At 73.9% G+C, this 57,671-nt stretch carries 30 protein-coding genes; 19 read left to right on the top strand and 11 right to left on the bottom strand.

Features of this window, described 5'->3' with window-relative positions:
* Positions 1 to 123: 123 nt before the first annotated feature.
* Complete coding sequence (gene gap, locus ACFXAZ_RS19420; protein WP_384592303.1) at positions 124 to 1,134, bottom strand: type I glyceraldehyde-3-phosphate dehydrogenase; 1,011 nt, start codon at positions 1,132 to 1,134, stop codon at positions 124 to 126.
* 759 nt (positions 1,135 to 1,893) lie between these two features.
* Here gap and ACFXAZ_RS19415 point away from each other — a divergent pair.
* The 10 genes from ACFXAZ_RS19415 to ACFXAZ_RS19370 all read left to right on the top strand — a co-directional run bounded on the left by ACFXAZ_RS19415 (position 1,894) and on the right by ACFXAZ_RS19370 (position 32,505).
* Positions 1,894 to 2,790, top strand: a complete 897-nt coding sequence (locus ACFXAZ_RS19415) for a proline iminopeptidase-family hydrolase (protein WP_384592300.1) — start codon at positions 1,894 to 1,896, stop codon at positions 2,788 to 2,790.
* Between the two features lie 114 nt (positions 2,791 to 2,904).
* Positions 2,905 to 3,840 carry an ACP S-malonyltransferase gene (locus tag ACFXAZ_RS19410; protein WP_384592298.1) on the top strand — a complete coding sequence of 312 codons (936 nt, stop codon included), beginning with the start codon at positions 2,905 to 2,907 and terminating at the stop codon, positions 3,838 to 3,840.
* Between the two features lie 22 nt (positions 3,841 to 3,862).
* Positions 3,863 to 4,114, top strand: coding sequence for an acyl carrier protein (locus ACFXAZ_RS19405; RefSeq protein WP_384592295.1), 252 nt, complete (start codon positions 3,863 to 3,865; stop codon positions 4,112 to 4,114).
* Positions 4,115 to 4,127: 13 nt separating this feature from the next.
* Positions 4,128 to 5,705 carry an amino acid adenylation domain-containing protein gene (locus ACFXAZ_RS19400; protein WP_384592293.1) on the top strand — a complete coding sequence of 526 codons (1,578 nt, stop codon included), beginning with the start codon at positions 4,128 to 4,130 and terminating at the stop codon, positions 5,703 to 5,705.
* Positions 5,702 to 7,228, top strand: a complete 1,527-nt coding sequence (locus ACFXAZ_RS19395) for an AMP-binding protein (protein WP_384592291.1) — start codon at positions 5,702 to 5,704, stop codon at positions 7,226 to 7,228. Before ACFXAZ_RS19400 ends, ACFXAZ_RS19395 begins: the two co-directional genes overlap by 4 nt.
* A complete protein-coding gene (locus ACFXAZ_RS19390; protein ID WP_384592289.1) occupies positions 7,225 to 8,460 on the top strand; it encodes a type III PLP-dependent enzyme in 1,236 nt (411 codons plus the stop codon). Before ACFXAZ_RS19395 ends, ACFXAZ_RS19390 begins: the two co-directional genes overlap by 4 nt.
* Complete coding sequence (locus tag ACFXAZ_RS19385; protein ID WP_384592286.1) at positions 8,457 to 8,927, top strand: cobalamin B12-binding domain-containing protein; 471 nt, start codon at positions 8,457 to 8,459, stop codon at positions 8,925 to 8,927. Before ACFXAZ_RS19390 ends, ACFXAZ_RS19385 begins: the two co-directional genes overlap by 4 nt.
* Positions 8,924 to 10,213: a methylaspartate mutase gene (locus ACFXAZ_RS19380; protein ID WP_384592283.1), complete on the top strand. Its 1,290-nt coding sequence runs from the start codon at positions 8,924 to 8,926 to the stop codon at positions 10,211 to 10,213. Before ACFXAZ_RS19385 ends, ACFXAZ_RS19380 begins: the two co-directional genes overlap by 4 nt.
* A 124-nt stretch (positions 10,214 to 10,337) precedes the next feature.
* Positions 10,338 to 21,320: an SDR family NAD(P)-dependent oxidoreductase gene (locus ACFXAZ_RS19375; RefSeq protein WP_384592280.1), complete on the top strand. Its 10,983-nt coding sequence runs from the start codon at positions 10,338 to 10,340 to the stop codon at positions 21,318 to 21,320.
* A 97-nt stretch (positions 21,321 to 21,417) separates the two neighbouring features.
* The gene (locus tag ACFXAZ_RS19370) at positions 21,418 to 32,505 is read left to right on the top strand and encodes an SDR family NAD(P)-dependent oxidoreductase (protein WP_384592277.1); all 11,088 of its coding nucleotides are present in this window, start codon (positions 21,418 to 21,420) and stop codon (positions 32,503 to 32,505) included.
* A gap of 176 nt (positions 32,506 to 32,681) precedes the next feature.
* On the opposite strand, the gene ACFXAZ_RS19365 is transcribed toward ACFXAZ_RS19370, so the two are convergent.
* Entirely contained in the window at positions 32,682 to 35,507 is a 2,826-nt protein-coding gene (locus tag ACFXAZ_RS19365; protein WP_384592274.1) for an AAA family ATPase, read from the bottom strand.
* 670 nt (positions 35,508 to 36,177) lie between these two features.
* Positions 36,178 to 37,608, bottom strand: a complete 1,431-nt coding sequence (locus ACFXAZ_RS19360; RefSeq protein WP_384592271.1) for a DUF1214 domain-containing protein — start codon at positions 37,606 to 37,608, stop codon at positions 36,178 to 36,180.
* Between the two features lie 493 nt (positions 37,609 to 38,101).
* Between ACFXAZ_RS19360 and ACFXAZ_RS19355 the strand changes: the two genes are divergently transcribed.
* Positions 38,102 to 39,640, top strand: a complete 1,539-nt coding sequence (locus ACFXAZ_RS19355) for a fatty acyl-CoA synthetase (protein ID WP_384592268.1) — start codon at positions 38,102 to 38,104, stop codon at positions 39,638 to 39,640.
* Positions 39,637 to 40,965, top strand: a complete 1,329-nt coding sequence (locus ACFXAZ_RS19350) for a hypothetical protein (RefSeq protein WP_384592265.1) — start codon at positions 39,637 to 39,639, stop codon at positions 40,963 to 40,965. Before ACFXAZ_RS19355 ends, ACFXAZ_RS19350 begins: the two co-directional genes overlap by 4 nt.
* 45 nt (positions 40,966 to 41,010) lie before the next feature.
* Here ACFXAZ_RS19350 and ACFXAZ_RS19345 read toward each other — a convergent pair whose 3' ends face one another.
* Positions 41,011 to 42,720, bottom strand: coding sequence for a sulfatase (locus tag ACFXAZ_RS19345; RefSeq protein ID WP_384592261.1), 1,710 nt, complete (start codon positions 42,718 to 42,720; stop codon positions 41,011 to 41,013).
* Between the two features lie 250 nt (positions 42,721 to 42,970).
* Between ACFXAZ_RS19345 and ACFXAZ_RS19340 the strand changes: the two genes are divergently transcribed.
* From ACFXAZ_RS19340 to ACFXAZ_RS19330, 3 genes are all read left to right on the top strand, one after another.
* Positions 42,971 to 43,213, top strand: a complete 243-nt coding sequence (locus ACFXAZ_RS19340) for a DUF397 domain-containing protein (RefSeq protein WP_384592257.1) — start codon at positions 42,971 to 42,973, stop codon at positions 43,211 to 43,213.
* Positions 43,214 to 43,322: 109 nt separating this feature from the next.
* Positions 43,323 to 44,216 (top strand): universal stress protein, encoded by an 894-nt coding sequence (locus ACFXAZ_RS19335; RefSeq protein WP_384592254.1) that lies wholly within the window; start codon positions 43,323 to 43,325, stop codon positions 44,214 to 44,216.
* Positions 44,217 to 44,356: 140 nt separating this feature from the next.
* Positions 44,357 to 44,854 carry a hypothetical protein gene (locus tag ACFXAZ_RS19330; RefSeq protein WP_384592251.1) on the top strand — a complete coding sequence of 166 codons (498 nt, stop codon included), beginning with the start codon at positions 44,357 to 44,359 and terminating at the stop codon, positions 44,852 to 44,854.
* Between the two features lie 15 nt (positions 44,855 to 44,869).
* Here ACFXAZ_RS19330 and ACFXAZ_RS19325 read toward each other — a convergent pair whose 3' ends face one another.
* Together ACFXAZ_RS19325 and ACFXAZ_RS19320 are read right to left on the bottom strand one after the other, a co-directional pair.
* Complete coding sequence (locus ACFXAZ_RS19325; protein WP_384592248.1) at positions 44,870 to 46,840, bottom strand: N-acetylmuramoyl-L-alanine amidase; 1,971 nt, start codon at positions 46,838 to 46,840, stop codon at positions 44,870 to 44,872.
* A 675-nt stretch (positions 46,841 to 47,515) separates the two neighbouring features.
* The gene (locus tag ACFXAZ_RS19320) at positions 47,516 to 48,691 is read right to left on the bottom strand and encodes an aminoglycoside phosphotransferase family protein (protein ID WP_384592245.1); all 1,176 of its coding nucleotides are present in this window, start codon (positions 48,689 to 48,691) and stop codon (positions 47,516 to 47,518) included.
* Positions 48,692 to 48,935: 244 nt separating this feature from the next.
* Between ACFXAZ_RS19320 and ACFXAZ_RS19315 the strand changes: the two genes are divergently transcribed.
* Complete coding sequence (locus ACFXAZ_RS19315) at positions 48,936 to 50,426, top strand: hypothetical protein (protein ID WP_384592242.1); 1,491 nt, start codon at positions 48,936 to 48,938, stop codon at positions 50,424 to 50,426.
* Between the two features lie 42 nt (positions 50,427 to 50,468).
* Here ACFXAZ_RS19315 and ACFXAZ_RS19310 read toward each other — a convergent pair whose 3' ends face one another.
* Positions 50,469 to 51,890, bottom strand: coding sequence for a PP2C family protein-serine/threonine phosphatase (locus ACFXAZ_RS19310; RefSeq protein WP_384592239.1), 1,422 nt, complete (start codon positions 51,888 to 51,890; stop codon positions 50,469 to 50,471).
* A gap of 415 nt (positions 51,891 to 52,305) precedes the next feature.
* Between ACFXAZ_RS19310 and ACFXAZ_RS19305 the strand changes: the two genes are divergently transcribed.
* Positions 52,306 to 52,716 (top strand): SsgA family sporulation/cell division regulator, encoded by a 411-nt coding sequence (locus tag ACFXAZ_RS19305; protein ID WP_384592236.1) that lies wholly within the window; start codon positions 52,306 to 52,308, stop codon positions 52,714 to 52,716.
* A 28-nt stretch (positions 52,717 to 52,744) separates the two neighbouring features.
* Here the strand turns inward: ACFXAZ_RS19305 and ACFXAZ_RS19300 are convergent, their stop codons facing one another.
* Together ACFXAZ_RS19300 and ACFXAZ_RS19295 are read right to left on the bottom strand one after the other, a co-directional pair.
* A complete protein-coding gene (locus ACFXAZ_RS19300) occupies positions 52,745 to 53,695 on the bottom strand; it encodes a dioxygenase (RefSeq protein WP_384592233.1) in 951 nt (316 codons plus the stop codon).
* 17 nt (positions 53,696 to 53,712) lie between these two features.
* Positions 53,713 to 53,838, bottom strand: a complete 126-nt coding sequence (locus tag ACFXAZ_RS19295) for a hypothetical protein (RefSeq protein ID WP_384592230.1) — start codon at positions 53,836 to 53,838, stop codon at positions 53,713 to 53,715.
* 86 nt (positions 53,839 to 53,924) lie between these two features.
* Between ACFXAZ_RS19295 and ACFXAZ_RS19290 the strand changes: the two genes are divergently transcribed.
* A complete protein-coding gene (locus tag ACFXAZ_RS19290; RefSeq protein WP_384592229.1) occupies positions 53,925 to 54,137 on the top strand; it encodes a hypothetical protein in 213 nt (70 codons plus the stop codon).
* Positions 54,127 to 55,212 carry a maleylacetate reductase gene (locus ACFXAZ_RS19285; RefSeq protein ID WP_384592226.1) on the top strand — a complete coding sequence of 362 codons (1,086 nt, stop codon included), beginning with the start codon at positions 54,127 to 54,129 and terminating at the stop codon, positions 55,210 to 55,212. Before ACFXAZ_RS19290 ends, ACFXAZ_RS19285 begins: the two co-directional genes overlap by 11 nt.
* Positions 55,213 to 55,269: 57 nt before the next feature.
* Here ACFXAZ_RS19285 and ACFXAZ_RS19280 read toward each other — a convergent pair whose 3' ends face one another.
* Entirely contained in the window at positions 55,270 to 56,286 is a 1,017-nt protein-coding gene (locus ACFXAZ_RS19280) for a Gfo/Idh/MocA family protein (RefSeq protein WP_384592223.1), read from the bottom strand.
* A gap of 69 nt (positions 56,287 to 56,355) precedes the next feature.
* Positions 56,356 to 57,450, bottom strand: a complete 1,095-nt coding sequence (locus tag ACFXAZ_RS19275) for a chemotaxis protein (RefSeq protein ID WP_384592220.1) — start codon at positions 57,448 to 57,450, stop codon at positions 56,356 to 56,358.
* Positions 57,451 to 57,671: the final 221 nt, after the last annotated feature.

The following is a 57,671-nucleotide window of genomic DNA, read 5'->3' as shown; positions in this document are numbered from 1 at the left end:
CGGGTGTCCCGCCCCCCCCCGCCCCCCCCCCGGGCCCGCGGCGCCCCGTGGGGGCCCGGCGACGCCATGGGGCGGGGCGGCTCCCGGTGCGACCCGTTACCGGCCCCTTCACGTTTCGCGGCGTCAGGCCGCCGCGCCCCCGACCAGCCGGGTCGTGTCGACGAGGCGGTTGGAGAAGCCCCACTCGTTGTCGTACCAGCCGAAGATGTGCACGTGACGTCCCTCGATGACCTGGGTGAGCAGGGAGTCGAAGATGCACGACGCCGGGTCCCGGACGATGTCCGCCGAGACGACCGGGTCCGCGGTGTAGCGCAGGATCCGCGACAGCTCTCCCTCGGCCGCCTTGCGGAACAGCGAGTTGACCTCGTCCACCGTCGTCTCGCGGTTCACCCGGACGGTCAGGTCGGTGAGCGAGCCGACGGGGACGGGAACCCGCACCGAGTACCCGTCGAGCTTGCCCTGGAGGGTGGGGAGCACGAGGCCGATCGCACTGGCGGCGTTGGTGGTGGTCGGGATGGTGCTGAGGTTGGCCGCGCGGGCGCGCCGGGGGTCGGGGTGCGGGCCGTCCTGGAGGTTCTGGTCCTGCGTATAGGCGTGGATCGTGGTCATGGTGCCGTGCTCGATGCCGAGCCCGTCATCGAGGACCTTGGCCATGGGCGCCAGGCAGTTCGTCGTACATGAGGCGTTGGAGACGATCGTGTGCTGCTCGGCGTCGTACAGGTGGTCGTTGACACCCATGACGAGGGTGAGGTCCGCGTTCTTCGCCGCGGCGGAGACGACGACCTTCTCGGCCCCGGCGTCGATGTGCCCCCGGGCCTTGGCGGCGTCGTTGAACACGCCCGTCGACTCGATGACAACGTTGACACCGAGGCGGCGCCAGGGCAGCTGCCCCGGGTCACGCTCGCTGAGGACCTCGATCACGGTGTCCCCGACCCTGATCGACGAGCCTTCCGCCACCACCTGCTGCGGCAGCACCCCGTACACGCTGTCGTACTTCAGCAGGTTCGCCAGGGTCTGCGCGTCGGCCAGGTCGTTGACGGCGGCCACCCGGATGTCGGCGCCGGACGCGAGCAGGGCGCGGAAGTAGCCACGGCCGATGCGGCCGAAGCCATTGATTCCCACAGTGATTGTCATGATTCCCGTCCTTGGTACTGGGAGCCTCGCAGCGCTGGCTGCGGGGGTGTCGTGCTCGGTAGACGGCGGTGTCTCCTCGCGCAAAAGGATATCGCCCGGCACCGTGACGATGCGCGGCGGGCGCCGCCTCGGCGGGGCGCCGGGTTTCGCCGAAGGAGCTGTCGCGCCGCACAGCGGCCCAGGACGCGGCGGGCCGAGGGCGGCGGGCGGACAGGGGTTCGCGTCGATGGCCTCCCGTGGCCGGCCGATCAGATGCCGGGTGAGGGGGGCGTGCCCCAACTGCCCTGTCCATCACGGAAAATGGCGCGGAATCTACTCGCGCGCGCCAGCGGGGCTCCCCGCGCTCGGTGAGCCCCGGACCGCTGACCCCGGTGACGACCCGGTGGCGGCCTCAAGGGCGACAGCCGGGGATCGTCGCGCCCGCGCCGGTTCCGCCGGCGGATACCCCGAGGTGCCGCTGGATCCAGCCATCTCGCCGGGTGCCACGCCCGCCCAGATGGATTGCATGAGCAAATAGGCGTGCCTGATTTCATACGCTCCCCGGCCAAGCCCCGCCGGGGACGGTGAGCGAAGGACGGAGGGGTAACCGGGCTGCCCTTAGGGGCAGTTAGGGGTCCGGCGGTGGCGCGGCGGCCGTTAGCGTCGGCAGCGGACCACGGCAGAGACACGGACCGCCCACACTTCCGGCTCGCCGGTCCCGGACGGCACTGTCGCCGCACCGCGCCCGAGGCCGAGCAGAGGTGAGCAGAGGTGATCCGTGTGGCCCCCACCCCCCATGTGAAGGGCACCGTTCCCTTCGGGGAGCACCGCACCTGGTACCGGGTGACCGGCCGGACCGGCGCCGGACGCCCCGCGCTCGTCGTCGTGCACGGCGGCCCCGGCAGCACCCACGACTATCTGCTGCCCCTGGCCCGCCTCGCCGACGACGGCTGGCCCGTCGTGCACTACGACCAGCTCGGCAACGGCGGCTCCACCCACCTCCCCGGCAAGGACACCGGCTTCTGGACCGTCGAGCTGTTCGAGGCGGAACTCGCCAATCTGATCCGGGAACTGGGCATCGGCGACGACTATGTGCTGTTCGGTCAGTCCTGGGGCGGCCCCCTGTGCGCCCGGCACGCCATGACCGGCCCGCCCGGCCTGCGCGGACTGGTCATCGCCAACGCGCCGGCCTCGTACCCGATCTGGCTGACGGAGATGGCCCGGCTGCGGGCCGCGCTCCCGCCCGATGTCCAGCGGACCCTGCTGCGGCACGAGGCGGCCGGCACCTACGACAGCGACGAGTACCACGCCGCCATGCGGGTCTTCTACGACCGCCATGTGTGCCGGCTGACGCCCTGGCCGCGCGACTTCCTGTCCTCCTTCATGGAGATCTACAACGACCCGACCGTCTACTACGCGATGAACGGGCCCACCGAGTTCCATGTCATCGGCTCCCTCAAGGACTGGTCGATCGTCGGCGAACTGCACCGGATCAGCACCCCGACCCTGCTGATCAGCGGCCGGTACGACGAGGCCACCCCGGCCGTCGTCCAGCCCTACCACGACGAGATCCCCGGGGCCCGCTGGGAGATCTTCGAGGAGTCCAGCCACCTGCCGCACCTGGAGGAACCCGAACGGTTCTTCGCGGTGCTGACCGAATTCCTGAAGAGCCTGTGACCTCATCCCAAGGGCCTGTGACCTCATCCCAAAGGTCTGCGAGGGGCCGCGAACCGGTCTCAAGGCCCCGCGACCCATGGCCTGACCACCGTGAAAGGGGGCGGGGAATCCGCCATGGCACCCGACACCGCTCTCGTCTTCCCCGGCATGGGCCCCGTCCCGTTCGCCGAGGTGGGCCGGTTCATGGTGGCCAGCCCCTACGCCCGCGACCTGGTGGCCCTCGCCGACGAAACCCTGGGCTACTCCCTGGTGGACGCCTTCCGCCGGTCCGAGGACGTCTACTCGGAGGCCGCCCAGGTCGCGTTCCTGGTGAACTGCCTGGCCTGCGCCCACTGGGCCCACGACCACCTGGACGTGACACCCGGCATCGTCGCCGGGCCGAGCTTCGGCGAGAAAGCGGTCCTCGCCCACACCGGCGCGCTGGACCTGCCGGACGCGATCCGGCTGACCGCGGAGATCGCCCGCTGCCTTGAGGAGTACTTCGCCGCCGAGCACCGGGACATCGTCACCCTGTCCTTCGCACGGGCCCCGCGCGAGGGGCTGGACGCGCTGCTGGCCGAACTGGACGCGGCGGGGGAGTGGCACGAGTTCTCCTGCCACATCGACGACGGCTTCCACATGGTGTCCCTGTCCGAACGCCGGGAGGAGTGGCTGCGGGACGGGCTGCGGGCCATCGGCAGCCTGCCGCTGTACACCATGCGGCCCCCCCTGCACGCCTCCGTGTTCCGCCCGCTGCGCGACAAGGCCGCCCGCGAGGTGATCTCCCGCTACTCCTTCGCCGACCCCGGCCTGCCCGTCGTCGCCGACCAGGACGGCAGGCTGCTGCACACCGGGGAAGAGCTGCGCACCATGCTCCTCGACAGCTTCGACCACCCCATGGACTGGCCGGCCGTCACCCGGGCCCTCAAGGACGCCGGAGTACGCCGGATGTGCGTCGCCGGACCGGACAGCCTCTTCGGCCGGGTGCCCTGCGCGACCCGCACCTTCGAGATCGTCGCCGCGGCGCCGCGGCTCGCGATGACCCCCCGGCGCCGTTCCCGCGCCGCCTGACCCCCACCCCCTGGAGGCCCTCATGTGGGACGCCCCGTTCGAGCAGATACTCCGCACCTTCCTGCCGTTCCTCCCGCCGCACGAGGAACTGGACCCGGACACCGAACTCAAGGACCTCGGCCTGGACTCGCTCGGCACGGTCCAGCTGCTCGGCACCCTGGAGGAGACCTACGAGGTCCGCTTCCGCGACAGCGCGCTGACCATGGACACCTTCCGCACCCCCCGCGTGCTGTGGGACACCGTGCACGGCATGCTGCACCCCGCCGCGAGCTGACGGGACCGCCACCGTGGATCCCACCTCGGACGGCACGCTGTCCGCCCGGTTCGCACGCGGCCTGGCCCTCGCCCCGGACCGGCCCGCCCTGCACGCCGACGGCGTCACCACCACCTACCGCGAGCTGCACGAACGCGCCCTGCTGCTGGCCGGCTCCGTACGGGCCGCCCTCCCCGACCCGGCCCCCGCCCTGGGCGTACTGGCCGGCAAGGGACCCACCGCCTACGCCGCCCTGCTGGCCGGCCTGTACAGCGGGCTCACCGTCGTCCCGCTCCAGCCGGCCTTCCCCGCGGCCCGCACCCGGCAGATGATCGAGGCCGCGGGCGTCGGCGCCCTGCTCGCCGACGACGACGCCCGCCCCGCCCTGACCGCCCTGCACACCGCCGGGGTCACCCTGCCGACGCTGTTCGCGCCCGGCGGCCAGCCCCTGCCCGCGCTCCCCGTCGACCCGGACAGCGCCCTGAAGACCCCCCAGCCCGCCCGGCCCACCGACCTCGCCTATGTGCTGTTCACCTCCGGCTCCACCGGCCGGCCCAAGGGCGTACCGGTCACCCACGCCAACACCGCCCACTACTTCGGCCTGCTCGACGCGCGCTACGACTTCGGCCCGCACGACGTCTTCTCGCAGACCTTCGACCTGAACTTCGACTGCGCGATGTTCGACCTGTTCTGCGCCTGGGGCGCGGGCGCCGCCGTCGTCCCCGTACCGCCCCGGGCGTACGCGCGGCTGCCGGAGTTCGTGGCGCGGCAGGGGCTGACCGTGTGGTTCTCCACGCCCAGCGCGATCACCCTGGTGCGCCGCACCGGCGGCCTCGCGCCCGGGGCCCTGCCGTCGCTGCGCCGGAGCTTCTTCGCGGGGGAGGCGCTCAGCTGCAAGGACGCCGAGGACTGGGCCGCCGCCGCGCCCGGCGCGAGCCTGGACAACCTCTACGGCCCGACCGAACTGACCATCACCGTCGCCGCGCAGCGCTTCACGCCGGGCCGCCAGCCGAACGGCATGGTGCCCATCGGCACCGTCCACGAGGGCCACGAAACCCTGCTCCTGGACCCGTCCGGCCGGCCCACCGGCTGTGACGAGGGCGAGCTGTGCGTCGCCGGGCCCCAGCTGACCCCCGGCTACCTCGACCCGGCCGACGACACCGGACGCTTCCTGCACCACGACGGCCGGCGCTACTACCGCACCGGGGACCGGGTGCGGCGGGCCGAGGGCGGCGGCTGGCACTACCTGGGCCGCCAGGACGCGCAGGTCCAGGTGCACGGCGTCCGCGTGGAACTCGCCGAGATCGACGCCGCCGTGCGCACCTGCCCCGGCGTCGAGGACGCCGTCACCGTGGCGGTGCCCGTCGACGGCACCGTCGAACTCGCCGTCTTCCACACCGGCACCCCGCTGCCCGCCGCCCGGCTCGCCCGCCATCTGCGCGAACTGCTGCCCGCCGCGGTCCTCCCGCGCGCCTTCCACCACCTGGACGCGCTTCCGCTCAACGCCAACCGCAAGACCGACCGCAGGACACTCGCCTCCCGGGCCACGGCCGTACGGCAGAGCGCCGGGGCCGCCGGGAGCACACACGAAAGGCGGCAGGAGTCGCAGTGAACGGTCAACCGACAGCGCGGGCCCGCACCGACGCCCGCGTGCACGACCTGCTGGACGAGGCCACCGCCGGACATCCCGACGCCCCCGCGGTCTCCGACGCCGCCGGCCGCTGGACCTACCGGGAGCTGACCGCCCACAGCCACGCCGCCGACGCCTGGCTCGACGGGCAGGGCATCGGCCACGGCGACCGGGTCCTGGTCCAGCTGCCCAGCACCCGCGAGCTGGTCGCCCTGATGTACGGTGCCGCCCGCCGCGGCGCCGTCCTGGTCCCCGTCAACACCGGCATGAAGGACTACCACCTCAAGGCGGTCCTGAAGAACGCCGAGCCCTCCCTCGTCCTCGTCACCGACCCCGCCGTCGACCGGATCACCGCCCTCGCGGACGGCGTCCCCGTCCTCGGCCTCGGCGCGGTGTGGCAGCGGATCACCGCCCTGGCCGAGCGCGGCGTACGCGCCCGCGAGACACGGGTGACCGCCGACGACATCGCCGTCCTCGTCTACACCTCCGGCTCGACCGCCACCCCGAAAGCGGTGATCTGCCCGCACGGCCGGATGGTCTTCGCCACCGAGGCCATCAACCTCGAACTCGGCTACCGCCCCGACGACGTGGTGTTCTGCCGCTTCCCGATCTCCTGGGACTACGGCCTGTACAAGGTGCTGCTCACCGCGGCCGGCCACAGCGAACTCGTGCTCGCCGACGGCGAGTCCGATCTGGTGCTGCTGCGCCGCATCCGCGAGACCGGCGCCACCGTCGTACCGATCGTGCCGTCGCTGGCCACCATGATCTGCGCGCTCGCCGAACGCGAGCCGGACCGGCGCTCGCGGGTGCGGATGTTCACCAACACCGGGGCCGCCCTGCCCAAGTCCACCGCCGACGGGCTGCGCACCGCGTTCCCGGGCGCGCAGGTGGTGATCCAGTTCGGGCAGACCGAGTGCAAGCGGGTCTCCGTGCTGCCGCCCGCCCACCAGGACGCCAAACCCGACTCCGTGGGCCGTCCGCTGCCCGGCACCCGCGCCTTCGTCGTCGACGACCGGGGCGAGGCGCTGCCGCCCTGGGAGACCGGCGAGATCGTGGTCGAGGGCCCGCACGTCATGCCCGGCTACTGGCGCGCCCCGCAGCAGACCGCGCACGCCTTCCGCCCCGCCCCGGACGGCGGACTCAGGCTCCACACCGGCGACTTCGGCCACGTCGACGACGACGGCTTCCTCTACTACGAGGGCCGCCGCGACGACATGTTCAAACACAAGGGCGTACGCGTGAGCACCACCGAGATCGAGAGCGCCGCCACCGACATCCCCGGCGTCCGCGCCGCCGCCGTCCTGCCCCCCGACGGGGACCGCGACCTCGCGGTGTTCGTGGCGGGCGACATCGACCCGCACACCCTCCTCAAGGAACTGTCGCTGCGGCTGGAGAGCGCCAAGGTGCCCGGCGTGAGCCGGGTCGTGGCCGAACTGCCGCTCACCGCGCACGGCAAGCACGACCGCAAGCGGCTCGCCCTGCTCCTGGAAGGAACCACCCCGTGACCGGCCCCGCCGAACTGGCGGAGCGCTTCGGCACCCCGTCCTACGTCTACGACCTGGACCGGGTGGCCCGGGCCCGCGCCGATCTGTTCGCCGCCCTGCCCGCCGGGGTCGAGGTGTTCTACGCCGCCAAGGCCAACCCGCACCCCGAACTGCTGCGCGAACTGCGCACCGGCGGCTGCCACGCCGAGATCAGCTCGGTCGGCGAACTCGACGCCGCGCTGCTCGCCGGCTTCCCGGGCGACCGGATCCTCTACACCGGCCCCGGCAAGACCGCCGAGGAACTCACCGAGGCGCTGACCCGGGGTGTCCGCCTGTTCTCCACGGAGTCCCTGGGCGATCTGCGCCGGGTCGGCGAGACGGCCCGCAAGACCGGGGTGACCGCGGACTGCCTGCTCCGCGTCAACCACGCCACGGGCGCCGCCGCCACCAGCATCCGGATGACCGGCGTGCCCTCCCAGTTCGGCTTCGACAGCGAGACCCTGCCCGGCCTCGCCGCCGACCTGCGCGAGGTGCCCGGCACCCGGATCGCCGGACTGCACTTCTTCCCGCTGAGCAACGCCAAGGACGAGGCCGGGCTCATCGCCGAGTTCCGGCACACCGTCGCCGCCGCGGCCACCCTCCAGCGGGACCTCGGCGTCACCTTCCGGCTCCTGGACATCGGCGGCGGATTCGCCGCCCCCTACGCCGTGCGGGGCGACCGGCCCGTATACGGCCCGCTGCGCGACGCCCTCACCGACGCGCTGGACGAGCACTTCCCCGACTGGCGCGACGGCGCCCCGCGCATCGCCTGCGAGTCCGGGCGCTATCTGGTCGCCGACAGCGGCACCCTGCTCACCAGCGTCGTCAACGTCAAGGACAGCCGGGGCCAGCGCTACGCCGTCCTCGACGCCGGCATCAACACCTTCGGCGGCATGTCGGGCCTGGGCCGCATCATGCCCGTCACCGTCGAGCCCCACGAGTCGGCGGGCCCCGGCGGCGGCCCCCTCACCCATCTCGCCGGACCGCTGTGCACCCCCGGCGACCTCCTCGGCCGCAACGTCCCGCTGCCCGGCGCCGCCCCCGGCGACCTGCTCACCGTGCCCAACGCCGGCGCCTACGGCCCCACCGCCAGCCTGCTGATGTTCCTCGGCAGACCCGCCCCCGCCGAGATCGTGGTCCGCGGCGACACCCTCGTCTCCGTCTCCCGCATCCGGCACCAGCGCACCTACGACCACGGACAGGCCCCCCGATGACCACCCTCACGACCTCCGGCACGACCATGACCTCCCCCACCCCCGGCGGCCGGCCCGTGATCGTGGCCGGCGGCATCTCCGACTCCCACACCTGGAACCTGGTCTACCTCCAGCTCCTGCTGGAGGAGCACGGCCACCGGGTCGTCAACCTCGGCCCCTGCGTCCCCGAGAACCTGCTGATCGCCGAGGCCCTCGACCACCACCCGGCCCTCATCGTCGTCAGCAGCGTCAACGGCCACGGCTACCACGACGGCATGCGCACCGTCACCCGGCTGCGCGAACACCCCGAACTGGCCGCCGTACCCGCCGTCATCGGCGGCAAGCTCGGCATCTGCGGCCCCTGCGGCGACGAGGAGAGTGTGGCACTGCGCGCCGCCGGGTACGACGCCGTCTTCGACGACAGCGCCGACGGCGTCGCCACCTTCACCCGGATGCTCGCCACCCTGCCGCAGCGGGCCCTGGTGTGACCGGCACCGGGTTCGGCGCCTTCGTGCGCCGGGCTCACGACGCGGGCCATCTGGTGGTCCAGCCCCGGATGGGCATGAGCGGCCCCGACGCGATGCGCGCCGGACTGCTCGCCACCCGCGACGCCGCCGCCACCACCGTCGGCACGATCACCCTGGACAGCTACACCCGGGTCGGCGACCTGGAGTCGGCCCGGCTCGCCGTCCTGGAGGGCGTCGCCCTCAACGGCTACCCGATCGTCAGCCACCCGGCGGCCACCACCCGAGGCGTGCTCGACGGCGTCCACGGCCCCGGCTTCCCGGTCCAGGTCCGGCACGGCTCCGCCGCCCCCCAGGACATCTTCCGGGCCCTGCGTGCCGTCGGACTCGACGCCTCCGAGGGCGGCCCCATCTCCTACTGCCTGCCCTACGGCCGGGTCCCGCTGCGCGAGTCCGTCGCGCACTGGGCCGCGTCCTGCGAACTGCTCGCCGCCGCGCGCGGGCCGGGCACCGAACCGCACCTGGAGACCTTCGGCGGCTGCGTCCTCGGCCAGCTCTGCCCGCCCGGCCTGCTCGTCGCCGTCAGCGTCCTGGAGGGCCTGTTCTTCCACCGGCACGGCATCCGCAGCATCTCCCTGAGCTACGCCCAGCAGACCGACCCCCGCCAGGACGCCGAAGCGGTCGCCGCCCTGCGCGGCCTGTGCGCCAGACTGCTGCCGGACACCGACTGGCACATCGTCATCTACGCGTACATGGGACTGTTCCCGGAAACCGCCCCCGGCGCCTACCGGCTGCTCGGAACAGCCGCCCAACTCGCCGTCGCCAGTGGCTCGGAACGGCTCATCGTGAAAACCGTCGCGGAATCCCGCCGCATTCCCACGGTCACCGAGAACATCACCGCCCTCGAATACGCGGCGGCGGTCGCCCACCGCACGGACCGCGCCCCGCTCGACGGCACCCGCACCCAGACCTACGCCGAGGCGTCCGCGCTCATCGAAGCGGTCCTGGCCCTGGACGACGACCTCGGCACGGCACTGCTCACGGCCTTCTCCGAGGGCCTGCTCGACGTCCCCTACTGCCTGCACCCGGACAACGCCGGACGCACCCGCAGCTACATCGACGCGGGCGGTCGCCTGTGCTGGGCCGACATCGGGAAGATGCCGCTGACCGGCATCGCCGACGTACGCCCGGCCCAGGCCATCACCTCCGCCGGGCTGCTCGATTCGCTGTCCCATGTCCGCCGTTCGTACGACCACCGCGGCCCCGGGGACCCCTGGCCGTCGCAGGTGCCCGCCCCTAGGGGTGCTTAAGGGTGTGGCCCTTCCGGGGCCGTCACTACGGTGAGGAAAAAGCGGAAAGGCACGGGAAGAAGTGCGGGGAAAGGCGACGGGAAAGGTGGGGAGAACCGTGTCGGCGAAGAGTGGAGACGCGTGGATGAACGGGCCCGGATCCGAATCGGCTCTGGCCCGCCGGCTCGCCGCGGCCCCGCCGTCGACGCACCGCAGAACGGTGACCGAGCTGGTGCGCACGGCCGTCGCCGAGGCGATCGAAGCGGCCCGGCCGGGCACCACGGACGCCATCGACCCGTCCGCCCCCTTCGCCGCGCAGGGGCTCGACTCGCTCGCCGCGCTCGACCTGCACCGGCGCCTCACCGAACGCACCGGCCTGGACCTGCCCGCGGGCATCGCCTATGACTGCCCCACCGTGCGCGAACTGGCCGCCCGGCTGCTCGCCGAGGTGCACGGCGACCCCGACCCGCCCGCCCGGCCCGCCACCGTCCGCGCCGCCGAGGAACCGGTCGCCGTCGTCGGCATCGGTTGCCGCTTCCCCGGCGGCATCTCCTCACCCGCCGACCTGTGGCGACTGCTGACCGAGGGCGGCGAGGTGCTCTCCGGCTTCCCGCACGATCGCGGCTGGGACCTGACCGCCCTCTACGACGAGGACCCCGAGGTCCCCGGCAGCACCTACGTCCGCGACGGCGGATTCCTCGATACGGCCACCGAGTTCGACGCCGACTTCTTCGGCATCAGCCCCCGGGAATCGCTCGGCATGGACCCCCAGCAGCGCCTCGTCCTGGAGACGTCCTGGCACGCCCTGGAGGACGCCGGCATCGACCCCACCACCCTGCGCGGCACAGCGGCCGGCATGTTCTTCGGCGCCGAGGTCCAGGAGTACGGGCCGCGCCTGCACGACGCCCCCGACGGCCTCGACGCCCACCTGCTCGCCGGGAACGCCGCCAGCGTCATCTCCGGCCGGGTCGCCTATGTGCTGGGCGCCGAAGGACCGGCCGTCACCGTCGACACCGCCTGCTCCGCCTCCCTGGTCGCCGTCCATCTGGCCTGCCGCTCCCTGCGCGACGGCGAATCCTCGCTGGCCCTCGCGGGCGGCGTCGCCGTGATGGGCGGCCCCGGCGTGTTCACCGCCTTCAGCAGACAACGGGGTCTCGCGCCCGACGGCCGCTGCAAGGCGTTCGCCGCCGCCGCCGACGGCACCGGGTTCGCCGAGGGCGTCGGCGTCCTCGTCCTGGAACGGCTCTCCGACGCCCGCCGCAACGGCCACCGGGTCCTGGCCGTGGTACGCGGCTCCGCCGTCAACCAGGACGGCGCCTCCAACGGCCTCACCGCCCCGAGCGGCACCGCCCAGCAGCGGCTCATCCGGCACGCCCTCGCCGACGCCGGGCTCACCGCCGCCGACGTGGACATGGTCGAGGCCCACGGCACCGGTACCAGGCTCGGCGACCCCATCGAGGCCACCGCCCTGCTCGCCACCTACGGCCGCGACCGCCCCGACCACGCCCCGCTGCTGCTGGGCTCCGTGAAGTCCAACCTCGGACACACCCAGGCCGCCGCCGGAGCCGCCGGGCTCATCAAGGCGATCCTCGCCATGGAGCACGGCGAGATACCCGCGACCCTGCACATCGACACACCCACCCCGCACGTCGACTGGTCATCGGGAGCCGTCCAGCTCGTCACCGCGCCCCGCGCCTGGCCCGACACCGGCCGGGCCCGCCGCGCGGGCGTCTCCTCCTTCGGCGTCAGCGGCACCAACGCCCACGTCATCGTGGAACGCCCCGAGCAGGTGGAGCCCGACGGGCCGCAAACCCCCGACGGCGGCTCCGACGCCCGGCACGCCCCTGCCCTTCTCCCCTTCGCCCTCTCCGCGCGGGGCGAGGCCGCGCTACGGGCCCGCGCCGCCGACCTCCTGACCGTCGCCGACGCGGCGGCACCGCTCGACCTCGCCCACACCCTCGCCACCACCCGCGCCGCCCTCCCCGACCGGGCCGTCCTGGTGGCCGCCGACCGCGCGGAACTGCGTACCGCCCTGCACGACCTGGCCACCGGCACCACGCCCCTCGGCGACCGCGCCGACGGCGAACTCGGCTTCCTCTTCACCGGCCAGGGCAGCCAGCGCCCCGGCATGGGACGCGAACTCGCCGCCGAACATCCGGTGTTCGCCGCCGCCCTCGACGACATCTGCGCGCACTTCGACCTGCAACTCGCCCGCCCCCTCGCAGCCGTCCTGTCCGCCCGCCCCGGCACCCCCGACGCCGCGCTCCTGCACCGCACCGAGTACGCGCAACCCGCTCTGTTCGCCGTGGAGGTCGCCCTCCACCACCTCCTCACCAGCTGGGGCCTGACCCCCGACCAGCTCGCCGGACACTCCGTCGGCGAGATCGCCGCCGCCCATGTGGCCGGGGTGCTCACCCTCCAGGACGCCACGATCCTCGTCGCCGCCCGTGGCCGCCTCATGCAGCACCTCCCCGAGGGCGGCGCCATGGTCGCCGTACGCGCCACCGAGGACGACGTGACGCCGCTGCTCACCGCGCGCACCGGCATCGCCGCCGTCAACGGGCCCGCCTCCCTGGTGGTCTCCGGCGACCGGGCCGACGTCGAGCACATCGTCGCCGCACTCGCCGCGCGCGGCCACGACACCAAACGCCTGAACGTCAGTCACGCCTTCCACTCGCCGCTGATGGAACCGATGCTGGACGATTTCCGGCGCGTCGCCCACGTCCTGGACTACGCCGAACCGACCCTGCCCATCGTCTCCACGGTCACCGGCCGGCCCGTCGGCCCCGAACTGCGCGACCCCGAGTACTGGGTGGAGCACGTCCGCGCCCGGGTCCGCTTCCACGACGCCGTGCGCACCCTCACCGACGCGGGCGTACGCACCTTCCTTGAGGTCGGCCCCGACGCCGTGCTGTCCGCCATGGGCCCGGACTGCACCGACGCGCCCGGCACCGCCTTCCTGCCCGTGCTGCGGCGCGAGCGGCCCGAGACCCGCGAGGCGCTCGGCGCGCTCGCCGCCGCCCACGCCCGGGGCGTCCCCGTCGACTGGCGGCGGCACTTCGCCGCGCTCGGCGGCCACCGCGTCGACCTGCCCGGCTACCCCTTCCAGCGCCGCCGCTTCTGGCTGGCGCAGCGCACCGGCACCGACGCCACCGGCCTGGGCCAGCTGCCCGCCGGGCACCCGCTGCTGGGGGCCGTCGTCGCCGTCGGCGCCGAGGGCGTCGTCCTCACCGGACGGCTGTCCCCCCGTACCCAGCCCTGGCTCGCCGACCATGTCATCGCCGGACGCACCCTGCTGCCCGGCACCGCCTTCGTCGAACTCGCCCTGCGTGCCGGGGACCAGGTCGGCGCCGCCGCGCTGGAGGAACTGACCCTCGGCGCCCCGCTCGTGCTGCGCTCCGACGACGATCTCGCCGTCCAGGTCGCCGTGGGCGAACCCGACGCCGACGGCCGCCGCACCCTCACCGTCCACACCCGCGCCGACGAGGCCACCCCCTGGACCCAGCACGCCACCGGAGTCCTCACCGCCACCGCCCCACCGGCGGCCCCCGGCCCGGCCGCCTGGCCGCCGCCCGAGGCCGCCCCCCTCGATGTCACCGACGTCTACCCCGCCCTCGCCGGACAGGGCTACGGGTACGGGCCCGCCTTCCAGGGCCTGCGCGCCGCCTGGCGGCACGGCGACGACGTGTACGCCGACCTCGCCCTGCCCGACGACACCGCCGCCACGGGGGGCGCCTTCGGCCTGCACCCCGCGCTGCTCGACGCCGCCCTGCACGCCGCCGACCTGGACACCCCGCCCCGCCCCGAGGTACTGGTCCCGTTCGCCTGGACCGGCGTCACCCTGCACTCCACGGGCGCCACCGCCCTCCGGGCACGGATCACCCGGCGCGGCGGCGACACCCTCGCCCTGCACCTCACCGACCCGACCGGCGCCCCGGTCGCCACCGTCGAGGGCCTCACCTCCCGCCCGGTACCGGCCACCGACCTCCTGTACGCCGTCCAGTGGTCGCCGCTGCCCCGGCCCGGGACCGCCCCGCCCCTGCGCATCGGGCCGGCGGACGGCGACCCCGCCCGGTCCGACGGCCCCGCACCGGACGCCGCCGTGCACCGCGTGCCCGGCCCCGCCCACGCCGACGCCACCGAGGCGCGCGCCCACGTCCATCACGTGCTGCGCCTGCTCCAGACCTGGCAGCGCGACGCACACCTCTCCGCGACCCGGCTCGTCGTCGTCACCCCGCCGGGCAGCCCCGCCCACGCCGCCGTACGCGCACTGGTCCGCGCCGCCCAGGCGGAGCACCCCGGCCGCTACGTCCTGGTCGAGCACGAGAGCCTGCCCTCCGAGGCCGACGTGCGTGCCGTCCTCGCCACCGGGGAGCCCGAACTGTCCCTCGCGGGCGGCCGGTTCGCCGTACCCCGGCTGACCGCGCACCCCCCGGCCGACCGAGCCCCCGCCGACTGGGGCACCGTCCTGATCACCGGCGGTACCGGCGGCCTCGGCGCGCTGCTCGCCCGGCACCTGGTCCGGACGCACGGCGTGCGCCGGCTCGTGCTCACCGGCCGGCGCGGCAGCGCCCCCGAGCTGAGCGCCGAACTCATTGCGCTGGGCGCCGAGGTGACCGTCGCCGCCTGCGACGCGGGCGACCGCGAGGCGCTGCGCGCGCTGCTCGACGCCCACCCCGTCGACTCCGTCGTGCACGCCGCCGGGACCGTCCGGGACGGCATCGTGGACACCCTCACCGACGCCATGGTCGACGACGTCTTCCACGCCAAGGCCCTCGGCGCCTGGCATCTGCACGAACTGACCCAGGGCCGCGACCTCGCCCACTTCGTGCTGTTCTCCTCCCTCGCCGCCGTCCTGGACGCACCCGGCCAGGGCAACTACGCCGCCGCCAACGCCTACCTCGACGCCCTCGCCGCCCACCGCGCCGCCCTCGGCCTGCCCGCCACCTCCCTGGGCTGGGGACTGTGGGCCACCGGCAGCGGCATGGGCGCCGCCCTGGACGGCCCGGCCCTGGACCGCATCGCCGCCCACGGCCTGCCCGGCCTGTCCGCCGCCCGCTCCCTGGAACTCTTCGACGCCGCCCTGACCTCCCGCGCACCCCACCTGCTGCCCGTGGAGATCGACGCCGCCGCCGTACGCCGCCGCCCCGACGGCGTACCACCCCTGCTGAGCGCCCTCGTCCGCCCGGTCACCCGCCGGGCCGCCGCCCCCACCGCACCCGCCGCCGAGGACACCTTGGCCGCGCTGCCCGCCGCCGATCGCGAGCGCGCCCTGCTGGAGCTGGTGCGCACCGAGGTCGCCGCCGTGCTCCGGCACGACGGGCCGTCCGCCATCGCCCCCGGCCGCGCCTTCACCGACCTCGGCTTCGACTCCCTGGCCGCCGTCGAACTGCGCAACCGCCTGAACACCGCCACCGGACTGCGGCTGCCCGCCACCCTCGTCTTCGACCACCCCACCTCCCGCGCCCTCGCGGACCACATCCACGCCACCGTCTTCGCCCCCGCCGACCGGACCGACCGCGCCGGACGACCCGCCGCCCCGGCCGCGCGCGGCACGGCGGACGACACGGCAGACGACGACGATCCGATCGCCATCGTCGGCATGAGCTGCCGCTACCCCGGCGGGGTCCGCTCCCCGGAGGACCTGTGGCGGCTCGTCGCCGACGGCGTCGACGCGGTCGGCGGCTTCCCGACGGACCGGGACTGGCCCACCGAGGCGCTCTACGACCCGGAGCCGGGCATCCCCGGCCGCACCTACACCCGCGAGGGCTCCTTCCTCTACGACGCGGCCGAGTTCGACGCCGCCTTCTTCGGCATCAGCCCCCGCGAGGCCACCGCCATGGACCCGCAGCAGCGGCTGCTGCTGGAGGTCGCCTGGGAGGCGCTGGAGCGCTCCGCCATCGACCCCAACCGGCTGCGCGGCTCCCGCACCGGGGTGTTCGCGGGCGTCATGTACCACGATTACGGCAGCTGGCTGGCCGAGGTGCCCGAGGATCTCGCCGCCTACCTCGGCAACGGCAGCCTCGGCAGTGTCGTGTCCGGCCGGGTCGCCTACGCGCTGGGCCTGGAGGGACCGGCCGTCACCGTCGACACCGCCTGCTCCTCCTCCCTGGTCACCCTGCATCTGGCGGCGCAGGCGCTGCGGCAGGGCGAGTGCGATCTGGCCCTGGTCGGCGGGGTGACCGTGATGTCCACGCCGGACACCTTCGTGGACTTCGCCCGGCAGCGCGGACTGGCCGCCGATGGCCGCTGCAAGTCCTTCGCCGCCGCCGCCGACGGCACCGGCTGGGGCGAGGGCGCCGGTCTGGTCGTCGTGGAACGGCTGTCCGACGCGCTCCGCAACGGCCATCGCGTCCTCGCCCTGGTACGCGGCTCCGCCGTCAACTCCGACGGCGCCTCCAACGGCCTGACCGCCCCCAACGGGCCCTCCCAGCAACGCGTCATCCGCGCCGCGCTCGCCGCCGCCGGGCTCGCCCCTGCCGACGTCGACGCTGTGGAGGCGCACGGTACGGGGACCACGCTGGGCGACCCGATCGAGGCTCAGGCGCTGCTCGCCACCTATGGGCAGGACCGGCGCGAGCCTCTGTGGCTGGGGTCCGTCAAGTCCAACATGGGCCACACCCAGGCCGCTGCCGGGGTCGCCGGGGTCATCAAGATGGTCATGGCGATGCGGCACGGCAGCCTGCCCCGCACCCTGCACGTGGACGCGCCCTCCCACCAGGTCGACTGGAGCGCGGGTGCCGTCGAACTGCTCACCGCGCACCGAGACTGGCCCGACACCGGCCGGGCCCGGCGCGCGGGAGTGTCCTCCTTCGGCATCAGCGGCACCAACGCCCACGTCATCCTGGAGGAGTTCACCGAGCCGGAGCCCCCGGCGGCCGACCCCGCCACCGCGCCGCCGGTCCTCGCCCTGCCCGTCTCCGCGCGGTCACCCGAGGCCCTGCGGGGTCAGGCCCGCCGGTTGCGCGAGCTGACGGGGGCGGGGTTCGCCGATGGCTCCTTTGGCGGTGGTGTTTCGGCCGGTGTCACGTCTGTCGGTGGTACTTCGACCGATGTCATGCCTGCCGATGTCATGCCTGCCGATGTCATGCCTGCCGATGTCACGCCTGTTGGTGTCACGCCTGTCGGTCTCACGCCTGTTGGTGTCGCCCCTGCCGATGTCACCCCTGTCGGTGTCGCCCCCGCCGGGGTTTCCCTCGCCGACCTCGGTCTCGCCCTGGCCACCACCCGCGCCACCCACCCGCACCGCGCGGTGCTCCTCGCGACCGGCGCCGACCGGGCCGCCGCCGACCATCAGGCCACCGGCCTCCGAGACGCCCTCGACGCCCTGGCCCACGGCACCGAAGCCCCCGGCCTGCTCATCACCGGCTCCGTCACCGACGGCACCCTCGCCTACCTGTTCTCCGGGCAGGGCGCCCAGCGCCCCGGCATGGGCCGCGAGTGGTACGACGCCTTCCCCGTCTACGCCGAGCACTTCGACCGCGCCGCCGCCCTCTTCGACAAGCACCTCGAACGCCCGCTGGCCGACGTCGTCCTCGGCGACGACCCCGGCACCCTGGAGCGGACCGCCTACACCCAGGCCGCCCTGTTCACCACCCAGGTCGCCCTCTACCGGCTGCTGGAGTCCTTCGGACTGCGCCCCGACTGGCTGGCCGGCCACTCCGTCGGCGAGTTCGCCGCCGCGCACGTCGCGGGCGTCTGGTCGCTGCCCGACGCCGTCACCGCCGTCGCCGCCCGGGGCCGGCTGATGCGCGGGCTGCCCGAGGGCGGCGCGATGATCGCCGTACCGGCCGGCGAGGACGAAGTGACCCCGCTGCTGGACGGGCGCTGTGCTCTCGCCGCCGTCAACGGGCCCCGCGCGGTGGTGGTCTCCGGCGACGAGGACGCCGTCACCGAGGTCGCCGCGCACTTCACCGGCACCCGCAGGCTGCGCGTCTCGCACGCCTTCCACTCGCCCCGCGTGGAACCCATGCTGGCCGCGTTCCGCGAGGTCATGACCGGCATCGAGGCGGCGGAACCGGCCGTGCCGATCGTCTCCACCCTCACCGGCGCCCAGGCCACCGCCGCCGAACTCGGCTCCGCCGACTACTGGGTACGCCATGTGCGCGAGACCGTTCGCTTCGCCGACGCCGTCACCACCCTCGCCGCGAAGGGCGCCGACACCTTCCTCGAACTCGGCGCCGCGCCCGTCCTCACCGCCCTGGGCCCGGACATCCTGCCCGACACCCAGGACCCCGCCTTCGTCCCCGCCGCCCGCAAGGACACCCCACCACTCGCCGGGCTGCTCACCGCCCTGGCCACCGTCCACACCCGGGGCCACGACGTCGACTGGTCGGCGCTGTACGGGCCGTACGCGGGCCGCCGCGTCGAGCTGCCCACCTACGCCTTCGACCACCAGCGCCACTGGCTGCCCACCCCGGCGCCCGCCGCCGGGGACGCCGCCGGGCACGGGCTGGCCGCCGCCGGTCATCCGCTGGTCAGCGCCCGCCTCGACCTGCCCGGCGACGCCGGGGTGCTGCTCACCGGCCGGATCTCCACCGCGACCCACCCCGTCCTCGCCGAACACGCCGTGCTGGGCACGGTCCTGGTGCCCGGCGCCGCCCTGGTCGACCTCGCCCTGTACGCCGGACGCCTCACCGACCGCCCCGCCATCGAGGAACTCACCCTCCAGGCCCCGCTGGTGCTGGACCCCGGCGGTGCCGTACGCCTCCAGGTGTCCGCCCGCCCCGACGGCACCGTCGAGATCCACTCCCGCGCCGAGAACGCCCCCGACGCCGAGGACTGGACCCGGCACGCCACCGGCACCCTCACCGGTCCGGCCGCCACCGCCCCCGCGCCCGACGCCGGTGTCTGGCCCCCGCCGGGCGCCACCCCCCTCGACGTCACCGGCCTCTACCCGCGCCTGCACGCCGACGGCTACGACTACGGCCCCGTCTTCCAGGGCGTACGGGCCGCCTGGCGGCACGGGGACACCCTCCTCGCCGACCTCGAACTGCCCGAGGCAGCCGCACCGGACGCCGCCCGGTACGCCCTGCACCCGGCCCTGCTGGACTCCGCCCTGCACGTCACCTCACTGCTGGACGAGGCCGGGGCCGGGGATGCGCCGCCGGCCGGGGGCGTCGCCCTGCCCTTCGCCTGGACCGGCGTCACCCCCCACGCCCAGGGCGCCCGCGCCGCCCGGGTCCGGGTCACCCCCGGCCCCGACGGCACCCGTATCGACCTCACCGACACCGAGGGGCACCCGCTGGCCACCGTCGCGTCGTACGTCACCCGCCCGGTTCCCGCCGACGGGCTCACCGCCCGCCACCGCCCGCTGTACACCCTCACCGACACACCGCTGCCCGAGGCCGCCGGTCACCCCGAGCGGCTCAGCTGGGCCGTCCTCGGCGACGACGACCTCGGTCTCGGCGCCCCGCTGCACCCCGGCCCGGACACGCTCGGCACGCCCGTGCCCGATGTGGTGGTCCTGCCCGTCACCGCCCCGCCCGCCGACGGGGAGCGGCTGCCCGGCGCCGTACGGGCCGCGCTCCGCCGCACCCTGGACACCCTCAAGACGTGGTCGGGCGACGACCGTCACGCCCGCTCGACCCTCGTCGTGCTCACCGGGGGCGGCCTCGCCGATGCCGCCGTGCACGGGCTGGTGCGGGCCGCGCAGGCCGAGGACCCCGGCCGGATCCTCCTCGTCGGCCGGGACCGGCCCGGCGCCCCCGTACCGGACCGGGCCGCGCTCGCCGCCCTCCTCGACGCCGGGGAGCCGGAGCTGCGCTGGCGCGACGGCCGTGCCCACGCCCCCCGGCTGGTCCGCGCCGACCCACCCGGCACCGGGCGTACGGACCGCCCCTGGGGCACCGTCCTGATCACCGGCGGCACCGGCGGCCTCGGCACCCTGGTGGCCCGGCACCTGGCCGCCCGGCACGGCGTCACCCGACTGGTGCTGACCAGCCGCCGCGGCCCCGACGCGCCCGGCGCCGCCGCCCTGCGCGCCGATCTCGTGGCCCTGGGCGCCGAGACGGACATCGTCGCCTGCGACGTCGCCGACCGCGCAGCGCTCGCCGCCCTGCTCACCGCGCACCCCGTCGACTCCGTGGTGCACACCGCCGGAGTCCTCGACGACGGGCTCGTCACCTCGCTCACCCCCGAGCGGCTGGACACCGTGCTCGGACCCAAGGCCGACGCCGCCTGGCATCTGCACGAACTCACCCGGGAGCGCGAGCTGTCCCACTTCGTGCTGTTCTCCTCGGCCGCCGGCACCATCGACGCCTCCGGCCAGGGCAACTACGCCGCCGCCAACGTCCTCCTCGACGCCCTCGCCGCCCACCGGGCCGCCCTCGGCCTGCCCGCCACCTCCCTGGCCTGGGGCCTGTGGTCCGGCGACGGCATGGGCGCGGGCCTGGACCCGGCCGGGACCCAGCGCGTCGAACGCTCCGGCATCGGCGCCCTCGACCCGGAAGAGGGCCTCGCCCTGTTCGACGCCGCCGTGGCCTCCGGCAGCCCCGCCCTGGTCCCCGTACGGCTGGACACGGCGGCCCTGCGCCGACGCGGCGACGACGTTCCGGCCGTCCTGCGCACCCTGGCGGGGGTCGCCTCCCGCGCCCGGCACGACGACCGTCCCCGCACCCTCGCGGAGCAGTTGGCGGCGCTACCCGCCGACGACCACGAGCACGCGGTGCTGGAGGCGGTCCGCGGCGAGGTCGCCGCCGTCCTCGGCCACTCCGGACCCGCCGCCGTCCCGCCCCGCCGCGCCTTCACCGAACTGGGCTTCGACTCGCTCGCCGCGGTCGAACTGCGCAACCGGCTGAACACGGTCAGCGGACTGCGCCTGCCGTCCACCCTGATCTTCGACTACGCCACCCCGGCCGCCCTCGCCGGCCACCTCCTCGAACGCCTGCGCCCCGAGCCCGCAGAGCCCGACGCCGGACCCGGCCCGGACGGCGACGACGATGAGGTGCGCGCCCTGATCTCCGGCATCCCCATCGCCCGGATCCGGGACGCCGGACTCCTGGACAGCCTGCTGAAGCTGACCGAGCGAAGCCCGGCGCCCGCCCCCGCGAACCGGCCCCTGGACATCAAGTCCATGGCGGTCGCCGACCTGGTGCGCGCCGCGCTGGACCGCACGGGCCCGCAATGACCCTCCGGTCACCTCCACCTGACCTCTCACCGACCCTTTCCCCCACTTCTCCATCGCCGCACCGGCCCCGCCGAGCCAGCAGGGAGCGAAACCGACCGTGGACACATCCGTCGAGCAGATCGTCGAGGCGCTGCGCGAGTCACTGCTGGACAACGAGCGGCTGCGCCAGGAGAACGAGCGGATCGCCGAGGCGGCCCGGGAACCCGTCGCGATCATCGCGATGAGCTGCCGCTACCCCGGCGGCGTCAGCACCCCCGAGCAACTGTGGCGGCTGGTCGACACCGGCACGGACGCCGTGGGCGACTTCCCCGCCGACCGTGGCTGGGACGTCGAGGGCATCTACGACCCCGACCCCGACGCCCCCGGCCGCACCCATGTCCGCGAGGGCGGATTCCTCTACGACGCCGCCGACTTCGACCCCGGCTTCTTCGGCATCAGCCCGCGCGAGGCGCTCGCCATGGACCCGCAGCAGCGGCTGCTGCTGGAGACGTCCTGGGAGGCCCTGGAGCGGGCCGGTATCGACCCGCACACCCTCAAGGGCAGCCGTACCGGCGTCTACGCGGGCGTCATGTACCACGACTACGGCAGCTGGCTCACCGATGTCCCCGAAGGCGTCGAGGGCTACCTGGGCAACGGCAACCTCGGCAGCGTCGCCTCCGGGCGCGTCTCGTACACCCTCGGCCTGGAGGGGCCCGCCGTCACCGTCGACACCGCCTGCTCCTCCTCCCTCGTCGCCCTCCACCTCGCCGTCCAGGCGTTGCGCAGCGGCGAGTGCGGGCTCGCCCTCGCGGGCGGCGTCACCGTGATGTCCACGCCCGACACCTTCATCGACTTCTCCCGCCAGCGCGGCCTCGCCCAGGACGGCCGCTGCAAGTCCTTCGCGGACGGCGCCGACGGCACCGGCTGGGGCGAGGGCGCGGGTCTGCTGCTGCTGGAGCGGCTCTCCGACGCCCGCCGCAACGGGCATCGCGTCCTGGCCGTCGTACGGGGGTCCGCCGTCAACCAGGACGGTGCCTCCAACGGCCTCACCGCCCCCAACGGCCCCTCCCAGCAGCGGGTCATCCGCGCCGCCCTCGCCGACGCCCGTCTGACACCCCGCCAGGTGCACGCCGTCGAGGCGCACGGCACCGGCACCCCGCTCGGCGACCCGATCGAGGCGCAGGCGCTGCTCGCCACCTACGGCCAGGACCGGCCCGAGGACGCCCCGCTGTGGCTCGGCTCGATCAAGTCCAACATCGGGCACACCCAGGCCGCCGCCGGGGTCGCCGGGGTCATCAAGATGGTGATGGCCATCCGGCACGGCCGGCTCCCCAGGACCCTGCACGCCGAACACCCCACCGCCAAGGTCGACTGGACGGCCGGTGCCGTCCAACTCCTCGGCGAGCCCCGCGACTGGCACACCGCCGACGAACCCCGCCGCGCGGCCGTGTCCTCCTTCGGCATCAGCGGCACCAACGCCCACGTCATCGTCGAGGCGGCGCCGGAGTATGTGACGGGTGGGACTCTTGCGTCCGACTCCGAGAGCCCCACCCCTGCCCCCGAGCCCTCCAGGACGGCCCCGCTCCCGCTCATACTCTCCGGCAAGGACGGCCCCGGACTCGCCGCCCAGGCCCGCCAGCTCCTGGACCACCTCACCACCACCATCACGGCGACCACCACAGCCACCCCCACGCCCACCACCCTCGCCCCTCTCCCGGCCATCGCGCACACCCTCGCCACCGGCCGGGCCGCGCTGGACGAGCGGGCCGTCGTCACGGGCGCCGATCTCCCCGCCCTCACCGCCGGACTGACCGCCCTCGCCGAGGGCGCGAGCGCGCCGAACCTGGTGCGCGGCAGGCCCGCCCAGGACTCCCGCATCGCCTTCGTCTTCCCCGGCCAGGGCTCCCAGTGGGCCGGAATGGCCGCCGACCTGCTCGACACCTCACCCGAGTTCGCCGCCACCATGGCGGACTGCGCCGAAGCCCTCGCGCCCGTCACCGACTTCGACCTCCTGGACACCGTCCGGTCCCGGCAGCCACTGGAGCGCGTGGACGTCGTCCAGCCCGTGCTGTGGGCGGTCATGGTCTCCCTCGCTCAGGTGTGGCGCGCGCACGGCGTCCGTCCCGCCGCCGTCATCGGCCACTCCCAGGGCGAGATCGCCGCCGCCTGCGTCGCCGGAGCCCTCTCCCTCGCCGACGGTGCCCGCGTCGTCGCCCTGCGCGCCCGCGCCATCGCCCGCGAACTATCGGGGCGCGGCGGCATGATGTCCGTCGCGCTGCCCGAGCCCCGGGTGCGCGACCTCCTCACCCCCTACGCCGGGCGCGTCGCCGTGGCCGCCGTCAACGGGGCCTCCTCGGTGGTGCTGTCCGGCGACGCGGACGTCCTCGACGCCCTGCGCGAGACCATCGTGGCGGGCGGCGGACGCGCCAAACGGCTCCCCGTGGACTACGCCTCGCACAGCGCCCACGTCGAGGCCGTCCGCGACCGCCTGCTCACCGACCTCGCGGACATCCGGGCCCGCCCCTCCGAGGTGCCGTTCTACTCCACCGTGACCGGTACCCGGCTCGACACCACCGCCCTGGACGCCGGGTACTGGTACACCAACCTGCGCCAGAGCGTGCTCTTCGCACCGGCCACCCGCACCCTGCTCGACGCCGGGTACGGGGTGTTCGTCGAGTGCAGCCCGCACCCCGTGCTGCTGCACAGCATCGAGGAGACCGCCGACGCCACCGGCACCGCCATCACCGCCCTCGGCTCACTCCACCGCGACAACGGCGGCCCCGAGCGGGTCCTGGCCGCCCTGGGCGAGGCGTTCACCGCCGGGCTGCCGGTCGACTGGACCCCCCTGTTCGACGGCCCGCCGCCGTACACCGCCGACCTGCCCACCTACGCCTTCCAGCGCGAGCGCTACTGGCTCGGCCGCTCCGCCGCCACCGGGGATGTCACCGCCGCAGGACTGCGCGCCACCCGCCATCCGCTGCTCGGCGCCGCCGTCCCGGTCGCCGAGGGAGGCACCCTGTTCACCGGCCGCCTCACCACCGCCACCGTCCCCTGGCTCGCCGACCACGCCGTCTCCGGCACCCCTCTGCTGCCCGGCACCGCCCTGGTCGACCTCGCGCTCACCGCAGGCCACGACCTCGGCTGTGCCCACCTCGCCGAACTCACCCTCCACACCCCCCTCGTACTCCCCGAGCGCGGCGCGCTCCACCTCCAACTGCACATCGCCGCCGCCGCCGAGACCGGCCACCGCGCACTGAGCGTCCACACCCGCCCCGAATCCGCCGACGGCACCGATGACACCACGTGGACCCGGCACGCCACCGGCCTGCTCGCCCCGCAGACCGGCGCCCCCGCCTTCGACCTCACGGCCTGGCCACCCCCGGGCGCCCGACCCGTACCGATCGAGGACGCCTACGACCGCCTCGCCGCCCTCGGCTACGACTACGGGCCCGCCTTCCAGGGACTCACCGCCCTCTGGCGGCGCGGCGACGAGACCTACGCCGAGACCGAACTCCCCGTGGACGCGCAGACCTTCGCCCTGCACCCGGCGCTGTTCGACGCCGCGCTGCACGCCGACGGCCTCGCCACCGACGACCAGGACACCGCCCGGCTCCCCTTCGCCTGGACCGGGGTCTCCCTGTACGCGACCGGGGCCACCGCGCTACGGGTCCGGCTGCACGGCGGGGACCGGCTCTCCGTCCAGCTCGCCGACCCGACCGGCGCCCCCGTCGCCGAGGTCGGGGCCCTGATCTCCCGGCCCGTCGACCCGGCCACCCTCACCCCGGCCGCCCATCACGACCACCTGCACGACCTGTACCGCCTGGACTGGCCGGTCCTGCCGCTGCCCCGGACGCCCGCACCTCCGTTCGCGGTCCTGGACGAAGGAGGCCCGGCCGCACTGGACCCCGTGCCCGAGTGGGTGGTGCTGCGCGCGGGCGGCCACGACGATCGCCTCGGCCCCGACGCCCCGCCCGCCGCCGCCCACCGTTCCACCGAGCGAGCCCTGACCGCCGTACAGAACTGGCTGGCCGACGACCGCACCGCGACCGCCCGGCTCCTGGTGCTCACGTCGGGCGCCGTCGCCGTGGGCGAGGAAAACGCCACCGAGGGCGTCACCGAGGGCGTCACCGAGGATGTCACCGACCTCGCGGGCGCCGCCGTATGGGGCCTGGTCCGGGCCGCGCAGGGCGAGCACCCGGGCCGGTTCGTGCTGGTGGACTCCGCGACCGGCGACCCGGCCACCGCCGTGGCCGCCGCGGCGACCAGCGGCGAACCCCAACTCGCCCTCCGTGAAGGCACCGCACACCTGCCCCGCCTCACCCGCGCCACCACCCCCCGAGGACCGGCGTCCGGCGCCGCCCGGGCCCCGGGACCGGCGCCCCGCCTGGACCCCGACGGCACCGTCCTGATCACCGGCGGCACCGGGGTGCTCGGCGCCCTGATCGCCCGGCACCTGGTCGCCGAGCACGGCGTACGCCGCGTCGTGCTCGCCGGGCGCAGCGGCACCGCCGCCGACACCTTCGCGGACCTCGACGGCCTCCGCGCGGAGATGGTGGTCGCCCGCTGCGACGCCGCCGACCGCGCCCAGCTCGCCCGGCTCATCGCCGAGACACCGCCCGACCGGCCGCTGACCGCCGTCATCCACCTCGCCGGGGTGCTCGACGACGGCCTGGTGAGCCACCAGACGCCCGAGCGGCTGACCGCCGTACTGCGCCCCAAGGCCGATGCCGCCTGGCATCTGCACGAGCTGACCCGGGATCTGGACCTCGCCGCGTTCGTGCTGTTCTCCTCCGCCGCCGGCACGGTCGACGGCGCCGGACAGTCCGGCTACGCCGCCGCCAACGCCTTCCTCGACGCGCTCGCCGCCCACCGCCGCGCGCACGGCCTGCCCGCGCACTCCCTGGCCTGGGGCTTCTGGGAGCAGCGCACCGGTCTCACCGCCCACCTCACCGACGCCGACGTGGACCGCATGGCACGCGCGGGCGTCCGTCCGCTGTCCACCGAAGCGGGCCTGGCCCTGTTCGACGCCGCCCTGACCGCCACCGACCCGCTGCTGATCCCGATCGGCCTGGACCTGCCCCGGCTGCGCCGCGCCGCAGATGTCCCGGCCGTCCTGCGCGGCCTGGTGCCCGCGCCCGCCCGCCGTACCGCCGCCGCCCGCGCGAACCCCGCCTCGCTCGCCGACCGGCTCGCCGCCCTCGGCCCCGCCGAACGGGACACCGCCCTCAGGGAGCTGATCCGCACCCATGTGGCCGCCGTGCTCGGCCACGGCGACGACATGACCCTCGATCCGCGCCGCTCGTTCCGCGAACTGGGCTTCGACTCGCTCACCGCCGTGGAACTGCGCAACCGCCTGGGCACCGCCACAGGCATCCGGCTCCCCGCCACCCTCGTCTTCGACCACCCCGACACGGACGCGCTGCTGACCCACCTCACCACCGAGTTGTTCGGCACCCGGCCCGAGAACACCTCCGAGAACACCTACGGGAACACTCCCGCCGCCCCGCGAGAAGCGGACGACCCCATCGCGATCGTCGCCATGGCCTGCCGCTACCCCGGCGGTGTCACCACCCCCGAGGACCTGTGGCGACTCCTCGCCGACGGCGGCCACGGCATCGGCGCCTTCCCCGCCGACCGGGGCTGGGACCTGGACCGGCTCTACGACCCCGAACCCGGCAAGGCCGGGCATTGCAGCACCCGCGCGGGCGGATTCCTCTACGACGCCGCCGACTTCGACCCCGACTTCTTCGGCATCGGCCCCCGCGAAGCCCTCGCCATGGACCCGCAGCAGCGGCTGCTGCTGGAGACGTCCTGGGAGGCGCTGGAGCGGGCCGGTATCGACCCGCACACCCTCAAGGGCAGCCGTACCGGCGTCTACGCGGGCGTCATGTACCACGACTACGGCAGCAGGCTGCGCCAGGTCCCCGAGTCCGTGCGCGACTACCTCGGCAACGGCAGCCTCGGCAGCGTCGCCTCCGGCCGGATCGCCTACGCCCTCGGCCTGGAGGGCCCGACCCTCACCGTCGACACCGCGTGCTCCTCGTCCCTGGTGGCGCTGCATCTGGCCGCGCAGGCGCTGCGGCAGGGCGAGTGCACCCTCGCGCTGGCGGGCGGGGTGTCCGTGATGTCCACCGCCGACACGTTCGTGGACTTCAGCAGGCAGCGCAATCTGGCCGCCGACGGCCACGCCAAGTCCTTCGCCGACGGCGCCGACGGCACGGCCCTGTCCGAGGGCGCCGGAATGCTCGTCCTGGAGCGGTTGTCGGATGCGCGGGCGCGGGGTCATCGGGTGTGGGCGGTGGTGCGGGGCAGTGCGGTGAATCAGGACGGTGCGTCGAACGGTCTGACGGCGCCGAACGGTCCTGCGCAGCAGCGGGTGATCCGTCAGGCGCTGGCGGTGGCGGGGTTGTCGGTGGGGGAGGTGGATGTGGTGGAGGCGCACGGTACGGGGACGACGTTGGGGGATCCGATCGAGGCGCAGGCGTTGCTGGCGACGTACGGGCAGGAGCGTACGGAGCCGTTGTGGCTCGGTTCGGTGAAGTCGAACCTGGGTCACACGCAGGCCGCTGCCGGGGTGGCGGGGGTGATCAAGATGGTGATGGCGTTGCGCAACGGGGTTCTGCCCCGCACCCTGCACGTCGATGAGCCGTCGACGAAGGTCGATTGGGCGGCGGGCGGTGTGCGCCTGCTGACCGAGGAACAGCCCTGGCCGGTGACGGACCGCCCCCGCCGGGCGGGTATCTCCTCCTTCGGCATCAGCGGCACCAACGCCCACACGATCATCGAGGAACCCCCCGCCGAAGCCGAACCCCCCGCCGACACCGACGCCCCGCCCCCGCTCCTCCCGCTGCTGATCTCCGGTGCCACCCCCGAGGCGCTCGCCGCCCAGGCGGCACGTCTGCGTACCGTCGCCGATCAGCCGCTGCCCGCCCTCGCCCGCACCCTGGCCACGGGCCGCGCCGCCCTCACCCACCGGGCCGCGATCGTGGCCCGCGACCAGGACGAACTCCGCGCAGCCCTCATCGCGCTCACCGACGGCGAGGCCGCCGACAGCGTGGTCCACGGCAGGCCCGCAGGGGGCGCGACCGCCGTTCTCTTCACCGGCCAGGGCGCCCAGCGCGCGGGCATGGGCCGTGGCCTGTACGCCGCCCACCCCGTCTTCCGGGCGGCGCTCGACGCGGCCTGCGAGGCCCTGGACGCCCATCTCGACCGCCCGCTGCGGGACGTGATGTGGGCCGAGCCCGGCACGGAAGGGGCCGCGCCGCTCGACCTGACCGGGTACACGCAGCCCGCCCTGTTCGCGGTGGAGACCGCCCTGTACCGGCTCCTTGAGTCGTACGGCGTCCGCCCGGACTGGCTGGCGGGCCACTCCATCGGTGAGGTCACCGCCGCGCATGTCGCCGGTGTCTGGGACCTCGCCGACGCGGCCCGGCTGGTCGCCGCGCGCGGCCGGCTGATGCAGGCGCTGCCCGCCGGGGGCGCGATGCTCGCCGTCGACGCCACCGAGGAGGAGATCCGGCCGCATCTGGGCCCCGAGGTCTCGGTCGCGGCCGTCAACGGACCTCGTGCCGTGGTCGTCTCCGGCACCGAGGCCGGGGTGGCGGCGGTGGCCGAGGCGTTCGCCGGCCGCCGTACCAAGTGGCTGCGGGTCAGCCACGCCTTCCACTCCCCGCTGATGGACCCGATGCTCGCGGAGTTCGAGAAGACCGCCCGCGATCTGCGGTACGCCCCGCCCACGATCCCGGTCGTCTCCGACGTCACCGGCACCCGGGCCACCGAGGACGACCTGTGCGACCCCGCCTACTGGGTCCGCCATGTCCGGGAGCCGGTCCGCTTCGGCGACACCGTCCGCACACTGGAGGACGCCGGGGTCCGCACCTTCCTCGAACTCGGCCCCGACGCCGTGCTGTCGGCCATGGGCGCGCACGCCGTCACCGACACCGGGCGATCGGCGTTCGTCCCCGCGCTGCGCCGCGACCGCGAGGAGGAGCGGACCTTCGCCGCCCTGCTCGGCACGGCCCACGTACGCGGACTGGCCGTCGACTGGCGGCGGGCGTACGCGGGCACCGGCACGCCCCTCACCGATCTGCCGACCTACGCGTTCCAGCGGCGGCGGCTGTGGCTGGAGGACGCGCCCGGCGCGAGCGGCGACGCGGGCGGCCTGGGCCAGGCCCCCGCCGGGCATCCGATGCTCGGCGCCGCCGTGGAACTGGCCGCCGACGACCGGGTGGCGCTGACCGGCCGACTCTCCCTGACCACCCATCCGTGGCTCGCGGACCACGCCGTGGCGGGCGTCGTCCTGGTGCCCGGCTCCGCGTTCGTCGAACTGGCCGTCCAGGCCGGCGACCGCACCGGCTGCCCCTCGGTGCAGGAACTCACCCTGGAACGCCCCCTGGTGCTGCCCGCGTCCGGTGCCGTCCACGTCCAGGTGGCCGCCGCGGCCCCCGACGCCGACGGCCGCCGCGAACTGACCGTGCACGCCCGCCCCGAAGGCACCGACAGCACCTGGACCCGGCACGCCACCGGCGTCCTCGCCCCGAGCCGCGCGCCCGAACCGCCCGCCCACACCGAGTGGCCACCGCCGGGAGCCCGACCGGTCGACGTCAGCGGCACCTACGACCATCTGGCCGAACAGGGCTACCACTACGGCCCGTTGTTCCGCTGCCTGCGCGGCGCCTGGCGGCTCGGCGCCGACGTCTGGGCCGACCTCGCCCTGCCCGACCCCGCAGCCGCCGACGGCTTCGCCCTGCACCCCGCGCTGCTCGACGCCACCCTGCACGCCATCGACCTGCTGGACGGCCAGGACCCCACGGTCATGACCCTCCCCTTCTCCTGGGAGGGCGTCACCCTCCACGCCTCCGGCGCCACTTCCCTCCGACTGCACCTCACCCCCCACGACACCGACCATCTGACCCTGCGCCTGTACGACGACACCGGAGCGCCCGTCGCCGAGGTGAGGTCCCTGCGCCTGCGCCGCGTGACCGCCGCTCAGCTGGCCGCGTCCGCACCCGCGCCCGGCGACCTGTTCCGGGTGCGGTGGGTCGCGCGGGCGGTGGCTGCGGGGGATGGGGTGTCGCTGCCCAGCGGCCTCGCGGTGGCGGCGGGCGGGGTGTCCGTACCCAGCGCCTTCGCCCAGGCGGGGGGCGGGGTGTCCGTGCCGAGCATCTTCGCCGCGGCGGGGGATGGAGTGTCCGTGCCGACCGTCTTCGCCGCGGCGGGGGGTGGAGCGTCCGTGCCGAGCGCCTTCCCCGTGGCGGGGGAGGAGCGTCGGGTGCCCGTGAACGGTTCCGTGTCCGCGTCTCACCCGCTCACCGCGCCCGTGGGCGAGGATCGCGCCGAGCGCCCGATGCCCGGGGAGGGCTCCACATCGGCGCCGCGCGCCAACGCCATGCCGACAGGCGACCCCGGCACCGGGCACCCCGCGTCCGCCGACGGCCCCGCGGCGGCGCCCCGCACCCTCGCCCTCTCCCCATCCACCCCCGGCGCCGACCTCCCGACGCAGGCCCGCGACATCGCCGTACACACCCTCGCCGCCCTGCAACAGCACCTCGCGGCCCCCGGGGACGAGCCGCTGGTGGTGCTGACCCGGTCCGCCGTGGCTGTCGACGTCGGTGAGGTGCCGGACCCGGCGCAGGCGGTGAGCTGGGGTCTGGTGCGGGCGGCGGCCGTCGAGCATCCCGGCCGGTTCGTCCTGGTCGACACCGACGGCGACCCCGCCTCCACCGCCGCCCTGGGCGCCGCAGTCGCCACCGGCCTGCCCGAACTCGCCCTGCGCGCGGGCACCGTACACACCCCCGAACTGGTCCGCACGGCCGACGAAGAGCCGACGGCGGCACCCGCACCGGACCCCGACGGCCCGGCAGCCGCACCGCACCCCGACGGCACCGTCCTCATCACCGGCGGCACCGGCGGCCTCGGCAGGCTGCTCGCCCGGCATCTGGTCACCCGGCACGGCGTACGCCATCTGCTGCTGGCCGGACGCGCCGGGCGGCTGCCCGACCCCACGGCCCTGGACGACCTCACCGCGCTGGGCGCGACCGTCACCGTCGCCGCCTGCGACGTCACCGACCGGCACGCCCTCGCCGCGCTGCTGGCGTCCGTGCCCGCCGAGCACCCGCTGACGGCCGTGGTGCACGCCGCGGGCGTCCTGGACGACGCACTGCTCACCGACCTCACCCCGGAGCGGCTGGAGACGGTCCTTCGGCCCAAGGCCGACGCCGCCTGGCACCTGCACGAACTGACCCGGGACCTGGACCTCGCCGCCTTCGTGCTGTTCTCCTCCGCCGCGGGCACCCTGGGCGCGGCGGGCCAGGCCAACTACGCCGCCGCGAACGCCTTCCTGGACGCCCTCGCCGCCCGGCGCCGCACCGAGGGGCTCCCGGCGCTCTCGCTCGGCTGGGGACTGTGGGACACGGGGGAGGGCATGGCCGCCGGGCTCGGCGCGACCGAGCTGCGCCGGCTCGCCCGCGACGGCATCCTGCCGCTGCCCGCGGAACGGGCACTCGCCCTGTTCGACCGGGCGCTGAACGCCGACGACCCCACGGCCCCCGACCGGGCCCTGCTGCTGCCGGTCCGGGTCCAGGTCACCGACGACGCCCCCGCCCTGGTCCGCGCACTGGCGCCGGCCGCGGCGCGCCGCACGGTCCGGGAGACCGCCGCACCACCCGTCGCCGCCGCACTGGACGCCCGGCTGACCCGGCTGAACGGCGCCGACGCCCTGCGGCTGCTGGCGGACACGGTGTGCGCGCACGTCGCCGACGTCCTCGGCCACGGGCCGGGCGGTGCCGTCGATCCGCAACGCTCCCTGGGCGACCTCGGAGTGGACTCGCTGGCCGCCCTGGAACTGCGCAACCGGCTCGCCGCCGACACCGGTCTGCGGCTCTCCACCACCCTCACCTTCGACCACCCGACCTCGGCGGCGCTGGCCCGGCACCTCTTCGAGGAACTCGGCCTGGACGACAAGGCCCACGGCCCCGACATCGAGGCCGAGGTGATCCGCCTGGAGGAGGCGCTGGACTCGGCCGTGCCGGACGAGGAACAGCGGGCGAGGGTGGCGGCCCGCCTGCGCGCCCTGACCGCCCGCTGGGACGGCACCGAGCAACAGCAGCTGAACGGTGCCACACACCCCGACAGCCAGACCCTGGACACGGCCACGGCCGACGAACTCTTCGGCATCCTCGACAACGAACTCGGCACCTTCGACTGAGTGCACCGTCCCGGGACGGCCATGAGCCATCGTCCCGGGACACCCACTCACCCGGCTTGACGGCAACCGGTCTGCGCCCCCCCGCGCGCGACCCCCCCACACACACACAGCAAGGGGTCGGGACACCTCACAAGTGCCCCGACCCCAGACCGTCCTTCACCCCCGTGAGCGCCCCCTCACCCCGCCGGTGAGTGCGTACGCGCCCAGTGGTCCGACAGTTTCGGGATCCGTTGCTCCAGCATCTGCGTGGGCAGCTCCGAGCGGCTGGCCACGTTGAGCTTGCGGTAGACCCGGGTCAGATGCTGTTCCACCGTGCTGACGGTGACATGGAGCCGGGCGCTGATCTCCCGGTTGGTGTACCCGAGCGCGGCGAGCCCGGCGACCCGGCACTCCGCGTCGCTGAGGATCGCCGGGCCGGACGGGTCGTCCCTCTGGCCCGGATCCGCCAGCAGATGCGCGTCGACCGGCGACTCGATCCGGCAGGCCGCGGCCTCCCGGTCCGCCTCCTGCGCCACCAGCCGGGCACGGGCGTAGTCACCCAGCTCGTAGTGCGCCGCCGACAGATCGGCGCACGCCTGGGCCAGCGCGTAGCGGTCCCCGCAGGTCTTGAGCAGATCGATGGACTCGTGCAGCAGAGCCGCCCGGCGATGCGGCTTGCAGGTCGCCGCCAGCAGCCGCAGGGCCATCGCACGGGCCCGAGAGCTGTGCCCGCCGGGCAACTGGAGCTGCTGCTCCGCCCATTCCCGCGCCGACCGCACCTTGCCGATGCGCAGATTGGCCAGGGCCAGGTCGGACCGCCACGGAATCCCCTTCTGGAGACTGGGGTTGCCCTCCCGCAGCAGCCGCCCGCAGGTCTCGAAGTCGCTGAGCGCGGCGAACGGCTGGTCGGTGGCGATGTAGTGATGGCCGCGGGCCCGCAGATACTGGATGCCGAACACCGTACGGAACATCGATTCCGGCACCTCGTGCTTGAGCAGCTCCTGCGCGTCGGCGTAGGAACCCATGGCCGTGTGCGCGGAGATCGCCGTCGACAGCGGCAGACCGATGAGCACGCCCCAGCTCTGCGCGCGCAGCGTGCCGAGCGCGGCGAGCGCCCCTTCCCGCGCGGCGACCATGTCGCCCTGGAGCAGGGCGATCTCCGCACGGATGCTGCCGAGCAGGGCCTGCCAGGTCGTCGCCCGGCGCTCGGCGGCGCACTCCAGCAGCCCCTCGCACGCCTCGGCGGCGACGGCGGGCCGGTCCGCGTGCGCGACCGCCAGCAGCGACATCGCGACCAGTTCCAGATTGAGATGATCGAGCTGATGCCCCTGGAGGGCCTGGGCGACCGCCGCCGCCGACTCGTCGGTGGCCTCCCCGCCGATCAGATCCGCCACCCGGGCGGCCAGCCCACCGGCCTCGGCGTACGAACGGCACCGCGCGGCCGGTCCGGACGCCGAGGCATACTTCCCGGGCAGCGCCACCCCGTAGAACCACTGCCGTACGAACTCCACCTCCGCCACGATCTGCGCATCGGCCGGCGACTGGACCCGCACCAGGCTCGCCACGGCGCGGGCGGCCAGCTCCGTGTCCCCCTGCCACAGCAGATGACGCAGTACGGCCGCGGTGTCCCGCATGCTCAGGGAACCGTCGAGCGCGGCGTCGCGCAGCGGCTCCAGATGCGGACCGGCCGCAGCCGGGTCGGTGCGCCACTGCGCACCGGCGAGAGCCACCGACAGGGCATGCCGTTCCCGTACGTCGGCGCAGTCGCGCAGCAGCAGGCCCAGATAGGCGGTGCAGCGCTCCACGTCATCGGCGGCCAGCGCCTGGTCAGCGGCGGCACGCAGCACCCTCGGGCCCCAGCTCGCGGGGACGAGACCGGCGGCGCGCAGCTGCGGGGCCACGTCCTCGGCAGAGGTGCCGGAACGGTACAGCAGGTGGGCGACGCGGCTGTGCAGGTCGGTGCGCGCGGCGGTGTCCATGTCCTCCAGGACCGCCGCGGCGGCGGCCGGGTGCCGGAAGACATGACCGTCCAGCAGCCCGGCGGAGTTGAGCAGGTCGACCGTGTCCTGCACACAGGCCGGGGGCGCGCCGGTCAGCTCGACGAGCGGGACACCGGCGGCCCGCGGTCCGAGCGCGGCCAGGGCACGGGCCACCGCGATCTGGTCGGCGTCGCCGTGGTGCAGCAGCGACAGCACGGCCTGGCGGTAGGCCGTACCGGCGACGGGCCGGCCGATCTCGGGCCCGAAGCGGGTGCTGTCGTCCAGCAGGGCGTGCACCAGCAACGGACTGCCCGCGGTGGCCCGGTGGTAGGCGGTGCGCACACTCGGCGGGACGGGGTGGCCCGCCTGCCGGGCGAGCAGTTCCCCCACGCTCGCCTCCGACAGGGGGGACACCCGCAGCCGTTGGTGGGGCTGGCGCAGCAGTTCCGGGTAGGTCCGGGACCGCAGTTCGCCGAAGTGCCCCGAGGTGGCGCAGACGGCGAGCACCGGCCGGGAGCGGCTGCGGCGCAGCAACTGCACGATCGTGTGCAGCGAGTCATGGTCCAGGGCGTCGGCGTCGTCCACGACGAGGACCAGGGGACGCCCGTCGTCGGTGAGGCGCAGCAGCCCCTGCGCGACCTCCGCAGGGGTGGAGCGGCGGCGCCGGCCGGGTTCCGCCGGCGGGCCGCATTTCCCGGCCGGGCGCAGGGTGAAGTCCGGGGGCGCCGTGAAGTCCGGGTACACCATGAAGGAGGACGTGTGTGATATCCCGCATTCCAGGTGTGATATGCCGCACTCCGTCTCGACAGTGTGCAGTAATTGCCGAACCAGGCTCATCGGAAGATCTCGTTCGACGGTCTCCGCCGTACCTGTGAGTATTCTTGCGTCGGTGCTGCTCAGACCCGTCAGGAATTCATGAACCAGCTGTGTCTTGCCGGATCCGGCGCCGCCGGTGATGATCACGAGCCGTCCGTGCCCTCGCACGCTCTCCGTGAACGCTTCGCTCAGGGCCTGAAGTTCTCTCGAACGGCCGAAAAGGTGCATCGCAGCTGCCCCCTAGATTGTTTCTCCGAGTGGTCGCGCGCTGTCCCGCCCATTCCGTCACGAGCCGGTCACCTCGGCCCGGAGAAGCCCGGTGCGCCGCAGTCCGGCGGTGATGTCGCCCCCATGAACGTGGGCGGAACGGCTGTGCGGCCGGCTGTCTTCCCAGGGGAAGGCAGGGTGAGCACACCGTACGACCACGAGGTGGTCGATGGTCCGACGGACAGAATGATTCGGACGCATTGCTGCCGACTATGATTCGGGTCATCCGCGAGTTTGCCGGGAGAACGCCGAATTGAAATAGGTATTCTGAACGGAAAGAAATGCTATCCGCGAGTACTAACGTTGTCAACTTCCGGCTTGCCGTCGACTCCTGCTTACTCTCTTGATGCGCCGTGCGGGTGTCCTTTTACGCTCCTTTGATTTACCGGACGCTTAAGGAAAGGATTCGGGCAGGCCGCATCGTGAACCCGGTCACAGGTAAGCGCTTTCGCAGCCCGTTCGGGCAGTGTCTCTTGCCTGATCAGACACCCGGTGCCGGAGCCCCTGGTCAGGAGGGGTGGGGGAGAGGTGAGCGGCTGGTTTTGACTGGTCCCCGTATACGACATGCCGGAATCGTTTGGCCGGGTGGCCGGCCGGAGAAGGACCGCCCGGCGAAAAGGCCGACGTCGGGTCATCCGCCCGCGCAATTGCCGGGGGCAAGCCGGGCGCGCCCGGCTCGGTCCACCGCCTCGAAGTCGCCAGGACGCCACGCCCCGTCGAAGGCCGGCCCCGTGGGCCCGTAGATCCGGAAGTACGCGAACCAGCCCCGGCCGGGCACCGTCTGGATCCAGCGCCCGGTGGTCCGGGCGGGCGCGGCCGGCCCGATGTACAGGTCGACATGACCGGCTCCGGCCGGCTCCAGGTCGTCGAAGAGCGAGCGCAGGGAGGCCTGACCCTGATCGGCGGCGATCTCGGAGCGGGTGGCCGCGTCATAGACGGTGACCGACCAGAACAGGGTCCGCGGCACCGGCAGCGGCACCCGCAGCCGGTAGGTCCGGCCGCCGTCGAGATACTCCCCGTCGCCGTCGCGCACACCCAGCCAGTACAGCGACCCGGCGCCCGGCTCCCGCCGGAACATCGCCGGGGAGGCCAGGATCGCCTGTGCGAACCAGCGGTCCCTCGCCTCCATGTCCAGCGAGCCCGGCCGCTCGAACGTGCCGTTCTCCGGCCGCAGTCCCGCCCACTCCCAGGCCCGGTCGGGCCACACCATCCGGTCCGGGCGCCGGGACGCGAACGCCGACATCAGCAGCTCGTCCCGGCCCTGCCGCGCGGCCTCCGTCAGGATCCGCTCCATCCGGGCCTCCGGCGCGAACCGCCGCCCCGCCTCGATGCCCAGCTCGGCCAGCAGCCCCAGCATCGGCCGCAGTTCCCCGACCGGCGGCTCGGTGTCGATCACCCGGTGCAGGACCCGCCAGTACTCCAGGTTTTCCTCCCACGCCAGCGGGGTGGTGTCCATCGCGGTGTCGTCCCGGTTCACGACCACGAACCGGGGCGGATCGTCCCGACGGACCAGCGGATACACCCGCACGGACGCGAGCAGCGCGTTGGCCCGCGCCACATCGCCGTCCAGGGGCAGGGCCCGCAGCACGCACAGCACATGCCAGGTGTCACTGCGCACCACCTCGTACCGCTCGGCGTCCGGCACGTGCCGCCCGTGCCCCGGGGGCAGCAGCAGCACCCGGCCACCGCGCGCCCCGTTCCGGCCGGACAGCCCGAGATCGACCAGCCAGCGGTGGTAGTGGTCGTCGACCAGCCCGGCCAGCGGGCCCGGCGGCACCTCGATCACCAGCGGTCCGCTGCGCCCCAGATCCAGGGCCGCGCCCAGACAGGGGGCGTCGGAACCGAGGGTGAAACCCACGTGGTGCGGGTGGGGCAGCAGCAGCGGCGCGACCGTGTTGTCCGCCGCCCCCACCGCCCGGGTGCCGCGCAGGATCCCCTCCATCGACACCACCGGATAGAAGAAGCGGTACGCCTCCACCGCCCGCCGCGCGTCCACCCGGTCGAACGAGTCCGCCGCGCTCTCCGGCACCGGATAGCCGCCCCGGAACCCCACCAGCTCCATGAACCCCGCCGCCTTCCCGTCCCGTCCGCCCCCCCTGCTCACCCACCCTTGCCGCAGCGCCCCCCACGAGGCACGCCCGGCCCGCCGTTCGAGTGAAAGGAACACGGCCCCCAACCCCCTGAGAGCCGCGGCGACCTCGAAGAAGCGCCCACCCCAACCCCCCTGAGGGGGGTCGCGGCGACCTTGAGGAAGCGCCCACCCCAACCCCCCTGAGGGGTCGCGGCGACCTTGAGGAAGCGCTCACCCAACCCCCCTGAGGGGTCGCGGCGACCTTGAGGAAGCGCTCACCCCAACCCCCCTGAGGGGTCGCGGCGACCTTGAGGAAGCGCTCACCCCAACCCCCCTGAGGGGTCGCGGCGACCTCGAAGAGGCCCCCACCCCAACCCCCCAGGGGCGCGGGGAACTGCGCGACCAGCCCCCACCGAACCCGCACCCGCCCACCAAGCCTCCCGCCCCTTGACCTCGCCCCGCCCCCAGCAGAGGATCAACCGTCATGACGACGACGCCCGGACACGACAGCACGGTCGACGGCGTGCCCCGCCGCAGCACCCACAGCACGGTCGACGGCATGCTGCGCCGCAGCGCCCACCGCACCCCCACCCGAGTAGCCGTCGAATACGCCGACCGCACCTGGACCTACCGGGACCTGGACGACGCCGTGTCCCGCGCGGCGACCATCCTGCTGGCCCAGGGCCTCGCCGCAGGCGCCCGCGTCGCCGCCTACGCCCACAACTCCGACGCCTACCTCATCGCCTTCCTCGCCTGCGCCCGCGCCCGCCTCGTCCACGTCCCGGTCAACCAGAACCTGACCGGCGACGACCTCGCCTACCTCCTCGCCCAGTCCGGTGCCTCCCTGGTCCTGACCGACCCCGCCCTGACGGACCGGCTGCCCGCGGGCACCCGATCCCTCCCCCTGCGGGACACCGACGGCTCGCTCCTCGCGACGCTGCCCCGGACAGCCCCGTACGACGGCCCCGAGGCCCGCTCCGAGGACTTGGTGCAACTGCTCTACACCTCCGGCACCACCGCGCTCCCCAAGGGCGCGATGATGACCCACCGCGCCCTGGTCCACGAGTACCTGAGCGCCATCACCGCGCTGGACCTGAGCGCCGGAGACCTCCCCGTGCACTCGCTGCCGCTCTACCACTCGGCCCAGACGCATGTCTTCCTGCTGCCCTATCTCGCGGTCGGCGCGACCAACACCATCCTGGACGCGCCGGACGGCGACCGTATCTTCGAACTGATCGAACAGGGCCGGGCGGACAGCCTGTTCGCCCCACCCACGGTATGGATCGCCCTGTCACAGCGCCCGGACTTCACCACCCGGGACCTGACCGGACTGCGCAAGGCGTACTACGGGGCGTCGATCATGCCCGTGCCGGTACTCGAACGGCTCCGGGAGCGGCTGCCGGAGCTGGCCTTCTACAACTGCTTCGGGCAGAGCGAGATCGGCCCGCTGGCCACCGTGCTCGGCCCCGACGAGCACGAGGGCCGGATGGACTCCTGCGGCCGTCCGGTGCTCTTCGTGGACGCGCGGGTGGTGGACGAGAACGGCGAGGACGTGCCCGACGGCACCCCGGGCGAGATCGTCTACCGCTCACCGCAGCTGTGCGAGGGCTACTGGGGCAAGCCCGAGGAGACCGCGGACGCCTTCCGGGACGGCTGGTTCCGCTCCGGGGACCTGGCCGTCCGGGACGCCGACGGCTACTTCACGATCGTCGACCGGGTGAAGGACGTCATCAACTCCGGCGGGGTCGTGGTCGCCTCACGCCAGGTCGAGGACGCCCTGTACACCCATGAGGCGGTCGCCGAGGCCGCTGTCATCGGGCTGCCCGACCCGCGCTGGATCGAGGCGATCACCGCGGTGGTCGTCGCGCGCGGCGAGGTGTCGGAGGCCGACCTGATCGCCCACACCCGCGCACGCCTGGCCCCCTTCAAGGCGCCGAAGCGGGTCTTCTTCGTGGACCGGCTGCCCCGCAACGCCAGCGGCAAGATCCTCAAGCGCGAGTTGCGGGACCGGTTCACCCGTTGACCGACGACCGCTCCTCCGACGACCGCTCCAGCGACGGCCGTTCCTCCGACGGCCGTTCCTCCGACGACCCCTCCACCAACGGCCTTTCCACGGCAACCGGCGTACGGCAGAGCGTGTCCGTGGTGCTGCCGGTCCTGCTGCACGGCGAACCGGACTGGGCCCGCGGCCCGTTGCCGTTCGCGGTGGGGGAGCGGGCACGGGACGCCGAGTGGCGGCGGCAGTACTTCGCCCCGGCGGTGGCCCGCGCACTGCACGGCCGCCGCTGGCACCGCACGACGACGGTGACCGACGGCCCCCTGACCCTCATCGGCCTGGAACTGCTGGGCACGGCCCGCCCGGCCGCCCCCCACCGAGCCCTGGGCGTCCTGCACTTCGACGTCACCGGCCCCGCCCTGCTGGAGGTACTGCGTGCCATCGGCCACCGCCCCGGCGCCCTGCCCGACCCCCTGACCGGCCCCCTGTCCCCGGCGACCCTGTTCGCAGCGGCGGCCGACACGACCCCGCCGGCGGAGCCCTTCGCGATAGCCCGCCCCTACACCATCGCGTTCTTCACACCGGACGACAGCCATCCCTCCGTCCTGCGGCGGGCCGACGGCGAACTCCCCGCCACCGCCCACACCTGGCTCGGCGCACTCGCCGCACGATCCGCCGAACGGGACAACCCGCCCACCCCACAGCGGCGCGAACGCCTGGCCCAGGAAGCCATCCGCCTCTCCGCCGACTGGAGCGCGCTGGTCGGCCCGCACGGCACCGCGTTCCTCGGCCACCGGGCCGACCGGGGCGACAGCGACTTCTACGCCTTCGCCCAGGCCCACATCCGCTCCGTCCACCTGGACACCCTCCTCCTGGGCATGATCCAGCGCGACCACCTCAACGCCCTGGGCGACCAGCTCTCCACGGTCTTCGACACCGGCCCCGGCCTCGCCCGGCGGTTGGCGGCCCTGGAGGACGACATCGCCGTGTTCCGCAGCGCGTACTGGCGCCCCCACCAGACCGTCCACGGCCCCGCCGCCGGTGTGCTGCGCGCCTTCCACACCCAGCATCGCCTCCCCAGCCTGTTCACCGACATCCTCGCCGAGGCCGCCGACTACGGCCGTCTGGTGCAGACCCGCGAGAGCCAGCAGATCGCGGGCGCACTCGGCATCCTGACCATCCTCGGCCTGCCCCTGGGCACCGCCCTGTCCATCCTCCAGGTCCTGGGCGACGGGAACCCCTGGCACCTGCTCCTGGCCCTCGGGCTGGCCTTCGCGACAACGGCGGCGGTCCTGACGACGCGGTACGGCCGCCTGGTCCTGGCGTCGCTGCGAGGCCGGGCACGCGGGTGAGACACCGTCAGTCACCTCGCCCCACCCTGTGGCCCGCCGCCGACATCACCCCCCGTACGCCGTCATGAACCGGTCCCGGAACTCATCCATCCGCCACACCGGGGCGTCGGCGCCCGGCTTCAGCCCCGCCGTCCAGCCCCAGCCGGCGATCCGGTCGAGGACCTTCTCGTCCTTGGCGACGACCGTGACCGGCACATCCTTGCTGGTGCTGCCCGACGTGACCGTCGGCACCGGCTGGTGGTCGCCGAGGAAGACCATCACGCTGTTCTCGTCGCCGTAGCGTTCGAGCCACTGGACGAGCGTGGTCAGCGAGTACGCCACGGCCTTGGCGTACTCGGCGCGCACCCGGCCGGGGTCCTTCCACACCTCCTCGGGGTCCGCGCCCTCCTTCTTGACCTGGTGGAAGACCGAGCCGTCGCCGAGGTCGGCCCAGTCGAGCACGGGAGCCTGCGGCGCCCAGGGGCTGTGGCTGGAGGCGAGGATGATCTCCGCCATCACCGGCCGCCGGTCGCCCCGCCCGTGCTCCAGCCGCTCGAACGCCTCCATGCTGAACTGGTCCGGCACAGGCGTCCAGCTGAAGTACGGGCCGCGATACCCGAGCCGCTCGGAGTCATAGATGTGATCGAGCCCGAAGAACTCCCCCTCCGGCCAGGCCCGCCGCACCCCCGGCACGATCCCGACCGTGCGCCACTCGCCGCTCTCCCGGAAGTAGCTCGTCAGGGTCGCCCGGTCGCTGGTCGTCAGGGACCGGTACCGCTGCTGGTTGTCGATCCACAGCCCGGACAGAAAGGTGGAGTGCGCGAGCCAGCTCCCGGCCCCGGTCACCGGCGACCGCAGCCAGCCGCTGCGCGCCGCGAACCCCGCCGCCGCCAGCGACCGTGTCCCCTCGTCCAGCACGCCCCCGACCCGCTCGGCCATCGCCGGATCCTCGATCGCCGTACGCCCATAACTCTCGACGAACGTGAACAGCACGTCCTTGCCGCGCAGCCCGGTCAGCAACTCCTGCGGCGGGACCTCCGCGAACGCGTCCACCGCGGCCTGCTGCTCGAACACCTCCGCGTCCCGCAGCCCCGCCCGCACCTGCGCCACCCGGTTCCCCAGGAACTCCGCGTTCCCCTTCGTGGCCACCGGGACGCCCGCGAGCTGCACGCCCAGCGTGACGCAGATGATCCACGCGATGCCCAGGACCACCGTGGTCCGGGTGGCCGTGTGCCGGTGCCGGGCCATCAGCCGCGTCACCCGCACCATGGCGAGCGTCATCGACACCAGCAGCGCGGCGAACAGCACCAGCACCCCCGTGACGGCGAGCACCTGCCCGCCCCGGCCGAACGACTCCCGCAGAAAGTCCGTCGCGTCGTCCAGCAGGACCCAGTCCAGGACCGGATCGAACGGCCGGGCCAGCACCTGATAGAACCCCATGTCGACGAACTTCAGCACCGTGACCAGCCCGAGCAGCACCCCCGAGACCACCGCCGCGATCCGTCGAGCCCGCGCCGGAAGCGCCAGCAACAGCCCCGCGAGCAGAATTCCCTCCGCCGGAAGCCGCGCGAACGCCCCCACCGACAGCCGCTCGACCCGATTGGGCAGCACCAGCGCGCCGAAGAGCAGCAGCCCCGCCAGCACCGTCGTCCCGACGCCGACACCACGTGCCGTACGGGGACAGCGGCCCCGCCGGCCGAACCCGCCGGCCGGACCACCACCTGCCCCGCCGCCCTCCCCGTCCGTTTCCTGACGAGGGCGAGTGAAGAGCGACACCCGGTGTTCCTTCCGTACGGGGGACCGGCCTGCCCCCACCCATACGTCCGTGAGCCACCGCCCGTTCAAACACCACGCCACGTTCGGACACCGGTACGGAGATGGCTCCCAGTTCTTCGCCAGGTGGCTGGTCGGCGACCAGCCACCGGACTCCTGAGGCCGTCGGGGAGAGTCCTCTCATGTGGCCTGTCGGCCCCGGGACACGATCGCTAGGCTGGCCGCGGACGACGAAAGCGGGAGGAGCACGGACGTGGCCGAGACCACCACCCAGCACAAGCCGCTCACGGGCTGGGACAAGCCGGACCTGGACCTGAGCAACGCGGAGTGGCACTCCAGCAGCCGGGGGCGGGGGGATGTCCAGATCGCCTTCGTCGAAGGCTTCATCGCGATGCGCAACAGCGACCGCCCGGAGAGCCCCTCCCTGATCTTCACCCCGGCGGAGTGGGGGGCGTTCGTGTCAGGAGCACGGGAAGGGGAGTTCGACCTCACCTAGACCCCGCTGGGCGCCCCGAATTCCCGGCATGCGACCATCGAACCGTCCTGGACCGTTTCCGACCGATACGGTCCAGGGAACGGAAGGTCGTACTCCGGAGGTGAGGACCATGAGCGAACTGCCGGTGATCGCGGCGGTCGACGGATCCGAGGACAGTCTGCGGGCCCTGGACTGGGCCGTGGACACCGCCCGGGGGCGCGGTGCGCCCCTCCGGGTGGTCCATGTGCGGCAGTACGCGGCGTGGACCCAGCCCGGCGCCCCGGTGGTCCTGCCGCCCGGCCCCGTCGAGGACCCCGTGCTCGACGACGTACGCGCCCACCTCGCCAAGCTCACCGACGTACCGGAGACGGAGTACCTCGGGATCGACGGCGCGGTCGGGGCGGTCCTGCCCGAACTCGGCGACACCGCCCAGCTGATCGTCCTCGGCTCCCGGGGCCGCGGCGGCTTCGCCAGCCTGCTGCTCGGCTCCAACGGCATCGCCGTCGCCCGCGACGCCGGATGCCCGGTCGTCGTGGTGCCCCGCCCCGGCCGCGAGGTCGACGACGCCCCCGAGGTCGAGCCCGGCCCCCGCGTGGTCGTCGGCATCAAGGTCGACAGCCCCGACGACGCCCTCCTCGACTTCGCCTTCACCGAGGCGGCCCACCGCGGGGCCCGCGTCCACGCGGTCGCCTCCTACTCCTGGCCCATCCAGGTCTGGACCACTCCGGCGGCACTGGTCCCACCGGCCCTGGACGAGGAAGCCATCGCGTCGGAGACCCGCGACCTGGCCGAAGCCATCCTCGCCCCCCACCGCGAGCACCACCCCGACGTCCGGTCCGACACCTACGCCGTCCCCGGCGACGCGGCCGGCAACATCGTCGCCGCCGCGAAGAACGCCACCCTGACCGTCGTGGGCCGCCACCGCCGTCGCCTCACCGCCCCCGCCCCCATGCTGGGCTCAGTAACCCAAGCGGTACTCCTGCACGCCCCCAGCCCCATCGCGGTGATCCCCCCAAAGCCATAGCCCCACCACTTCCATCGCGCCGGAGCACAACGCCCTCAAGGGACGTGGGGAACCGCGCAAACAACCGAACACCCGACCCCCCCCCCCGACCCCACCCCCAAATTCCCACCGCCGGCCACCCGCCACGTACCATTGACCGCATGTCGTTCCTCCGCCGCCGCAGCGCCTCTCCCGCCGGGCCCGAATTCGACGTACTGGCCATGGACCCCGGCGACTGGCCCGGCAATCTGGGCGCCGGCCTGCTGCCCGCGCCCGACGGCAGCTGCCAGGGAGTCTTCCTGCGCTACGACCTGTTCGGCGGCCGTGGCCCCGCGATGATCATCGGCAATCTCCCCGACGGCTCCCCGGCCCGCGAGGTGGCCGACGGCCAGGTCCCCTTCGAGGTCGGACAACTGCTGATCGCGCTGGAGAACGAGGAGGAGGTCACCGTCACCGGCACCGAGGACGTACCGGTGATGCAGGGCGACAACCTGCTGATCGTGCGCCGCGTCAAACTCTCCGAGAGCCGCATCTCCTGCGTCCAGTTCGACCGCAGCGACGGCGTCCTCGTCACCATCGCCGCCTGGGACCGCCCCATCACCGACGACCTCTACGCTCTGCTCAAGCCCCTCCCGGCGGAGCTTTTCCAACAGAGCTGAGGCCCCGGCCCCCGGCTACGACAACGCTCGCAGCGTCACGTCCGACGTCTTCACATACGCCACCCGGTGACCGAACTGGATCTCGTAGTACCGATCCTCCCCGGTCACCACCCGATGCCCGGCCGAGTCGAACGTGACCGCGTAGTAGTACGCGCCCCGCACCTCACCCCCGACGACATACTCCTGGCCCGCCGCCAAGGCGTACGGCAGCGCGGTCACCTGCTGCGCGGGGATCCCGGCCGGATAGGCCGACACCTCCGGATACGCCCTGCCGTACACGGGCACGGAGGCGAGCCCGGCCCGGGGCGTGATCACCTCCCCCGTCGCCGGGACGGCCACCGGCGCCTTCGCCGGGTTGTGGAACCACGCCTTCTGCCCCAGGTACCAGATCGCCGTCCACTCCCCGTCCCGCCCCGCCACCGCGTACTGCTGGCCGGTGGAGACCCGCGACCCGATGTCGTTCACATCGATCGTGGACGCCTCCCCGCCGGGCCGCAGACCGACGTCCTTCACCAGCGGATACGCCGCGCCGGGCCCCGTCCGCAGCCGCACCGCGCTCGACCCGTGCACCGCGCACGCCTCACCCTTGGTGACACAGCCCGTGAACGCGGGCCGGTGCGCCGCGTACTCCGGCAGGATCGTCACCAGGCCCGCGTCCGCCGTCGCGGCGGCCTCGAAGGGGCGGCCCAGCAGCTCGAAGTAGTGCGCCCAGTCCCAGTACGGGCCGGGATCCGTGTGCATACCGCCGACCGACGCCGCCGTCGGGCCCGGCACATTGTCATGGCCCAGAATGTGCTGCCGGTCCAGCGGGATGCCGTACATGTCCGAGAGATAGCGCACCAGCCGCGCCGACGCGCGGTACATCGCCTCCGTGTACCAGGCGTCCGGCGAGGCGAGAAAGCCCTCGTGCTCCAGACCGATCGAGGTGGAGTTGATGTACCAGTTCCCCGCGTGCCAGGCCACGTCCCGCGCCTTCACATGCTGGGCGACATGGCCGTCCGTCGACCGCAGGGAGTAGTTCCAGGAGACGTACGCCGGGTCCTGGACCATGTCCAGCACCCCCTCCCAGCGGCCCTCCGTGTCATGGACGACGATGTACTCGATGCGCTGCGACCCCGGCCGCCCGCCCACGTCGTGATTGCCGTAGTCACCGTCACCGAACCGCTCGTACGGCGCCGGGATCCACTCGCACGCCACCCTCGCCGGGCACTCCGTGCCATCCGCCTCCGCCATCCGCAGCCCCGCCCCGCGCAACTGCGCGGTGTCCGGCGCCAGCCCCGGCCGCGCGGCCAGCGCCACCCGCTGACCGGAGTCCGTCAGCCGCCGCTCGCCGGAGCGGATCACCGCGAACACGTCGTTCGCGTACGCCGCCGCCGTCGCCGAGTCGTCCGCGCCCGAGAAACGGGCCACCGCCCCGTACCACCGCGCCGGATCCTCGCTCGCCGGGGCGCCCAGCTCCCGCTGCGCGTCGGCCAGCAGCGCCGCGCCGCCCGCCACGTTCGCCGCCGGGTCGGTGCGCAGCCGCTCGGTGCTCAGCCCGGTCAGCCCGGCCGCCCGGCGCAGGGTGGTGAGCCGGGCGGGCAGCTCCGCGTCCAGCGGCGGCTTCGCCACCGGCAGCAGGGCAGGGCGGGCGCTGTCCCCGCGCGGGTCCTCGGTGCCCTCGCTGTGGTGCGGTGCGCTCGCCAGGGCGGTACGGGCGTCGGTGAGGTGCATCGGACCGTAGCCGCCGCTCACGCTCGGCGCACCGCCGTGCCCGTCCCAGCGGGACTGGAGGTACGACACCCCCAGCAGCACGCTCTGCGGCACCCCGTACTCGGCGGCAGCGGCGGCGAACGCCCGCTGGAGTCCGGCGTCGGCGGGCCCGGCCGTGGACGGGGCGGCGCCCAGCAGGGGGAGCAGCAGCGCCGAGGTGGCCAGCGCACCGGCGGCCCGGCGGACGGTTCCGGGGCGCACGGCCCGCTGGACGGCGGTGTCGGGGTGACGCAAGGCGGCCTCCTGGGACGGACGAGCGCGACGAGCCGTACGGCGCCGGAGGTGACCGTGGCGGTCCGTCCCCGACGGTCCGTCAATCATGCCCAGGAAAGCCGGTCATACCGTGTCAACGCAGGTCGCCGGGAGTTTCGCGCCCGTCGGCGCACCATCAGCGGCACGGCACCGCCGTACCCCGATGACCGCCCCGGTGTCCATCAGGCACCCCGGCACACCAAGGCCCGCGATGCGCCGCCCCCTGCCGGGCACACCACGGGCCACACGGCCCCCTTCCGATCGGGACCGCACTTCCTTGTCCGAACGAGGCCGCCTCTTCCTGTCCGAGCGGAGTGGGCGGGTCCTGTCTGCGGGGCCGCGCTTCTCCGTCCGCTCGGGGCTCTCCGCCCGGTCCATCGGGGTCGTTCTTCCCCACCTGATCGAGATCGCTCGGCCCTGTCGGCGGGGGCCGCACACCCCCATCCGATCGGGCCGCTCCTGGCAGCCCGAGGAGGCGCGCTCCGCCCCCTCCTCGCCCGTCCGCTCGGGGCGCTCCGCCCCGGCCAATCCAGGCCGCTCCCTCCCCGCCGGGAGCCAGGTGCGGCCACTCCTCATGACATCCGCCCTCATGGCGTCCGCGCCGTGGGCGCGCGTTCCGTCCGCGTGCGGGGCGCACGCCGGGGCTCCGGCGGGCCCTCAGCGGGTGCCGACCGCCGCGCGGACCGCCCGGCGGGCCATCTGACAGTCGTCGTGCAGCCGCCGCAGCAGCAGGCGCTGTTCCTCACCGGAGGGCACGGCGCCCTGCTGGCCCGGTACCCCGACCGGGGCCGGCTCGCGCATCGAACGCTGCACGGCCGTCTCGTACGTACGGATCTCCCGGGTCAGCACCAGCATCAGATTGACCAGGAACGCGTCCCGGGAGGCGAGCCCCGCGGACTGGGCGATCTGGCTGATGTGCCGCCGGGCCATCGGGGCGTCGCCGAGCACCGACCACAGGGTGGCCAGGTCGTAGCCCGGCAGATACCAGCCCGCGTGCTCCCAGTCCACCAGCACCGGACCGGCCGGGGACAGCAGAATGTTGGACAGCAGCGCGTCCCCGTGGCAGAACTGGCCCATGCCCTGGCGGCCCGCGGTCGCCGCGATGCCGTGCAGCAGCTTCTGGAGATCGCCGAGGTCCCGGTCGGTGAGCAGCCCCAGTTCGTGGAAGCGGGAGATACGCGCCGCGTAGTCCAGCGGGGCGTCGAAGGTGCCCGCCGGGGGACGCCAGGCGTTGAGCCGGCAGATCGCGCCGAGCGCGGCCCGGATGTCTCCGCGCGGCGGCGCCTCGGCGGGGTGGCGGTGCAGGGCCGCGGCCCGGCCCGGCATCCGCTCGATGACCAGGGTGCAGTTGTCCGGGTCCGCCGCGATCAGCCTCGGCACCCGCACAGGGGGGCGGTGCCGGACGAACGAGCGGTACGCCGCTATCTCGTGGCGGATCCGCTCGGCCCACGCGGGGGACTGGTCCAGCAGACACTTCGCGACGGCCGTACTGCGGCCCGTCGTGCCGACGAGGAGAACGGAGCGGCTGCTGCGGCGCAATACCTGCACCGGCGCGAACTCCGGGCAGATCCGGTGCACCGACGCGATCGCCGTCCGCAGCTGGGCGCCCTGGGGGCCGGACAAGTCGAGTCTCCCGCTGAGCGGTTGGCTGCCGAGTCCCGCGCGCCGGTTGCGGCCCGCGCCGAGCAGGGCGCCGGCCGTTCGCGCGGGGGCCAGATACGGGCCGCCGACGCCCGACAGGGGGGCCTCGCCGGAACGGGCGGGGACCGGCACCTGGGGACGCGAACGGAGCGGCCGGGGTGGTGCGGACACGGAGGACGATGCTGCGTACATAGGCGAGACAGATCCCTTCGTGTGCCTGCGACGTCTTGACGCCACCCGGCCCGGCTGACCTGGTACACCCTGGGGAGTGCACCGTGGTACCGGTACGGCCGCCGGGTCGGGGTGGCGCTTTCCTACCTGACACCCGGCGTCCCGTGGCACACCATCTGGCGCACCCTGGCGAACCCTGGCGAATAGTCGCTAGGCAACTCTCACCGGGCTAATGTCAACTCAGCCGAGAACCTGGGGGCTTGACGTGAGCGGACAACCCAATACCCGCCTGGCGGACCTGTTCGGCCTGGTCGGCTGGTCCAAAGGCGAACTCGCGAGGCTGGTCAACCGGCAGGCGGCGGCCATGGGCCACCCCCAGCTGTCGACCGACACCTCACGGGTACGGCGCTGGATCGACATGGGAGAGATCCCGCGCGATCCCGTACCGAGGGTGCTGGCGGCGTTGTTCACCGAGCGTCTCGGCCGTGTCGTGACCATCGAGGACCTCGGTCTGGTCCGGCACGGGCGCGTGGGGAAACGACAGGGCGACGGGAGTGCGGAACATCCCGGCGAGCTGTCCTGGGCGCCCGGACGGACGGCCGCGTTCCTCATCGATTTCACGGGAATGGACCTCATGCTCAACCGACGCGGTCTGGTGGGCGCGGGCGCCGTGCTCGCCGCGGGATCCGCACTCAGCAGCGCCATGCACGACTGGCTGCACTCAGATCCGGCCCTGACCCCCGACGCTCCCGTACTCGACAACCCCCTGCACGCCGACCCCGCTGGGTACGACCGCTACGAGGCCGCCCCCATCGGATCGCAGGAGATCGAGGAACTGGAGCTTTCGGTCGAAGTGTTCCGGGAGTGGGACGCGGCCCGCGGGGGCGGGCTGCAACGCAAGGCGGTCGTGGGCCAGCTCAACGAAGTGGGCGGCATGCTCGCCTACCAGCACCCTCCGCATCTCCAACGACGCCTGTGGTGCGTGGCCGCCGACCTCGCCGCCCTGGCGGGCTGGATGTCGCACGACGTGGGCCTGGAACCCACGGCCCAGAAGTACTTCGTGATCGCCGCCCATGCCGCCCGCGAGGGCGGTGACCGGCCCCGGGCCGGCGAGGCGCTCTCCAGGGCGGCCCGCCAGATGGTCCATCTGGGCCGGCCCGACGAGGCGCTGGACCTGATGAAACTCGCCCAGGCGGGCGCGGGCGAGCAGATGCTGCCCCGCACCCGGTCCATGTTCCACACCATCGAGGCGTGGGCACAGGCGTCGATGGGCAAGGGCCAGGCCATGCGCCGCACCCTGGGACAGGCCGAGGATCTGTTCGTCGCCAAGAGCGACGAGGAGACACCGAGCTGGATGAAGACCTTCAAGGACGAGGATCTGTACGGGATGCAGGCCCTGTCCTACCGCAGTCTCGCGGAGTTCGATCCGGCCGCCGCCACACAGGCACAGCACTACGCGGAGAAGGCGCTCGCCCTCAGGAACGACGGGCGGGAGCGGTCGAAGATCTTCGACTATCTCTCGATGGCGTCCGCGTGCTTCATCGCGAACGACCCCGATCGGGGCGCCGATCACGCGTCCGAGGCCCTGCGCTCGATGGGCACCAACTCGTCGCACCGCACCTGGGACCGGATGCACCAGATGTACCGGCTCACCGCCCAGTACTCCGACAACCAGAAGGTCAGCCAACTCCGGGAGGAGATCAAGTCGGCTCTGAGCAAGGTGAAGGGGAGAGGCGGGAACAGCACCCCGGCGTGAACGGACACGTCGTGGGCGGGCCCCCGCCCGCTTTCCCTACAATTACAACGCCACCCTGGCGATGAGCACGCAGGCGTCGTCCTCGCGCTCGGTCCCGCCGAATTCAGCCGCCACCGTGTCCAGGCCGTCCTGTGCCGTCCGTGCCCCGGACAGCCGTGGGGCCAGGTCGAGGAGCGGGCTCTCCCCGTAGGAGTGGCCCCGGGCGGGCACCAGTCCGTCGGTGTGGAACAGCAGCAGATCACCCGGTGCGAGGGTCGTCTCGGTCTCGCCGTACTCGGCACCCGAGGTCGCGCCCAGCAGCACCCCGTCCGGTGCGCTCAGTCGGCCCCCCGTCCCGTCGCGGAACAGCAGCGGGGCGGGGTGTCCGGCGCGCGCCCAGCGCAGCGTCCGGCTCCCCGGCCGGTAGCGGCAGCAGATGGCGCTGCCGAGGGCCGGCTGGGCGCTGTTGTCGAGCAACTGGTTGAGCAGCGAGAGCAGTTGGCCGGGCTCGGTCCCGACCATCGCCATGCCGCGCATCGCGCCGAGCACCATCGCCACGTCCGAGGTCACCGCGAGCCCGCGTCCGGTCAGTTCGCCGACGGTCAGCAGGGTGTCGCCGTCCGGCAGTTCGAGTACGTCGTACCAGTCGCCGCCGGTCAGTCCGGTGGGCGAGGCGGGCAGCGCACGGGCCGCGAGGTCGAGGCCGGCGCTGGGCCGCGGGAGTCGCAGGGAGCCGCGCCACGCCAGCGACACGGACTCCCGCGACTCGACCGCGGGCCGGTGCTCGGAGTGCGCCCGCTGCCGGTGGCGGCGCAGCGAGTCATGGGTCTCGCTCACGGCGGCCTGGCTGCGGCGCAGTGCGCTGACATCGCGCAGCACGGCCCACATGGAGGCGGTGCTGCCGTCCGCGTCGAGCACGGGCTCGCCCATCATGTGCACGGTCCGGAGCAGGCCGTCGGGGCGCAGCACCCGGAACTCGCCGTCGATCCGCCTGGCGTCGACCAGACAGTCCGTCACCATCGAGGTGAGCCGGGGCCGGTCCTCCTCGTGGACGAGGGAGGGCAGTTCGTCGAGGGTGAGCGGGGGAACGGCGGGGTCGCGGCCCAGGATCGCGTACAACTCGGCGGACCAGTTGGCCTCGTCCGTCAGCAGATTCCACTCCGCGCTGCCGACCCGGCTGAGCAGCGAGCCAGGGCGGGGGGCGGGGTCGGGGGCGGGCGGCTCGGGTCGTCGCGCGCGAGCCGCCGGGCGGGGGCCGTCGCGCAGTTGTGCCAAGTGCTCGTCCAGGTCTTCGAGTTGATGCAGCGCCAGGTCGTAGAGCGCGCGCTGCCAGCGCTGGCGCGGTTCGCAGTCGTCGCGTGAGGTGTCCCGTCGTACGGCGTCCACATCGCCCTTGAGGCGTCGGGTCTGTGTTATCAGCGCTTCGACCGGGCCGCGTCCGGGCGGCTGGGCGGCAGGGCGGTCCGCTGAGAGAGGGGACGGCATGACGCACTCCGAGGGGAAGGGGTCTCCCGTTCGAGCGGAGCCGGGAACGGGAGAGGTACGACGAGGGCTGTCGAGGGGACCGCTATGACTGTTGCACAGCCCGCGACGCCCCGTAAGGGATTTGGCAACACACGATACGGTGGTGCTTCTGGCATATGCCACCGTCTTCACAGGTGGGCTGTCCTGCGCCTTCGGCCTACAGCGCCGGGCCGGGCGGGGCGTAGAGGCCGTACGCGACTTGACGGACCGTCGGATGGCGCTATGTGTGAGGCCTTGCGCGCTCTGGCCCTGCGGCCCCTTGAATGTGATGCACGTCACATAAGTTGATCATGGTTGAGACGTCATGTGAACGGGGTCTGCGGGGTCGTAACAACACCGGGAATCCGGACGACCTCACAGCGCAGGGGAGACGCCCATGGAGATCACCCTCGAACAGCCCGCCCGCGCCCGCCTGATCACCGGCGAGGAGGATGTCCCGGTCCCCGCCACCCTGCGCTATGTCTCCACCGACCCACTGGCCGTGCACGTGGCCTTCCCGCCGGAGGTCACCCTGGCCGGTGAGGACGTCACCTGGACCTTCGCCCGGTCCCTGCTCGCGGACGGTCTGGACGGCCCGGCCGGGTGGGGGGACGTGCACATCTGGCCCAGCGGCCGGGCGCGCACGGTCCTCGAATTCCATTCGCCGTACGGATTGGCCCTGCTCCAGTTCGACACGGCACCGCTGCGCCGGTTCCTGGTGCGTACGTACGCCGTCGTGGCCCCCGGAGCGGAGGACCTGGGGCCGATGGTGGAGCGCTGCCTGCACGAGCTGACCGAGCAGCCCTGAGGAGGGAGGGCCGGGAAGGCGACCGGGCTCAGGGCGTGGGTCGTTCGGCCCGCCGCCGCGACGGGGACGGGGACAGTACGAGGTCGTTCTCCACCGAGAACCAGGCGCCGTCCACCCCCGGGGGCCGGTCGGGGTCGGTGGCGTCGCGGGGCACGAACGTACGGATCAGTGACGGCTTGACCGCGAAGACCGTGTCCGAGTCGAGGTACTCGCTGTCCGCGTCGAAGATGTGCGTGGTCAGCGACTGGTGGCCGGGCGCGTCCACCCTGAGATGGATGTGCGCGGGCCGCCACGGATGGCGTCCGGTGGCGCTCAGCATCCGCCCGACCGGCCCGTCGTCCGGGATCGGGTACGCCGTCGGCCGCACCGCGAGAAACGCGTAGCCGCCGTCCTCGCGGGTGCGGAAGCGGCCCCGCAGATGGTGTTCGGGCGCCCCGGGGTCCTGCACGGCGTAGAGCCGGTCGTCGCCGTTCTGCCAGACGTCGAGCACCGCGCCGGGGACCGGGGCGCCCGCGGTGTCCAGTACCCGTCCGTGTACCCAGGCGGGCGGCCCGGCCGGACGCTCGGCCAGGGAGGCACCGTAGGGGCGCAGCGGTGCGCCCGCCGCCCAGAACGGGCCGAGCACGGTGGACTCCGTGGTCGCGCCGCCCTGCTCGTGGTTGAGGGCGTCGACGAACATGGAGAGCCCGAGCGTGTCGGAGAGCAGGATGAACTCCTGCCGCTCCTCGGTGGTGAGACGACCGGCGTCGGTCAGGAAGCGGATCCCGGCGTACCACTCCTCCTGGGTGAGGCCCACCTCCGCGGCGTAGGCGTGCAGATGGTGCACCAGGCGCTCCAGCAGCACCCGCAGCCGGGGCGCCGGGGTGCCGGCGAAGCTCGCCACGACGGCCGAGGTGATCTCCTCGGGCGCCATGACCTCGGCGACCGGTGTGGCGTCGCCCGGTGCGGTGCCCCGCGTGTTGTCGTCCCTGGTCATCATGTCTCCCTGGATCCCTGTCAGCAGGCCGCCGGGACGGAGCGCCCGTGCGCCTCCGGGCCCTGCTCGCGCCCCCGCCCGGGGTCGAGGAACCGGGACCGCTCCAGTTCGGCGTGGTGATAGTCCCCCGCGTTGCCCCGGCTCATGTCCCGGCCGTGCTCGAAGCCCCGCTCGGCGGCGCGCGGTACGAGCGGGTTCCGGGGCGGCGCCCGGGTGGTTCCGCTCCGGTGACGTGGCCGTCGCCGACGACGAGGGGTACACGTACACCGTCGACCGGGTGAAGGGCATGTTCATCGCCGGCGGCGAGAACGTCTGTCCGGCCGAGGTCGAGAATGTGCTGTACAGCCATCGCCGGCGCCCTGCCGCGCAACGCGGCTGGGAAGATTCTCAAGTCCGCGCTCCGCGTTCCCCGTACCCCACCGAAGGAGGTCCGTATGGGCCCTGATGATGCCCGACGTGACGTGTTCGCGTTTGACTACCAGCCACCGCCCACGCGGGTCGGGTTCGGCGCCGGAGTGCTGGACACGCTGCCCCGGCTCGCGGCCGAGCTGGGCCTGCGGCGGCTGCTGGTGCTGTCCACGCCGGGCCGGGTCGCGCTCGCCGCGACGGCCGCCGACCTGCTCGGGGCGCGCTGCGCGGGACAGTTCACCGAGGCGCGGATGCATGTCCCCGTGGCCGTGGCGGACCGTGCCCGCGCGGTGGCCCGGGAACTCGCGGCCGACGGCTGCGTGGCCGTCGGGGGCGGCTCGACCACCGGCCTGGCCAAGGCGCTCGCACTGGACCCCGGCCTGCCCTACGTCGCCGTCCCGACGAGCTACGCGGGCTCGGAGATGACCCCGGTCTGGGGCCTGACCGAAGGGGGCCGCAAGACCACCGGCAAAAATCCCGCGGTCCTGCCCCGCGCGGTCCTCTACGACCCCGACCTCACCCTCACCCTGCCCGCCCGGACCTCCGTCGCCAGCGCCATGAACGCCATCGCGCACGCCGTGGAGGCCCTGTACGCCCCCGACACCTCCCCCTACGTGGCACTCCTGGCCGAGGACGGAGTACGACGTCTGGTGGCCGCCCTGCCGGAGATCGTCAGGGCGCCGGGCGACCGGGTGGCGCGCGGCGACGCCCTGTACGGCGCCTGGCTGTGCGGGTCCTGTCTCGGCGTCACCACGATGTCCCTGCACCACAAGCTGTGCCACACGCTCGGCGGCGCCCTCGACCTGCCGCACGCCGAGACCCACACCGTCGTCCTGCCCTATGTGCTGGCCTTCAACGAGGAGGCCGCCCGGGACCGGCTGGAGCCGCTCAAACGGGCCCTGAACACCTGGTACCCGCCGACGGCCCTCCAGGAACTGGCGCGCGACCTCGGCGCGCCCCGCTCGCTCGCCGACCTGGGCATGGCGGCGGACGACATCGACCGCGTCGCCGAACTCGTCCTCGCCCAGTCGCCCTTCGCCAATCCGCGGCCGGTCTCCCTGGACGACGTACGCGGGCTGCTGCGGGCGGCACACGCGGGATCAGACGTGTGAGGCGGGTGACGCGGGCGAGGTGGTGACATGGGTGAGCGGCTCGGCGGGCGTCAGACGTCAGACGTCCGCGTACAGCCGCGGGCGCGGCGCCAGTTCCACCGCCGTACGGACGCCGCTCTCCAGCGCCCGCACCCCCGCCTCGGCGACCGCCGTGGCGGCGTAGCCGTCCCACGCGCTCGGGCCGGTCACCCGCCCGTCCCGCACGGCGTCCACCCACGCCCGCAGTTCGGCGTCGTAGGCGTCGGCGAACCGTACGACGAAGTCCTGCGGGACGTCCTCGCGTGCCTCGCCGTCATGGGTCACGACCATGCCGTGCCCCGCACCGATACGCGCGCTGCCCGCCTCGCACACGGCCTCGCAGCGCACCTGGTAGCCGAAGCGGCAGTTGACGAAGATCTCCACGTCCACGAGCGTGCCCAGTGCGGTCTCGAACAGCAGGAACTGCGGGTCCTGGAGCCCCTCGGGCGCCAGCCCGGACACCGCGGGCCGCAGCGCCGTCACGGCGGTGATCTCCTGCCCGAGCAGCCAGCGCGCCGCGTCGATCTCGTGCGACACCGAGCTGCTGATGAGCATCGCGGAGGTGAAACCGGGCGGCGAGGAGACATTGCGGTGCACGCAGTGCAGCATCAGCGGCCGGCCCAGCCGCCCGGCGTCCAGCACCTCCTTGAGCCGGCGGTACTCGGCGTCGTAGCGCCGCATGAACCCGATCTGGATCAGCCGCCGCCCGACCGCGGCCTCCGCCTCCAGCACCCGCAGCGCGCCCGCCGGGTCCGGCACCATCGGCTTCTCGCACAGCACCGGAAGCCGCCGTTCCAGCGCGGCGAGCAGCGCGGATTCGTGCAGGACATCGGGGGAGGCGACGACCACGGCCCCGACCCCCGGCGTGTCCAGTGCCGCCGCCGCCTCCGTGTGCAGCGCCACACCGGCCAGTCCGGCGACCGCCCGCTCGGCCCGCGCGCCGTCGGGATCGGCCACGGCGACGACCCGCGCCCCGCTCACCACCCGCCCGAGCCGCCGAATGTGGTCGGCACCCATATGCCCGGCACCCAGCACGGCAACGCCCAGCTCACCCACGTACCCACCCCTTCGTGGCCGAAGACTTTCGGCCAGCGTAGATCGCGGGGCGCCGGGCCGCTGTCCTGTTCAGTAGCGCAGGACGCCCGCGATGCCCTGGGCGTCGCCCAGCGTGCCGTCCGGTACGAAGCGGACGGCCGCCCCCGTCTCCAGGCACTTCTCCACGATCTCGTCCACGATGTCCTCGCGGGCGTCGAGATCGCCGCTCAGGGCCGGCATCAGGTGGTCGCCGTCGTCGCGGACCGTGACCCGGAAGTTCTCCTCCACGGCGAGCAGCCGCACGCGCGCCTCGCGGGCGTTCTGCCAGACCTCGTCCACCCCGGCCGCGAACTCCTTGCGGCCCCGGGCGGCTTCGAGTTCGCCGGTCACGCGTTCGATGCCGCGGGCGGCCTCGTGCTTGACCGCCGGGCGCACGGCCTGCCAGACGGCCTCCGGGGTGCCCTGCGCCAGCCCGCCGTGCGGGACGTGCACGGCGTCCTTGGCGACCCCGCCGACCTCGTCCAGCGTGGCCAGCGCCGTCGTCTCCCCGGTGACGTACAGGGGCCTGGGGTGGGCGCGCAGTACGACGTCCATCGCGGTGTCGGCCTCGCGGAGGAAGGCGCGGGTGCGCTCGTCGCGGTAGGTGCTCGGGGTGTCCCCGATGCGCTCCTGCCGTTCGGGGTCGAAGTTCTCCGGCGCCAGGGTGAGCGGGAAACCGCCGGTCCGGGCCTCGCGGATGCGTCCCCCGCCGCCGTTCCAGAGCGTGATGCGGTCCGCCGCGACCGACAGCACCCAGAAGGGCCGCTCGGCGGCCTGCGCGGAGACCAGGTTGCGGGTCAGGAAGGTGTCCGAGAGCACGACACGTTCGGGCACGGTCCGGGCCAGCGACCACACCTGGTGCTCGCCCGGCGCCGCGAAGATCACCAGACCGTCCTCGGAGTGCGCCAGATCGATCTCGGTGAGCGCCTGGTCGAGCTGGGTCACGACCTCGGCCCGCCGCTCCCGGGTGACCGCCGGATCCGCCTCCAGCTGCTTCTTGGCCTCGGCCAGGACATTGCGCAGCCGGACCGGGTCCTGGGCGTTGTCCGGCTCACGGCGATGGGTGGGGGCCAGTACGGAGACGGCCGGATAGGGGCGCGGGCGGCGCAGCTCGGCAAGGGTCGCGGGACTCAGTGCGTGCTCCATGACAGCACCATAGGGCGGAATCACGGATCGGGCATTTGGTGCGAAGGGGGATTTTCGGGGCGGGTGGGAGTCGTCCTGGCGGGGGCGCGGGTAGGGCGGTCAGGGCTGAGGGCGCGACGCGTGGTGCGGCGCGCCCCCGGGAACCGGCCCGGCCCCCCCCGTCGGGCACGTCGCCCTACCCCGCAGTAACCGGGCGGACCCGCCCCGGGGGGTATAAAAAA

This window comes from Streptomyces sp. NPDC059477 (genome assembly GCF_042749375.1).
Lineage (GTDB): Bacteria > Actinomycetota > Actinomycetes > Streptomycetales > Streptomycetaceae > Streptomyces.
The sequence above is the reverse complement of the archived record's forward strand: the minus strand, read 5'-3'. Positions and strand labels throughout refer to the sequence as shown.

What these genes read in the sequence shown, in the direction of transcription:
- ACFXAZ_RS19275 (WP_384592220.1), bottom strand. Translation starts at nt 57,450, where the DNA reads ATGGAGCACGCACTGAGTCCCGCGACCCTTGCCGAGCTGCGCCGCCCG.
- ACFXAZ_RS19295 (WP_384592230.1), bottom strand. Translation starts at nt 53,838, where the DNA reads ATGAGCCGGGGCAACGCGGGGGACTATCACCACGCCGAACTGGAGCGG.
- ACFXAZ_RS19365 (WP_384592274.1), bottom strand. Translation starts at nt 35,507, where the DNA reads ATGCACCTTTTCGGCCGTTCGAGAGAACTTCAGGCCCTGAGCGAAGCG.
- ACFXAZ_RS19405 (WP_384592295.1), top strand. Translation starts at nt 3,863, where the DNA reads ATGTGGGACGCCCCGTTCGAGCAGATACTCCGCACCTTCCTGCCGTTC.
- ACFXAZ_RS19385 (WP_384592286.1), top strand. Translation starts at nt 8,457, where the DNA reads ATGACCACCCTCACGACCTCCGGCACGACCATGACCTCCCCCACCCCC.
- gap (WP_384592303.1), bottom strand. Translation starts at nt 1,134, where the DNA reads ATGACAATCACTGTGGGAATCAATGGCTTCGGCCGCATCGGCCGTGGC.
- ACFXAZ_RS19375 (WP_384592280.1), top strand. Translation starts at nt 10,338, where the DNA reads ATGAACGGGCCCGGATCCGAATCGGCTCTGGCCCGCCGGCTCGCCGCG.
- ACFXAZ_RS19355 (WP_384592268.1), top strand. Translation starts at nt 38,102, where the DNA reads ATGACGACGACGCCCGGACACGACAGCACGGTCGACGGCGTGCCCCGC.
- ACFXAZ_RS19300 (WP_384592233.1), bottom strand. Translation starts at nt 53,695, where the DNA reads ATGATGACCAGGGACGACAACACGCGGGGCACCGCACCGGGCGACGCC.
- ACFXAZ_RS19335 (WP_384592254.1), top strand. Translation starts at nt 43,323, where the DNA reads ATGAGCGAACTGCCGGTGATCGCGGCGGTCGACGGATCCGAGGACAGT.
- ACFXAZ_RS19360 (WP_384592271.1), bottom strand. Translation starts at nt 37,608, where the DNA reads ATGGAGCTGGTGGGGTTCCGGGGCGGCTATCCGGTGCCGGAGAGCGCG.
- ACFXAZ_RS19330 (WP_384592251.1), top strand. Translation starts at nt 44,357, where the DNA reads ATGTCGTTCCTCCGCCGCCGCAGCGCCTCTCCCGCCGGGCCCGAATTC.
- ACFXAZ_RS19285 (WP_384592226.1), top strand. Translation starts at nt 54,127, where the DNA reads ATGGGCCCTGATGATGCCCGACGTGACGTGTTCGCGTTTGACTACCAG.
- ACFXAZ_RS19320 (WP_384592245.1), bottom strand. Translation starts at nt 48,691, where the DNA reads ATGTACGCAGCATCGTCCTCCGTGTCCGCACCACCCCGGCCGCTCCGT.
- ACFXAZ_RS19310 (WP_384592239.1), bottom strand. Translation starts at nt 51,890, where the DNA reads ATGCCGTCCCCTCTCTCAGCGGACCGCCCTGCCGCCCAGCCGCCCGGA.
- ACFXAZ_RS19410 (WP_384592298.1), top strand. Translation starts at nt 2,905, where the DNA reads ATGGCACCCGACACCGCTCTCGTCTTCCCCGGCATGGGCCCCGTCCCG.
- ACFXAZ_RS19305 (WP_384592236.1), top strand. Translation starts at nt 52,306, where the DNA reads ATGGAGATCACCCTCGAACAGCCCGCCCGCGCCCGCCTGATCACCGGC.